The sequence below is a fragment of the Pandoraea anhela genome (assembly GCF_902459655.1).
Classification (GTDB): Bacteria; Pseudomonadota; Gammaproteobacteria; order Burkholderiales; family Burkholderiaceae; genus Pandoraea; species Pandoraea anhela.
Genome location: NZ_CABPSB010000009.1, coordinates 115,093 through 172,763 on the forward strand (window position 1 = coordinate 115,093; position 57,671 = coordinate 172,763).

General features: G+C 62.6%; 47 protein-coding genes and 1 pseudogene (2 of these 48 only partly in view). 33 read left to right on the plus strand and 15 right to left on the minus strand.

Features of this window, described 5'->3' with window-relative positions; all coding sequences use genetic code 11:
* A protein-coding gene (locus tag PAN31108_RS14270) for a hypothetical protein (RefSeq protein WP_150669483.1) crosses the window boundary here: on the plus strand, positions 1 to 273 show its 3' portion. Its footprint begins 1,191 nt before the window's first position; only the last 273 of its 1,464 coding nucleotides appear in the window; its start codon lies off the left edge, out of view; its stop codon occupies positions 271 to 273.
* A gap of 131 nt (positions 274 to 404) precedes the next feature.
* Here PAN31108_RS14270 and PAN31108_RS14275 read toward each other — a convergent pair whose 3' ends face one another.
* On the minus strand, positions 405 to 2,231 hold the full coding sequence (locus tag PAN31108_RS14275) for a DEAD/DEAH box helicase (RefSeq protein WP_150669484.1): 1,827 nt from the start codon (positions 2,229 to 2,231) through the stop codon (positions 405 to 407).
* A 458-nt stretch (positions 2,232 to 2,689) separates the two neighbouring features.
* Here PAN31108_RS14275 and tsaB point away from each other — a divergent pair, with 458 nt between their 5' ends.
* The 4 genes from tsaB to PAN31108_RS14295 are packed head-to-tail and all read left to right on the plus strand — an operon-like array spanning position 2,690 to position 6,111.
* On the plus strand, positions 2,690 to 3,451 hold the full coding sequence (gene tsaB / locus PAN31108_RS14280; RefSeq protein ID WP_150669485.1) for a tRNA (adenosine(37)-N6)-threonylcarbamoyltransferase complex dimerization subunit type 1 TsaB: 762 nt from the start codon (positions 2,690 to 2,692) through the stop codon (positions 3,449 to 3,451).
* Complete coding sequence (gene rimI, locus PAN31108_RS14285) at positions 3,451 to 3,930, plus strand: ribosomal protein S18-alanine N-acetyltransferase (RefSeq protein ID WP_150669486.1); 480 nt, start codon at positions 3,451 to 3,453, stop codon at positions 3,928 to 3,930. The genes tsaB and rimI overlap by 1 nt, the downstream gene beginning before the upstream one ends.
* 37 nt (positions 3,931 to 3,967) lie before the next feature.
* A complete protein-coding gene (locus PAN31108_RS14290; protein ID WP_370819656.1) occupies positions 3,968 to 5,023 on the plus strand; it encodes a uracil-DNA glycosylase in 1,056 nt (351 codons plus the stop codon).
* Positions 5,023 to 6,111 carry a DUF1853 family protein gene (locus PAN31108_RS14295; protein ID WP_150669488.1) on the plus strand — a complete coding sequence of 363 codons (1,089 nt, stop codon included), beginning with the start codon at positions 5,023 to 5,025 and terminating at the stop codon, positions 6,109 to 6,111. The genes PAN31108_RS14290 and PAN31108_RS14295 overlap by 1 nt, the downstream gene beginning before the upstream one ends.
* 165 nt (positions 6,112 to 6,276) lie before the next feature.
* Here the strand turns inward: PAN31108_RS14295 and thiD are convergent, their stop codons facing one another.
* Both thiD and lplT read right to left on the minus strand, forming a co-directional pair.
* Positions 6,277 to 7,128, minus strand: a complete 852-nt coding sequence (thiD, locus tag PAN31108_RS14300) for a bifunctional hydroxymethylpyrimidine kinase/phosphomethylpyrimidine kinase (protein ID WP_150669489.1) — start codon at positions 7,126 to 7,128, stop codon at positions 6,277 to 6,279.
* 1 nt (position 7,129) lies between these two features.
* Positions 7,130 to 8,422 (minus strand): lysophospholipid transporter LplT, encoded by a 1,293-nt coding sequence (gene lplT / locus PAN31108_RS14305; RefSeq protein ID WP_150669490.1) that lies wholly within the window; start codon positions 8,420 to 8,422, stop codon positions 7,130 to 7,132.
* 337 nt (positions 8,423 to 8,759) lie between these two features.
* Here lplT and alr point away from each other — a divergent pair, with 337 nt between their 5' ends.
* Both alr and radA read left to right on the plus strand, forming a co-directional pair.
* Complete coding sequence (gene alr / locus PAN31108_RS14310) at positions 8,760 to 9,830, plus strand: alanine racemase (RefSeq protein ID WP_150669491.1); 1,071 nt, start codon at positions 8,760 to 8,762, stop codon at positions 9,828 to 9,830.
* A gap of 22 nt (positions 9,831 to 9,852) precedes the next feature.
* Complete coding sequence (radA, locus tag PAN31108_RS14315; protein WP_150669492.1) at positions 9,853 to 11,226, plus strand: DNA repair protein RadA; 1,374 nt, start codon at positions 9,853 to 9,855, stop codon at positions 11,224 to 11,226.
* A gap of 281 nt (positions 11,227 to 11,507) precedes the next feature.
* Here radA and PAN31108_RS14320 read toward each other — a convergent pair whose 3' ends face one another.
* From PAN31108_RS14320 to dapC, 7 genes are all read right to left on the minus strand, one after another.
* Positions 11,508 to 13,442, minus strand: a complete 1,935-nt coding sequence (locus PAN31108_RS14320) for an ATP-binding cassette domain-containing protein (RefSeq protein ID WP_150669493.1) — start codon at positions 13,440 to 13,442, stop codon at positions 11,508 to 11,510.
* Between the two features lie 205 nt (positions 13,443 to 13,647).
* Positions 13,648 to 15,075, minus strand: a complete 1,428-nt coding sequence (gene cls, locus PAN31108_RS14325) for a cardiolipin synthase (RefSeq protein ID WP_150669494.1) — start codon at positions 15,073 to 15,075, stop codon at positions 13,648 to 13,650.
* Between the two features lie 156 nt (positions 15,076 to 15,231).
* Complete coding sequence (gene prmB, locus PAN31108_RS14330) at positions 15,232 to 16,128, minus strand: 50S ribosomal protein L3 N(5)-glutamine methyltransferase (protein ID WP_150669495.1); 897 nt, start codon at positions 16,126 to 16,128, stop codon at positions 15,232 to 15,234.
* A gap of 22 nt (positions 16,129 to 16,150) precedes the next feature.
* Positions 16,151 to 17,302 (minus strand): succinyl-diaminopimelate desuccinylase, encoded by a 1,152-nt coding sequence (dapE, locus tag PAN31108_RS14335; RefSeq protein WP_150669496.1) that lies wholly within the window; start codon positions 17,300 to 17,302, stop codon positions 16,151 to 16,153.
* 4 nt (positions 17,303 to 17,306) lie between these two features.
* A complete protein-coding gene (locus PAN31108_RS14340; RefSeq protein ID WP_150669497.1) occupies positions 17,307 to 17,654 on the minus strand; it encodes an ArsC family reductase in 348 nt (115 codons plus the stop codon).
* A gap of 107 nt (positions 17,655 to 17,761) precedes the next feature.
* A complete protein-coding gene (dapD, locus tag PAN31108_RS14345) occupies positions 17,762 to 18,589 on the minus strand; it encodes a 2,3,4,5-tetrahydropyridine-2,6-dicarboxylate N-succinyltransferase (RefSeq protein ID WP_150669498.1) in 828 nt (275 codons plus the stop codon).
* 24 nt (positions 18,590 to 18,613) lie between these two features.
* A complete protein-coding gene (gene dapC / locus PAN31108_RS14350) occupies positions 18,614 to 19,816 on the minus strand; it encodes a succinyldiaminopimelate transaminase (protein ID WP_150669499.1) in 1,203 nt (400 codons plus the stop codon).
* 363 nt (positions 19,817 to 20,179) lie between these two features.
* On the opposite strand from dapC, the gene PAN31108_RS14355 reads away from it, so the two are divergent.
* From PAN31108_RS14355 to def, 5 genes are all read left to right on the plus strand, one after another.
* Positions 20,180 to 21,178, plus strand: coding sequence for a DMT family transporter (locus tag PAN31108_RS14355; RefSeq protein ID WP_150669500.1), 999 nt, complete (start codon positions 20,180 to 20,182; stop codon positions 21,176 to 21,178).
* Positions 21,179 to 21,343: 165 nt separating this feature from the next.
* Positions 21,344 to 24,859 carry a chromosome segregation protein SMC gene (gene smc, locus PAN31108_RS14360; RefSeq protein WP_150669501.1) on the plus strand — a complete coding sequence of 1,172 codons (3,516 nt, stop codon included), beginning with the start codon at positions 21,344 to 21,346 and terminating at the stop codon, positions 24,857 to 24,859.
* A gap of 39 nt (positions 24,860 to 24,898) precedes the next feature.
* Positions 24,899 to 26,416: a cell division protein ZipA C-terminal FtsZ-binding domain-containing protein gene (locus tag PAN31108_RS14365; RefSeq protein WP_246183958.1), complete on the plus strand. Its 1,518-nt coding sequence runs from the start codon at positions 24,899 to 24,901 to the stop codon at positions 26,414 to 26,416.
* Positions 26,417 to 26,590: 174 nt separating this feature from the next.
* Entirely contained in the window at positions 26,591 to 28,780 is a 2,190-nt protein-coding gene (gene ligA, locus PAN31108_RS14370; RefSeq protein ID WP_150669502.1) for an NAD-dependent DNA ligase LigA, read from the plus strand.
* 16 nt (positions 28,781 to 28,796) lie between these two features.
* Positions 28,797 to 29,330 (plus strand): peptide deformylase, encoded by a 534-nt coding sequence (def, locus tag PAN31108_RS14375; protein WP_150669503.1) that lies wholly within the window; start codon positions 28,797 to 28,799, stop codon positions 29,328 to 29,330.
* A gap of 152 nt (positions 29,331 to 29,482) precedes the next feature.
* On the opposite strand, the gene PAN31108_RS14380 is transcribed toward def, so the two are convergent.
* The 3 genes from PAN31108_RS14380 to map all read right to left on the minus strand — a co-directional run bounded on the left by PAN31108_RS14380 (position 29,483) and on the right by map (position 34,431).
* The gene (locus tag PAN31108_RS14380) at positions 29,483 to 30,943 is read right to left on the minus strand and encodes a pseudouridine synthase (protein ID WP_150669504.1); all 1,461 of its coding nucleotides are present in this window, start codon (positions 30,941 to 30,943) and stop codon (positions 29,483 to 29,485) included.
* Complete coding sequence (locus PAN31108_RS14385) at positions 30,940 to 33,504, minus strand: [protein-PII] uridylyltransferase (protein ID WP_150669505.1); 2,565 nt, start codon at positions 33,502 to 33,504, stop codon at positions 30,940 to 30,942. Before PAN31108_RS14385 ends, PAN31108_RS14380 begins: the two co-directional genes overlap by 4 nt.
* A gap of 99 nt (positions 33,505 to 33,603) precedes the next feature.
* Entirely contained in the window at positions 33,604 to 34,431 is an 828-nt protein-coding gene (gene map / locus PAN31108_RS14390; protein WP_150669552.1) for a type I methionyl aminopeptidase, read from the minus strand.
* Positions 34,432 to 34,978: 547 nt separating this feature from the next.
* Between map and rpsB the strand changes: the two genes are divergently transcribed.
* From rpsB to PAN31108_RS14470, 16 genes are all read left to right on the plus strand, one after another.
* Entirely contained in the window at positions 34,979 to 35,728 is a 750-nt protein-coding gene (gene rpsB / locus PAN31108_RS14395; RefSeq protein ID WP_039398738.1) for a 30S ribosomal protein S2, read from the plus strand.
* A gap of 154 nt (positions 35,729 to 35,882) precedes the next feature.
* Positions 35,883 to 36,764, plus strand: coding sequence for a translation elongation factor Ts (tsf, locus tag PAN31108_RS14400; protein ID WP_150669506.1), 882 nt, complete (start codon positions 35,883 to 35,885; stop codon positions 36,762 to 36,764).
* Between the two features lie 98 nt (positions 36,765 to 36,862).
* A complete protein-coding gene (gene pyrH / locus PAN31108_RS14405) occupies positions 36,863 to 37,576 on the plus strand; it encodes a UMP kinase (protein ID WP_044455586.1) in 714 nt (237 codons plus the stop codon).
* An 86-nt stretch (positions 37,577 to 37,662) separates the two neighbouring features.
* A complete protein-coding gene (frr, locus tag PAN31108_RS14410; protein WP_069344977.1) occupies positions 37,663 to 38,223 on the plus strand; it encodes a ribosome recycling factor in 561 nt (186 codons plus the stop codon).
* 64 nt (positions 38,224 to 38,287) lie between these two features.
* Entirely contained in the window at positions 38,288 to 39,070 is a 783-nt protein-coding gene (gene uppS / locus PAN31108_RS14415) for a polyprenyl diphosphate synthase (protein ID WP_150669507.1), read from the plus strand.
* Positions 39,070 to 39,879 (plus strand): phosphatidate cytidylyltransferase, encoded by an 810-nt coding sequence (locus tag PAN31108_RS14420; RefSeq protein ID WP_150669508.1) that lies wholly within the window; start codon positions 39,070 to 39,072, stop codon positions 39,877 to 39,879. The genes uppS and PAN31108_RS14420 overlap by 1 nt, the downstream gene beginning before the upstream one ends.
* Positions 39,880 to 39,881: 2 nt before the next feature.
* Positions 39,882 to 41,081, plus strand: a complete 1,200-nt coding sequence (gene ispC, locus PAN31108_RS14425; RefSeq protein ID WP_150669509.1) for a 1-deoxy-D-xylulose-5-phosphate reductoisomerase — start codon at positions 39,882 to 39,884, stop codon at positions 41,079 to 41,081.
* A 42-nt stretch (positions 41,082 to 41,123) separates the two neighbouring features.
* On the plus strand, positions 41,124 to 42,515 hold the full coding sequence (rseP, locus tag PAN31108_RS14430; protein ID WP_150669510.1) for an RIP metalloprotease RseP: 1,392 nt from the start codon (positions 41,124 to 41,126) through the stop codon (positions 42,513 to 42,515).
* A gap of 73 nt (positions 42,516 to 42,588) precedes the next feature.
* Positions 42,589 to 44,892, plus strand: a complete 2,304-nt coding sequence (gene bamA, locus PAN31108_RS14435; protein ID WP_174994983.1) for an outer membrane protein assembly factor BamA — start codon at positions 42,589 to 42,591, stop codon at positions 44,890 to 44,892.
* 52 nt (positions 44,893 to 44,944) lie between these two features.
* Positions 44,945 to 45,478 carry an OmpH/Skp family outer membrane protein gene (locus tag PAN31108_RS14440; RefSeq protein WP_370819652.1) on the plus strand — a complete coding sequence of 178 codons (534 nt, stop codon included), beginning with the start codon at positions 44,945 to 44,947 and terminating at the stop codon, positions 45,476 to 45,478.
* A 14-nt stretch (positions 45,479 to 45,492) separates the two neighbouring features.
* Positions 45,493 to 46,581, plus strand: a complete 1,089-nt coding sequence (gene lpxD, locus PAN31108_RS14445; RefSeq protein WP_150669512.1) for a UDP-3-O-(3-hydroxymyristoyl)glucosamine N-acyltransferase — start codon at positions 45,493 to 45,495, stop codon at positions 46,579 to 46,581.
* Positions 46,578 to 47,036 (plus strand): 3-hydroxyacyl-ACP dehydratase FabZ, encoded by a 459-nt coding sequence (gene fabZ / locus PAN31108_RS14450; RefSeq protein ID WP_150669513.1) that lies wholly within the window; start codon positions 46,578 to 46,580, stop codon positions 47,034 to 47,036. The genes lpxD and fabZ overlap by 4 nt, the downstream gene beginning before the upstream one ends.
* 17 nt (positions 47,037 to 47,053) lie before the next feature.
* A complete protein-coding gene (gene lpxA / locus PAN31108_RS14455; RefSeq protein ID WP_150669514.1) occupies positions 47,054 to 47,845 on the plus strand; it encodes an acyl-ACP--UDP-N-acetylglucosamine O-acyltransferase in 792 nt (263 codons plus the stop codon).
* A gap of 3 nt (positions 47,846 to 47,848) precedes the next feature.
* Positions 47,849 to 49,024, plus strand: coding sequence for a lipid-A-disaccharide synthase (gene lpxB, locus PAN31108_RS14460; RefSeq protein WP_174994984.1), 1,176 nt, complete (start codon positions 47,849 to 47,851; stop codon positions 49,022 to 49,024).
* A gap of 113 nt (positions 49,025 to 49,137) precedes the next feature.
* Positions 49,138 to 49,773, plus strand: coding sequence for a ribonuclease HII (gene rnhB / locus PAN31108_RS14465; protein WP_246183959.1), 636 nt, complete (start codon positions 49,138 to 49,140; stop codon positions 49,771 to 49,773).
* Complete coding sequence (locus tag PAN31108_RS14470; protein WP_150669516.1) at positions 49,770 to 50,549, plus strand: TrmH family RNA methyltransferase; 780 nt, start codon at positions 49,770 to 49,772, stop codon at positions 50,547 to 50,549. Before rnhB ends, PAN31108_RS14470 begins: the two co-directional genes overlap by 4 nt.
* Before the next feature lie 192 nt (positions 50,550 to 50,741).
* On the opposite strand, the gene ppsR is transcribed toward PAN31108_RS14470, so the two are convergent.
* Positions 50,742 to 51,632: a posphoenolpyruvate synthetase regulatory kinase/phosphorylase PpsR gene (ppsR, locus tag PAN31108_RS14475; RefSeq protein WP_150669517.1), complete on the minus strand. Its 891-nt coding sequence runs from the start codon at positions 51,630 to 51,632 to the stop codon at positions 50,742 to 50,744.
* A gap of 299 nt (positions 51,633 to 51,931) precedes the next feature.
* On the opposite strand from ppsR, the gene ppsA reads away from it, so the two are divergent.
* The 3 genes from ppsA to PAN31108_RS14490 all read left to right on the plus strand — a co-directional run bounded on the left by ppsA (position 51,932) and on the right by PAN31108_RS14490 (position 56,083).
* Positions 51,932 to 54,322, plus strand: a complete 2,391-nt coding sequence (gene ppsA / locus PAN31108_RS14480) for a phosphoenolpyruvate synthase (protein WP_150669518.1) — start codon at positions 51,932 to 51,934, stop codon at positions 54,320 to 54,322.
* A 155-nt stretch (positions 54,323 to 54,477) separates the two neighbouring features.
* Complete coding sequence (locus PAN31108_RS14485; RefSeq protein ID WP_150669519.1) at positions 54,478 to 54,912, plus strand: NfeD family protein; 435 nt, start codon at positions 54,478 to 54,480, stop codon at positions 54,910 to 54,912.
* 196 nt (positions 54,913 to 55,108) lie between these two features.
* Positions 55,109 to 56,083: an SPFH domain-containing protein gene (locus PAN31108_RS14490; RefSeq protein ID WP_150669520.1), complete on the plus strand. Its 975-nt coding sequence runs from the start codon at positions 55,109 to 55,111 to the stop codon at positions 56,081 to 56,083.
* Positions 56,084 to 56,332: 249 nt separating this feature from the next.
* Here the strand turns inward: PAN31108_RS14490 and smpB are convergent.
* Positions 56,333 to 56,782 (minus strand): annotated as a pseudogene (smpB, locus tag PAN31108_RS14495) (SsrA-binding protein SmpB); the annotation flags it as partial.
* 155 nt (positions 56,783 to 56,937) lie between these two features.
* On the opposite strand from smpB, the gene PAN31108_RS14500 reads away from it, so the two are divergent.
* Both PAN31108_RS14500 and PAN31108_RS14505 read left to right on the plus strand, forming a co-directional pair.
* Entirely contained in the window at positions 56,938 to 57,372 is a 435-nt protein-coding gene (locus PAN31108_RS14500; protein WP_150669555.1) for a type II toxin-antitoxin system RatA family toxin, read from the plus strand.
* A protein-coding gene (locus PAN31108_RS14505; RefSeq protein WP_150669522.1) for an RnfH family protein crosses the window boundary here: on the plus strand, positions 57,362 to 57,671 show its 5' portion. The gene runs 29 nt beyond the window's last position; only the first 310 of its 339 coding nucleotides appear in the window; it begins with the start codon at positions 57,362 to 57,364; its stop codon lies off the right edge, out of view. Before PAN31108_RS14500 ends, PAN31108_RS14505 begins: the two co-directional genes overlap by 11 nt.

The window sequence follows — 57,671 nt, forward strand, 5'->3', positions numbered from 1 at the left end:
TTGCATCCCCAGACGATGAGGTCGCTGGTGAATGGCGATCTTTTTCAGGGAATTCTGGTGCTCGATCTGCTTCAGGCCGCTGGCGGCGACGTGCCCGCGCTGAATTGGCGAGCGATACTGAAGCCCGCCTTGCCGGCGCCCACGATGTTCGCGCCGCTTGCGCTACCCGCTGCCGGGCCGTCGACCTCGGGAGAGATGCCATGCGTCGCTGCCGGCATGGCGACTCGGCCGGCCTTCGAATTGCGCCGACGCATTCGTCACATGCGTCACTGAGTCCGTTCACCCCGATGTCGAGCGGCACGCCAAATGCAAACACCCCGGCACGGACGATGACGGTCCATGCCGGGGTGTTCGTTGTCTGCGTGCAAAACCGGCTTTCACCGGTTTTGCCGTCATATGTTGGCTTAGTCGCCGCGACGCTTGTTGAAGCCGCCGCCGTTGCTGCGATTCCCGTAGCCACGATCCTGGCGTTGGCCATCGAAGCTGCGGTTGCCGCGGTCCTGACGGTAGCCGCCCCCTTCGAACGAGCGGGTGCCACGGTCCTGACGGTTGCCGTCGAACGGGCGCGGGGAACGACGCTCGAAGCGGTCCGTCGACGCGCCGTTCGAGAAGCCATTACCCCCATTACCCGCATTACCGCCTTCGCTTTGCGGGTAGCTGCCCTGGAAGCCGCTGCTCTCGCGACGCTCGAACGGTGCGCCGGCCGGCTTGTTGCCGCCGAAGCGCTGGCCGCCCTGATAGCCGCCATTGCCGCCACCGTAACCGCCGCCGCTACCGCCGTGACGCGGGCCATTATTGCTCCAGCGACCGCCGTTGCCCTGACCATGACGCGGACCGCCACGACCCTGCCCCGGACGCTTGCCGCCGGCGCCAGCCTTCGGCGGCGAGCGACGCGGCTCGAAGCCGGCCACGACATTCACCGGCAACGGTTGACGCGTGTAGCGCTCGATACGGCGCACGGCGCCGATTTCGGCATGAGCGGCGAGGCTCACGGCCACGCCACGACGACCGGCACGACCCGTACGGCCGATACGGTGGACGTAGTCTTCTGCGAACTTCGGCAGGTCGTAGTTGAACACGTGCGTGATGCCCGGCACGTCGATGCCGCGTGCGGCGACATCGGTTGCCACCAGCACACGCACGCGACGCTCGCGCAGGGCGCGCAGCGTACGGTTACGCACGCCTTGCGGCATGTCGCCGTGCAGCGCGGCGCTGTCGAAGCCGGCTTGTTCGAGCTGATCGGCGAGCAGGTCGGCGTCGCGCTTGGTCGACGTGAACACGATGGCCTGGTCGAGCGAGTCGTTGCCGAGCAGGTGCGTGAGCAGGCGGTCCTTGTGGGCGCGATCGTCCACATAGTGCAGCGTTTGCTCGATGTTCGCGTTGGTACGTTGCTCGCTGCCGCGCGTGATCTCGATGGTTTCCGGATCACGCAGCAAGCGGCGGGTGATTTCGCCCATGCGGCCGTCGATCGTTGCCGAGAACAGCAGCGTCTGGCGCGATTCCGGCGTGGCGTCGACGATGGCCTGGATATCGTCGATGAAGCCCATGTCGAGCATGCGGTCGGCCTCGTCGAGCACGAGCATCATCAGTTGCGACAGATCGATCTTGCCGCTGGAGATGTGATCGAGCAGACGGCCCGGCGTCGCCACGATGATTTCGGGTTGCTTGGCCAGCATTTCGAGCTGACGCGGGTAGGGCATGCCGCCCAGAATGCTGACCGTGCGCAGACGGCGCAACTGCTTGCCGTACGTATCGGCAGCGGTCGAGACCTGCTGGGCCAGTTCACGCGTGGGCGTGAGCACCAGCAGCAGCGGCTGCGCGGCGACGCGACGCACGCGCTGGCCCTTGCGGGGCTTTTCGCCCGGCGCTGCCGGCTGGTTGCGCGGGTGCGCGGCCGGGGCACGGTTGTTCAGTTCGCCCTTGGCTTGCATTTCTGCGAAGCGGTGGATGGCCGGCAGCATGAACGCGGCCGTCTTGCCCGAGCCCGTGGGGCTCGACACCAGCAGATCCCGACCGGCGAGCGCGGCGGGAATCGCGCGCTGTTGCACGGGCGTCGGATGGGTATAACCGGCGGTGGTCAGTGCCGAAAGAATCGCTTCGTTCAGGCCGAGTTCGGCGAACGTGGGCTTGCCGTCGTCGTCGCTGACGACGTCAATCGCGGGCTTTTCGTTTTCTTCGGACGAAGGAAAATACGTCTGCGCAATGGCAGACAGCTTGGAATGCTGTTCCATGAATCCTCTTGCGGATTGTAAGGTTATGTCGGGGCGTTGGCGCCAATCGGCAAACCCAATTCGTCGCAAGCAGGAAGCAAATCGCGGATGGGGCAGAAAGCGGATCGAAATCCGTATCGTAAGCCAGGGGACGGCGGCGGGTCGTTCCTAGGAACGCCAGTACCGGCAAGCACTACAGCGGCTTATCACAGGATTGGGGCAAAACGCGGTTTTTCGTCGCCAGGCGGGGTGTCACATGGGTCCCTGCGAGGCGAAGCGCGCATTATATACGTATTTTTCAAATAATGCACGTTCGGATTTGCACGGAGTGGTGGAGCCCTGTCGGGCGGCCGTTCCGGTCGTCGATATGACGAGGGTGGCCGGGCGCTTGCGGCCGGCATGCGCTCGTGAGGCGGCGGATGTCCGGCAAGGCGCGATCTCGCTGGATCGCGCGGCGTGCGCCCGATTACAATAGCGCCATGTCTTCGATTACGCTTCTCGCCCTCGATACCTCGACCGAGTTCTGTTCGGTCGCCGTGTATCGTCACGATGCCGCCACTGGCGCGCCGGCCCTCGTCGTCGAGCGTCACCTCGATACCGGTCCTGTCTCCAGTACCCATATTCTTCCCGCTGCCCGGGACGTGCTGCGCGAAGCCGGCGTGACGCTGGCCGAATGCAATGCCATCGCCTTCGGTGCGGGTCCCGGCTCGTTCACCGGTTTGCGCACGGCGTGCGGTGTGGCGCAGGGGCTGGCGTTCGGTGCCGGATTGCCCGTGGTGCCCGTCGGTACATTGCTCGCCTGCGCGCAAGCGGCCCGTGCGGCGCGCGAGGGCACGCAACGTGTGCTCGTTGCACTCGATGCGCGCATGAACGAGGCGTACTGGGCCGATTATCTCTGGGACGACGCGTGCGGCGACTGGCGCGAAGTTCATGCGCCGTCGCTCGACGCCGCCGAATGGGTGCGCGCGCCGGATGCCGATTTCGTCGTTGCCGGCAATGCCGTCACGGCGTTTGGCGAACGGTTGCACGCGAGCCTTCAGGCGCAGGCGGTGCTGGCCGACGCCATGCCGCGCGCGCGGTACGTCGCCGAACTGGCTGCGCGGGCATTCGCTCGGGGGGAGGCGATTCCCGCCGATCAGGCGATGCCCGTCTACATCCGCAACAAGGTGGCGCAGACGACCGCCGAGCGTGAAGCGGTCAAGCTGGCGCAAGCGCAGGTGAGCGACAAGGGGGCGTCCTGATGCGTCAGGCCGGACCGAACCATTATTCGCCGATGACGTTGGCCGATCTCGATGAAGTCATCGCGATCGAAGTGCGGGCCTATCCGTTTCCGTGGACGCGCCAGAATTTTGCCGATTCGCTCGAGGCCGGGCATCACGGCGTCTGCCTGCGTGCCGTCGACGGCACGATGCTGGGGTATTTCCTGCTGATGCCGGTCGTCGACGAGTCGCATTTGCTCAACGTGTGTGTGTCGCCCGAGATGCAGGGGAACGGCCTGGGCGTGCAGTTGCTGCAAGAGGTGGTGCGCGTGTCGCGCGTGCTGGGCATGGGGGGCGTGCTGTTGGAAGTGCGTCCGTCGAACATGCGCGCATTGCGTATTTATGAGCGCTTCGGTTTCGAGCAGATCGGCCGGCGCAAGGGATATTATCCGGCCAGCGGGCGTCGCGAAGACGCTATCGTGATGCGCCTGTCGTGGGAGACCGATCGTGCCGTGGCCTAAAGCGATTCTGGAAGAGTTCGGGCTGTGGCCGGTGTGGATGTCCAACGACGCCGTGGCGAATGCTGCGACTGCCACTGCGGCCTCGTCAATTGCGGATGAAGGGGATGTGGCTACGCTCACTGCGCCGTCCACGCCAGGCGTCGGCATGGCCGAGCAGGGGGACGAACTGCCGCCGTGGGATGTGGCGCCGTCCGGGCTGTCCACGTCGCCCTCGTCACCTAAGCCGCCGTTGAGCGCGGCACGTCCCGCGACGCGTCCGTCGTCTCCCGGCGACTCGCCTGCCGCCGCCCCTGCGCGACGTGAGGCTCCGCCAGCGCCGGTGGCGCGCGAATCGAACCGCCGCACCGCCGACCTGCCGCCCGACGACGTGCCGATGTGGCTCGACAGCGACGGGTACGGCGATGGCGACGCTGCCGCCGATGCCGCACTGTGGTCGATCGTGCGTGAGGGCGGGGATGCGGGCGATGACGCGCCGTCGCAGCCCAAGCTGCCGGGCGTCGAAACGCTGGATTGGGAGGCGTTGGCGGAGCGCGTGTCGAACTGCCGCCTTTGCGGCCTGTGCGAGAAGCGCACGCAGACGGTCTTCGGCGTTGGCGATCGCGAAGCCGACTGGCTGCTCGTGGGCGAAGCGCCGGGGCAGCAGGAAGATTTGCAGGGCGAGCCGTTCGTCGGTCAGGCGGGCAAGTTGCTCGACAACATGCTGCGGGCTTCGACGCTACGGCGCGGCGAGAACGTGTATATCGCGAACGTGCTGAAGTGTCGTCCACCGAACAATCGCGATCCCGAACCCGATGAAGTGGCGAGTTGCGAGCCTTATCTGAAGCGTCAGGTCGCATTGCTCAAGCCGCGCGTGATCGTGGTGATGGGGCGCTTCGCCGCCCAAAGCATTTTGCGCACGCAGGCGAGCATCGCCAGCTTGCGCGGACGTGTGCATGAGTACGAAGGGGTGCCGGTGATCGTCACATACCATCCGGCCTATCTGTTGCGCAGTTTGCCCGACAAGGCCAAGGCCTGGACGGATTGGTGCCTCGCGCGGGCTACCTACGAGGCGGTGTGCGAAACGACTCAGGACGACAAACCTACGGCGAATTGATGCAAACGCTGCGCGAGGCGCCGGTGCGCGACCTCGCGTGGCTGTTGTTGTCTGCCGATTTGCTCAGCGCGGCCCGGTTTCCGGCGGCCCTGGCCCATTTCGATCGGGTCGATGCGGCACTTCACGAGTGGCTGCTTGCGTGCGATGCCGATCCCGGGCCGTTGCACGAAATGCTCGCGCGAGGTGAAAGCCATCGTCTCGGACGTTACGCCGAGCAACTGTTGCATTTTGCGCTGCTGCACAGTCCGGCGTTCGATCTGTTGGCGGCGGGGTTGCAGGTGCGCGACGCCCGGCGAGGCAACATGACGCTGGGCGAGTGCGACTTCCTGCTCGCGCGGCGCGACGATCGTCGTTTGCTGCACTGGGAACTGGCCGTCAAGCTGTATCTGTTCGTGCCGCCGGAGGCGGCGTCCGGGGCGCTCGTGGCGCTCGACGAGCGCGCCGTCGAGTTCCGCTGGCTCGGACCGAATCTTGCCGACAGCCTCGCCGATAAGGTGGCCAGACTGTTGGGCCATCAATTGCGGTTGACCACGCTCGATGCTGCACGCAGTGCGTTACCTGCGCCCGGGCCGTGGTTGCCGCAGGTCTATCTGAAGGGCTGGTTGTTCCATCCGCTCGGGCAGGGCGCCCGTTTGCCGCAGGTGGCGTCGGAGACGCACGGAAAGGGTTGGTGGGCGACGCTCGAAGCATGGTGGGCGCATGCGCAGGCGACGAAACACGAACAGGCGTGGGCGATGCTGCCACGGGCGCGCTGGCTGGCGCCGGCGCGCGTCGATAACGCGGTCGCCTTGTCGTTGGACGCCATGCGGGCGCGAATCGAGGCACACTGGCATGAACGCGGTGTAGCCGAGCCGTTGTTGATCGTTTCGCTGCGACGTCGTGCCGACAGTTTGGCGGGGGCGATAAATGCCCGCGACGCTTATTCTGCGGGCGCAAGCGACTGGTTCGAACACGAGCGCGGCTTCATCGTGCCGGACTTCTGGGCGCCGCGTGCGCGCCATCGCATCGAGGAGTTGAGCGAGCGTGCGCAAGCCGCAGCGCGCAAGGCGATTGCCCAGTCCGCCGATGACGGTGCGCCCTCGATCTGAGGGCGCTGTCGATGCCAACTGCATGTGGGGATGTGGGGGTGTGGGGGATGCCGCCAAGTCATACGAGGGGTGCGTCGTTCCTCCCCGGCTAGCGACGCTTCGGAGGATGGCTCACCGGTCAGCGCGTCGTGCCGCCCTGGTTCGGCCTTGTGTTCAGCCCTGTGTTCAGCCCTTAGGCCAGACCGCGTGGAAGTGGTGAACCGGGCCGATGCCTCTGCCGACGTGCAGTTCGTCGCTCGCGGCGAGCGCGCCGTTGAGGTAGGCCTTGGCGTCGCGCACGGTCTCCGGCCAGCCGCTGCGACGCGGACGCAGCGCGGCGAGCGCCGCAGACAACGTGCAACCTGTGCCGTGCGTGTTGTGGGCGGCAATGCGCGGCGCGGTGAAGCGTTGCACCCCGTCGGCGCTCACGAGCCAGTCCGGGCTCAGATCGCCGGCCAGGTGCCCGCCCTTGACCAGAACATGGCGAGCGCCGAGCGCGCGCAGCGCCTGCGCCTGCCGCTCCATCTCATGCTCATCCGTCGCCGCTTCCACCCCCAGCAATGCAGCCGCTTCCGGCAGATTGGGGGTAATCAGGTCGGCCAGCGGCAGCAGTTCGTCGCGCAGCGCTGCCACGGCGTCGGGCTGCAACAACGCATGACCGCTCTTCGAGATCATGACGGTGTCGAGCACGACGAAACGCGGCTTGTACCGGCGCAATGCGGCGGCAACCGCACGTACGACATCGGCGTTGGCGAGCATGCCGAGCTTCACGGCGTCGACGTCGAGATCCTGGAAAACGGCATCCATCTGCGCCGTGACGAACGTCGCCGGCGGCGTGTGGATGCCTGTTACCCCTTGCGTGTTCTGTGCGGTGAGCGCCGTGATCACGCTCGCGCCGTAGGCGCCGAGCGCGGAAAAGGTCTTGAGATCGGCTTGAATTCCCGCGCCCCCGCCGGAATCGGAACCGGCGATGGTGAGCGCGATGGGAATGGACGACTGACGCGCCGATTGACGCGTGGACGGCGATTGCGAATTCATATCAATGCTTGACTTCGCCAATGAGCGAGACGGAGTCGAACTCGCGCTGATTGGCCTGGTGACGCTTCATGACGAGCCACATCGTGCCCGACACGAACACGCCGAACAGAATGATGACGACACCGACCGGCACGTTGAACCAGATCAGCAGCGCATACAGGCACAGCATGATCAGCACCGACAGGTTTTCATTGAAGTTCTGCACGGCGATCGAGTGCCCGGCGGAGAGCAGCACGTGACCGCGATGCTGAAGCAGGGCGTTCATCGGCACGACAAAGAAACCCGCGAGCGCGCCGACGATGATGAGGAAGATGTACGACACGATCAGATACAGCGGCACCTTCCATTCCGTGCCCCACGGCAGCAGGTCTTTCGAGAAGAACGCCATGGCCATCACGGCGATCCCCATGGCGATGCCGACCGGCAGTACGGACAACGATCGTTTGAGTGGAATGCGCGACGCCGCCACGATGGCGCCGATGGCCACGCCCACAGCCGATACGGCTTGCAGGATCGCGCCTTCGGAGAGCGTCATGCCGAGCGCCTTTTCCGCCCAGCGCAGCACGATAAATTGCAGCGTCGCGCCGGCGCCCCAGAACAGCGTGGTGACGGCGAGCGAGATCTGGCCCAGCTTGTCGCGCCACAGCGTGACGAAGCAATCGGCGAAGTCGGAAACGAGCTTGATCGGATTGCGTTCCTGACGCGCATAACGTGCGCCGGTGTCGGGGATGCGCAGGTTGAACAGTGCGGCAATCACGTAGATCCCCATGATGACGACCATCGAAGCCATCGCGGGCGAATTGATCACGTCGGGCGTGTGGTGCAGTACCCAGGCCGATATGTGCGGGCTGATGAGTGCGCCGCCGAGCACCGTGCCGAGAATGATCGAACTGACGGTGAGCCCTTCGATCCAGCCGTTCGCGGCGACGAGTTTCTCGGCCGGCAGGAGTTCCGTGAGAATGCCGTACTTCGCGGGCGAATACGCGGCCGCGCCGAAGCCCACGACACCATACGCAATCAACGGATGCGAGCCGAACAGCATCATCAGACAGCCCGCGACCTTGATCGAGTTGCTGATGAACATGACCTTGCCTTTGGGCATCGAGTCGGCGAACGCACCGACGTAGGCGGCGAGAATGACGTACGAGAGAACGAAGAAGAGTTTGAGCAGCGGCGTCATCCACTGCGGGGAATGCAGATCCTTCAGGAGGGCGATTGCAGCAATCAGCAATGCATTGTCGGCCAGCGACGAAAAAAACTGCGCGGCCATGATGGTGTAAAAGCCTTTCTTCATCGGTACTTGAGTCGATCCCGTGCGGCGTAAAACTTGCGTGTCTCGGTTGTCGGAATCCGCGGTATCCCCCAGGGATACCGATACGGGAGGAAACCGGGCTTAAACACAAGGGTATCTGCGCTCATCGGCCATGCAAATGTCGCCAATCGACCGTATGTTCGGTCTTGAAGCCCCCGTGTCGGGCGCCCGGTCGCCCTCGGTCTGAGACCGATATTGTTATCGGGATAAAGATTTCGGCAAAACAAGTTGTGCGCACGGCTTTATAACACGAAAATATGCCGATGCGTTATGCCGCCGGCCTGTGCCGGCGAGCTTCTCCTGAGATTCGATTCCTGCCATGCCTCGTCCAATCAAAGTTTCGATTCATACCGCAGCACTTGCCCACAATCTCGATGTCGCCCGTCGCCATGCGCCCAATGCCAAGGTATGGGCCGTAGTGAAGGCCAATGCCTACGGGCACGGCATCGAAAACGCCTATCCCGGATTGCGCGACGCCGACGGTTTCGGTCTGCTCGACCTCGACGAAGCCGTGCGCCTGCGCGAGCTAGGTTGGGCGGGTCCGATCCTCCTGCTCGAAGGGTTTTTCAAACCGGAAGATCTGGCCGTGATCGATAAGTACGGCCTCACGACGACCGTGCATTGCGATGAACAGCTCCGCATGCTGGAGGCCGCGCGTTTGAGCAAGCCGCTCAACATCCAGCTCAAGATGAACTCGGGCATGAATCGCCTCGGCTTTGCGCCAGAGCGTTATCGCGCCGCGTGGGAACGCGCTCGTGCGATTTCCGGCGTGAGCCAGATCGTGCTGATGACCCATTTTTCCGATGCGGACGGCGAGCGCGGCATCGCACATCAGATCGAGACGTTCGAGCGCGGTGCGTGCGACGTGCCCGGCGAACGTAGTCTTTCCAACTCGGCGGCAACGTTGTTCCATCCGAATGCGCATGGGGCATGGGTGCGTCCCGGCATCATGCTTTACGGTTCGTCGCCGAAGGGGCTTGAAGTGACGGCCGCCGAACTCGATTTGCAACCGGCGATGACGCTCGAAACCGAGTTGATCGGCATTCAGGACGTGCCGGCGGGTGGCACGGTCGGTTATGGCAGCGTATTTAAGGCGGATGCGCCGATGCGCGTCGGGACCGTGGCCTGCGGTTACGCGGACGGCTATCCGCGCGTCGCCCCGACGGGCACGCCGATCCTCGTCGACGGCGTGCTGACGCGTACGGTTGGCCGCGTGTCGATGGATATGCTGTCCGTCGATCTCACCCCGGTGCCGCAAGCGCGTGTGGGGACGCCGGTGACGTTGTGGGGGCGTGGTCTTTGCATCGACGACGTTGCGGCGGCGGCCGGCACGCTCGGTTATGAGCTGATGTGTGCCTTGGCGCGCCGCGTGCCGGTTCACGCAGTCTGAGCGCCTCCACAGGAATTGCTGCATGGCTAAAGCCAAGACCGTCTACATCTGTACCGAATGCGGTGGTCAAACACCCAAATGGGCCGGGCAATGCCCCCACTGCAACGGGTGGAATACGCTCGTCGAATCGGTGGCGGAAGCGTCGACCGGGCACCGCTATCAATCGCTCGCCAAGAGCACGCCGGTACGTAAGCTGGCGGAAATCGAAGCGTCCGACGTTCCCCGTTTTTCCAGCGGTGTCAGCGAATTCGATCGCGTGCTGGGTGGGGGGCTGGTGGCGGGCGGCGTGGTGCTGATCGGCGGCGACCCCGGCATCGGGAAATCGACGCTGCTGCTGCAATCGCTTGCTCATCTGGCGCGCGAGCGTCGTGCGCTCTATGTCAGCGGCGAAGAGTCGGGGGCGCAGATTGCGTTGCGCGCACAGCGACTCGGTCTCGGTGCTGCCGGTGAGGGCGGTGGTGAGCTCGATCTGCTGGCTGAAATTCAGTTGGAGAAGATTCTTGGCGCCATCGAGTCGGAGAAGCCGGATGTCGTGGTCATCGACTCGATTCAGACGATCTATTCGGAAGCACTGACGTCCGCGCCCGGATCGGTGGCGCAGGTCCGTGAATGTGCGGCGCAACTCACACGCACAGCGAAGCAAAGCGGTGTGACCGTCATCATGGTGGGGCATGTGACGAAGGAGGGCAGCCTCGCCGGGCCGCGCGTGCTCGAGCACATCGTCGATACCGTGTTGTATTTCGAAGGGGATACGCATTCGTCGTACCGCTTGGTGCGGGCGTTCAAAAATCGCTTCGGTGCGGTGAACGAATTGGGTGTGTTTGCGATGACGGAGAAGGGGCTGCGCGGCGTGGCCAATCCGTCGGCGCTGTTTCTCTCGCAGCACGAGCAAAGCGTGCCCGGATCCTGTGTGCTGGTGACGCAGGAGGGAACGCGCCCGCTGCTCGTCGAAGTACAGGCGTTGGTCGATACGGCACAGGTGCCGAATCCGCGACGTCTCGCCGTGGGGCTGGAGCAGAACCGGCTGGCGATGTTGCTCGCCGTGATGCACCGTCACGCAGGCATCGCCTGCTTCGATCAGGACGTGTTCCTCAATGCCGTGGGCGGGGTAAAGATCACGGAGCCTGCCGCGGATCTGGCGGTGCTGCTCGCGATCCACTCGTCGCTGCGTAACAAGCCTTTGCCGCGTGGCATCGTGGCCTTCGGTGAAGTCGGGCTCGCGGGAGAAATCCGGCCGAGTCCGCGCGGGCAGGATCGTCTCAAGGAAGCGGCGAAACTCGGCTTCTCGATTGCGATCATTCCGAAAGCGAACGCGCCGAAGCAACCGATCGACGGGCTGGAAGTGCACGCCGTGGATCGACTGGAGCAGGCGATTTCGGTGGTGGCGGGTTTGTAGCGATTGGAATGCGCGGTTATTGACCCTTGCCGCGTGTTGCGACAGGCGACCCAAACGACAATGCCGCTTCGATGCGAATCGAAGCGGCATTTTTTTGACAGTGGCAATTTTCGCGATGACGCGTGGCGCCGCGCGGACGTGCCTGTGGCTTGAGACATCAAGGCGCCGAGAGCCCCAGGCCCAGGCCCAGGCCAAGACCCAGACCCAGACCGCAAGTCATGTCACTAAGTCCCGGAGTCTTTAAGCCTCATGACGTCCGGCGAATTTCGCGAAACGTCCCGTCAGGCGATTTGCTCCAGCGCCTCCTGGGCTTCGAGCCACTCGGCTTCGACGTCGGCGAGTTTGGCCGTCACCTCGGCCTGTTGTTTCAGGCTGTCGGTCAGGAGCGTCTTCTTCTGCGCGTCATAGGTGCTGCTGTCGGCAAGGATCGCATCGAGCTTCGCCTTCTGCTCGGACAGTTGGCCCATCGCCTGTTCCAGCTTTTCGATCTTGCGCTGGAGCGGCTTGCGCAGTTGCGACAGGCGTTGACGCTCCTGAGCCTCGGCGCGTTTCTGGTCCTTGCGGTTGACGCCGTCGTCGCCGCCCGCACTGTCGCCGCTGCTCGTCTCCCGTGCTGCCGCACGCTGATCCGCCGCATGTTGCAGCAGCCAGTCGCGATAGTCGTCGAGGTCGCCGTCGAACGCTTTGACCTCTCCACCGGCCACCAGCAGAAACTGATCGGTCGTGGCGCGCAGCAGATGCCGATCGTGCGAGACGAGAATCAGCGTGCCGTCGAACTGCGCGAGCGCCATGGTGAGCGCATGACGCGTTTCGAGGTCCAGGTGGTTGGTCGGTTCGTCGAGCAGCAGCAAATTCGGCTTTTGCCAAATGATGAGCGCCAGCGCCAGACGCGCCTTCTCGCCGCCGGAGAACGGCGCAATCGATGCCGTCGCCATGTCGCCACGGAAATTGAAGCCGCCGAGGAAGTCGCGCAACTCCTGCTCCCGCGTGTCCGGCGCCAAACGCTGCAAGTGTTGCAACGGCGAATCGTCGTGGCGTAGCGTTTCGACCTGATGCTGCGCGAAGTAGCCGATCTGAAGGCCCTTGCCTGTCTTCACCGTACCGGCCAGCGGCGCGAGCGTGCCTGCCAACGTCTTGATCAGTGTCGATTTCCCCTGACCGTTCGCACCGAGCAGGCCGATGCGTTGCTCGTTCTGCACCGACATCGTGACGTGCGGCAGGATGGTCTTGTCGCTGCCGTCGTCGAGCGCGTAGCCGCATCGCACCGCTTCGAGCACGAGCATCGGGTTCGGTGCGCTGTCGGCCGGGCGGAATTCGAATGTGAACGGCGACGCCACATGCGCGGGCGCGATGCGCTCCATCTTCTCCAGCGCCTTCATTCGGCTCTGCGCCTGACGTGCCTTCGATGCCTTGGCCTTGAAGCGCGTAATGAACGATTCCAGATGCGCAATCGTCTTCTTCTGCTTCTCGAACGCGCTTTGTTGCAGCGTCAGTTGCTGGCCGCGCAGAATTTCGAACTGGCTGTAATTGCCGCCGTAACGCTTGATCTGCTGGTTCTCGATATGCAGCGTGACGTTACAGACTTCGTCCAGAAATTCGCGGTCGTGCGAAATCACGATCAGCGTGCCGGGGTATCGCTTGAGCCAGTCTTCAAGCCACACGATGGCGTCGAGGTCCAGGTGGTTGGTCGGTTCGTCGAGCAGCAGCAGATCGGATGGGCACATCAGGGCCTGCGCCAGATTCAGACGCATGCGCCATCCGCCCGAGAAACTGGCGACGGGCAGTTGCGTTTGCGCGAGCGTGAAGCCTAGGCCGAGCAGCAGGGCTTCACCACGTGCCGGGGCGGTATACCCGTCGGCGTCCGCAAAGGCGGCATGCGCTTCGGCTTGGGTGTGCCCGTCATGCGCGGCCTGTGCGGCGGCAATGGTCGCTTCGATGTCGCGCAAGCGCGTGTCGCCGTCCAGCACGTAATCGAGCGCTGTGCGCTCGACGGCCGGCGTTTCCTGCATGACGTGCGCGATGCGCCAACCGCTGGGCACGAAGACGTCTCCGCCATCGGCGTGCAATTGGCCGCGCAGCAACGCGAACAGGGTGGATTTGCCCGCGCCGTTGGCGCCGACGAGGCCCACGCGCTCACCCGGGTTGAGCGTTACGGAGGTGTCCTCGAAGAGCGGCTTGGTGCCGCGCGCGAGACTGAGGTGTTCGAATCGGATCACGAAAAAGGCCGAGGGGGAAAGCGGGTCAGGTCGTCCGGTGCGATACGGCGCACAGATGTCGCCTGCCTCGCGCATGATCAGTCACGACGCGCGCTGATGTGGCGGGCATGGCGGTCTGCGCGGGCTGGCACGAGGCGCACAGCGGACGGCAAAAACGGCATTTTACCGGTCCGCAGGCCCGAAAGCGATGCGAACGCCGTCGCGTTCAGAGAATTGGGGCGAAAAGCCGTGAAACACGCATCACAATCTGACGCCATTTCGGAATCTTCCGAAAGTCGTCCTTGTTCAAAAGCGTGGCGTGCTCGAAGTCGTTGGTCAGCATGTAGGCAACATCGTCGGCAAAGCCCCGATCGACCGTCAGCAGCATGATCTCGAAGTTCAGGCGGAACGACCGGTTGTCGAGGTTGGCGCTGCCCACGGCGGCAGCGCTGTCGTCGATCAGCACCACCTTCTGATGAATGAAGCCGTGGTGATAGCGATAGACGTGGATGCCGCTACGTGCGGCCTCATAGGCATAGGATGTCGTCGCCTCGAACACCACGTAGTGATCGGCCCGGTCGGGAACCAGAATGCGGACATCCACGCCGCGCAACACGGCCAGCCGCAGGGCGGAGAACACTGCTTCGTCGGGCACGAAATAGGGCGTGGTGAGCCACACGCGCTGCTGTGCTGCATTGATGGCCGTGACGAAAAAGAGCGACGAGGTCTCGAGGCGATCGGCCGGCCCGCTCGGCACGACCTGACAATGCATGTCCTCGCCTGACGCGGCGGGTTGACGATTGAGTTCCGGCACCGTGCCCGTGCACCAGTGCCAGTCCTCCGCAAATGCGCGCTGGATACCGACCACCGCCGGCCCGCGCACGGAAATATGCGTGTCGCGCCACGGCGCGAGCGGCGGCTTTTCACCGAGGTATTCGACACCGACGTTGTGGCCGCCGATGAACGCCTCGTTGCCGTCGATTACGACGATCTTGCGGTGATTGCGGAAATTCAGTTGAAAGCGATTGACGATGATGCCGCGCTTTTTGGCGGCGAATTCATGCACTTGCACGCCGCCTTGACGCAGCTTCTCGCAGTAGCTGCGAGGCAGGTCGTGACTGCCGATGCTGTCGTACAGGAAATAGACCTTCACGCCGGTCGCGGCGCGGGCCAGCAAGCGGGCGGAAAGCGCTCGCCCGAGGGCGTCGTCCTTGACGATGAAGAACTGCACGATGACGTAATCGCGCGCGCGGTCGATAGCGGCGAAAATCGCGTCGAACGTCGCACGTCCATTGACCAGCAGTCGCACCCGATTGCCCGCCACGAACGACATTCCGGTCATCGCGGTCAACGAGGCAAATTCCGGGTGCGCCGCCATCGCGACGGGCGGCTCGCCGCGCCACTGCGTCTCTCCCACACGCGATTGCAGCGCTTCGTTGCGTGCACGTCGCGCTTCCACGTAGCCGATGAATTTCGAACGTCCGAGGAACAGGTAGGGGATGAGCGTGAGATAGGGCATCGTCACGAGCGACACCGCCCATGCCACGGCCCCTTGCGAGGTACGCACCGTCAGAACGGCGTGGATCGCGGCGGCGATGCCGAGTGCGTGCAGACAGGCGACGGCAAAGCCGACGTCGAGCCAATTGAGCACCATGACGGACAACCTTCCTCCATGCCGGGAGTCGCGCGGACTCGGGAACCCGAGTGTAACCGGGGTGCGTGAACTTAGGCGAGGGGGCGGCGCATCAGAGGCGTGGTGAGCATGGGCAAATCACCATGCTCACCCATATTGCCGTGGCATCGGGGCCGATTACGGGAGATCGGCGGCCTGTACCAGAAAGACCATGTCGTCACCGGCGCTGGTGGCCAGCCACGTGATGGGCAGATCGGGGAACGCCGCTTCGACGAAATGACGTTCGTTGCCGATTTCCACGACGAGCACGCCGTCGTCGGTCAGATGTTCGCGAGCGCCGGCGATGATGCGCCGGACCACGTCCATGCCATCGTCGCCGCCAGCCAGTGCGAGACGCGGCTCGTGGCGATACTCTGCCGGCAGCACTTGCATCGACCCTTCGTTCACGTACGGCGGATTCGTGATGATGACCTCGTAGCGCTTGCCCTTGGGCAGCGGGGTGTACAGATCGCCGAGGTGGAGGGCGACGCGATCCTCGAGGCCGTAGTCCGCCACATTGATCCTGGCGACATCCAACGCGTCGGACGAAATGTCCACGGCATCGATCTGCGCCGCCGGGAACGTCTCGGCGGCGAGAATGGCCAGACAACCGGAGCCGGTGCAAAGTTCGAGCACATCGGCAACGCTTTCGGCGTGGTCGACCCACGGCTGCAACGCGTCTTCGAGCAGTTCGCCGACGAAGGACCGCGGCACGATGACGCGCTCGTCCACGTAGAACCGATGACCGTGCATCCAGGCTTCGTTCGTGATGTACGAGGCCGGCACCCGCTCGCCGGCACGCCGGTTGATGACCGACAGCACGCGAGCGATCTCCTCGGACAGCAAACGGGCGTCGAGAAACGGATCGAGCGTGTCGATGGGCAAGTGCAGCGTGTGCAGCAGCAGATATGCGGCTTCGTCATACGCAGACGCCGAGCCGTGGCCGAACGCGAGCCCGGCTTCGGTGAAGCGCGAGACGGCGTAGCGCAGCAGGTCGCGCAGCGTCTGAAAAGGGTGAGTCGTCTGAGTCGTCATAGGGGGATTCGCTTCGCGCGCGTTAAGCGACCAGACGTGTCAGCACGCCGCGATAGACGTTTTTGAGCGGCTCGATATCCGCCACCGCAATGTGCTCGTCGATCTTGTGGATGCTCGCGTTACACGGACCGAACTCGATCACCTGCGGGCAGATACGCGCAATGAAGCGGCCGTCCGACGTGCCACCGGTCGTCGACAGTTCGGTCTCGAGCCCCGTTTCCTCGCGAATCGCGCTCGAGAGGGCGTCCGACAGTTCGCCGCGCGGCGTGAGGAACGGCTGGCCGCTGATCGACCAGTCGAGCGTGTAAGTCAGGCCGTGACGGTCGAGCAGTTCGTGTACGCGCTGCTGAAGTCCCTCGGACGTGCTGGCCGTCGAGAAACGGAAGTTGAACATCACCGTCAGCTCGCCCGGAATGATGTTGGTTGCGCCGGTGCCGGCGTGGATATTCGAGATTTGCCAGGTTGTCGGCGGGAAGTACTCGTTGCCGTTGTCCCACACGGTCTGCGTGAGTTCCGCGAGCGCCGGGGCGAACAGGTGCGTGGGGTTCTTGGCGAGATGCGGGTAGGCGATGTGGCCCTGCACGCCTTTGACGACAAGCTTGCCCGACATCGACCCGCGGCGACCGTTCTTGACCATGTCACCCAGCCGCTGGCTGGACGTGGGTTCGCCGACCACGCAATAGTCCAGGCGCTCACCACGTGCCTGCAAGGCTTCGACGACCTTCACCGTGCCGTCGGTGGCGGGCCCTTCTTCGTCGCTGGTCAGCAAAAAGCCGATCGCGCCCGCATGATCCGGGTGCCGGGCGACGAACTCCTCGGAAGCGACGACGAAGGCGGCGAGCGACGTCTTCATGTCGGCGGCGCCTCGACCGTAGAGCATGCCGTCGCGATGTGTCGGCGCGAACGGGTCGGAATGCCATTGTTCGAGCGGGCCGGTCGGCACGACGTCGGTGTGGCCGGCGAAGACGAGGAGCTTGCCGTCGGCGCCGCGCGTGCCGCGCTTGACCGCCCACAGGTTGGTCACGCCATTCGAGGCGATGGTCTCGCACGCGAAGCCGATCGCCGTGAGGCGGCGCGCCAGAATCGTCTGGCAATCGCGGTCTTCGGGCGTCACCGAGTGACGGGCGATCAGTTGCTCGGTAAGCGCCAGCGTGGCGCCTTGGGAGGAAGTCATGAAATCAGAATCGTGAAGCGTAACTGTCGGGCGTGAAGCCCACGGAAACCTTGCCGTCGGCCACGAGCACGGGGCGCTTGATGAGCGACGGATTTTCAATCATCAGCGTGCGGGCGAGCGACTCGTCGGCTGCTGCGGCCTGTTGCTCCGGCGTGAGCTTACGCCACGTCGTGCCCTTGCGGTTGAGCAGCGTGGCGAGCGGTACCTGGGCGAGCCAGGTCCCGAGCAGCGCGTCGTTCACGCCCGCCTTCTTGAAGTCGTGAAAGTCGTACGCGACGCCATGCTCATCGAGCCATTTGCGCGCCTTCTTCACGGTATCGCAGTTGGGAATGCCGTACAGCACTGCTGTCATTACCTGAACTCCTGATGTCGCGATTGCAAAAACACGGTGCGAGGCAACGCGTCGTAAATGCGCTGTGGCTCAGCGCCAGGACAGTCGCCTCGCACCGCTGCGCGGGTTTATTCGCCGCGCAGCAGGTCGTTGATCGCCGTCTTGGCGCGCGTTTGCGCGTCGACCTTCTTCACGATCACGGCGCAATACAGGCTGTACTTGCCGTCCTTCGAGGGCAGGTTGCCCGGCACGACGACGGAGCCGGCCGGCACGCGACCGTAATGCACTTCGCCCGTTTCGCGATCGTAGATCTTGGTCGACTGGCCAAGATACACGCCCATCGAGATCACCGAGTTTTCTTCGACGATCACGCCTTCCACGACTTCCGAACGGGCGCCGATGAAGCAGTTGTCTTCGATGATGACCGGATTGGCTTGCAGCGGTTCGAGCACGCCACCGATACCGACGCCACCCGACAGGTGAACGTTCTTGCCGATCTGGGCGCACGAGCCGACGGTGGCCCACGTGTCGACCATGGTGCCTTCATCGACGTAAGCGCCGATGTTGGTGTACGACGGCATCAGCACGACATTCCTGCCGATGAACGAGCCGCGACGGGCCACCGCCGGCGGCACCACGCGAAAGCCGCCGCGCGCGAAATCTTCGGCGGTGTAGTCGGCAAACTTGCTCGGCACCTTGTCGTAGAACTGGCTGAAGCCGCCAGCGGGCATCACGGCGTTGTCTTCCAGGCGGAACGACAGCAGCACGGCCTTCTTGATCCACTGGTTCACGATCCATTGGCCGTCTTGCTTCTGGGCGACGCGCAGGGCACCCTTGTCGAGTTCGGCGATGACGTGCGAGACAGCTTCGCGGACTTCGGCAGGGGCGGACTTGGCCGAGATCTCGGCGCGGTTTTCCCAAGCTTGGTCGATGGTGGTTTGCAGTTGTTGCGACATGGCGAGAATCGTTTGCAGTGAGGATTAAAGGGATTGGCAGAATTGCACGATGCGCTGAGCGCCTTCGGTGCATTCGTCCACATCGGCCACAAGGGCGATGCGCACATAGTTTTCGGCCGGATTGGCGCCGTGCGCCGCGCGTCCCAGATAGGATCCGGGCAGTACGGCCACATTGTATTGCGCCAGCAACTGGCGCGTGAACTCCGTATCCGACAGACCGGTCTTCGCATCGACCCTGGCCCACAGATAGAACCCGGCGTCCGGCAAACGCACGTCGAGCACTTCGGCGAGCATCGGCGTGACGGTCTGGAATTTTTTCAGATACTTGCTGCGGTTCAGGCGCACGTGCGCCTCGTCGTTCCACGCCGCGATACTCGCCGCCTGCACGGCCGGACTCATCGCGCAGCCGTGGTAGGTGCGGTACAGCAGGAATTTCTTGAGAATGGCGGCGTCGCCTGCGACGAAGCCCGAGCGCATGCCGGGCACGTTCGAGCGCTTCGACAGGCTGGAGAACACGACCAGACGCTCGAAGCCCCGGCCCAATTGGTGCGCTGCGGCGAGACCGCCCAGCGGCGGGTGCTCTTCGTCGAAATAGATTTCGGAATAGCACTCGTCAGATGCAATCACGAAGCCATACTGGTCGGACAGTTCGAAAAGGCGTTTCCAGTCGGCCAGTCCCAGCACCGCGCCGGTCGGATTGCCCGGCGAGCAGAGGTAGACGAGTTGAACGTCGCGCCAGACATCGGCGGGCACGGCGTCGTAATCCGGTGCGAAGTTGCGTGCTGGGTCGCTGTCGGCGTAGTAAGGCGTGGCGCCGGCAAGCAGCGTTGCGCCCTCGTAGATCTGGTAGAACGGGTTCGGGCACAACACGCGTGCGCCCGGCTTGCCGCCGTCGACGACGGCCTGCGCAAAGGAAAACAGCGCCTCGCGCGAGCCCGTGACCGGCAGCACCTCGGTGGCCGGGTTCACGTTGGGCAGCGCGTACCGGCGCTCCAGCCAGTGGGCGATGGCCGCACGCAGCGGCTCGCCGCCTGCGGTGGCCGGGTAGTTCGAGAGACCGCCCAGCCCTTCGATGAGGGCTTCCTTGATGAACTGCGGCGTCGGGTGCTTGGGCTCCCCGATGCCGAAGCTGATGGCCTTGTAGGCGCTCGCGGGCGTGACATCGGCAACGAGCGACTTCAGGCGTTCAAAGGGGTAGGGCTGGAGCTTGTCGAGTAATGGGTTCACTTGGATTCAAACAGACTCAGGGCTAGGGGTCGCGACGCCATTCAAGGCATCGACGAGCAAATTCGGGGCCACCCGGTGACGCACAGGGCGACTGGGCGAGATCTGGGACGCGCCGGCGCGCTGTGCGACACCGTGCCTTTCCGGCGCCAGATTCGGCGGATGGCAAGCCGGACATTGGCCTGCGCTTATCCGTTTCATCACGCGAAGGGGTTCCCGGACGCGCTCAAGAATGGCAAGATCGGCAAAGCGAAAATTATACCGTCACGGCGCCCACAAAGCGCGACCACCGCGTAATTCAGCACATTCCGAGGCGCCAATAGGGCAAGTCTGCGGAGTATCTCAGGTTTTTCAGGAGTCAACAGTATGACCGTAGCCGGCAACGGCGCGCGCGGACCGGCGTCGGCACCGTCCGGCGCTGCCAGCACTTCCCGGGGCGCCACGGCGGCGCCCGCGCTGGCCATTCTCATCGGATCGTCCGTTTGGGGGCTGGCGTGGTTCCCCTATCGCGTGCTTGCCCAGTGGGGTGTGGCGGCCGTACCCGCCCAGATTTGCACCGCCAGCGTCGCCATCGTGCTGCTGACGCTGGTCTATCGGCGCTCGCTCGGCACGCTACGCTGGTCGTGGCTGCTCGTGGGCGTCGCTTTCGCCGGCGGCACGACCAATGTCGCGTTCGTTTGGGGCACGACCCACGGGCATGTCATGCGCGTGTTGCTGCTTTTTTACCTGACCCCGGTATGGACGGCGCTGTTCGCCCATTGGCTGTTGGGTGAGCGCGTCGGCCTGCGCGGGGCAGGGCTGATCGGTCTGGCGCTGGGCGGCGCCGGGTTGATGCTCTGGTCGCCGGCGCTGGGCTGGCCGGTGCCGAACAACGCAGGCGAATGGGCCGGCGCCGTGGCGGGCGCGGCATTTGCAATGAACAACGTGCTGCTGCGGCGCGTGAGCCAGTCGTTGCCGGACGTGCGCGCCGAAATGCGCAGTTGGACGCTTTATCTCGGATGTGTGGTCGGGGGGCTGCTGGTGTTGCCGCTGGATGGCGGCGTGGCGGCCGGTCAGGCGGCTGTCTCGGCGCTCACGTCGAGCGTGGCGACCGCTGCGGTTGCACTGGCGTTGGGTTGCACCATTGCCGTCACCAACGTCGTCGTGCAGTTCGGGCTGGCGCGCGTGCCGGCCAATCAGGCCGCGCTCATCATGCTGTTCGAAATCGTCGTGGCGGCGATCTCGTCCTGGTGGCTGGCCAGCGAGGGCATGGGCGTGCGTGAAATCGCGGGCGGGTTGTGCATCGTGGCGGCCGGCGTGCTGTCCGGAATTTTGCCCGATTCGCGCCGTTGTAAATCCGCGACGGCGGGGGATGCGATGGTATGATGCGTACCGTCGCTGCGTCGCCCTGAGCAACACTGGGCAACACGATAAGCAGCAAGCCATTTGCAGTAATGCGGCCTGCCCACGCCAGCGTGCGCGGGCCCGACAGGACCAGCTAGCGCGTCTGCGTCTTTCCCATCATTCCATGACCGATAAAGCGAACCTGCCGTGCGTCTGACTTCCATCAAACTCGCTGGCTTCAAATCCTTCGTCGACCCGACAAACTTCGCGGTCCCCGGCCAACTGGTCGGGATCGTCGGCCCGAACGGGTGCGGCAAATCCAACATCATCGATGCCGTGCGCTGGGTGCTCGGCGAGTCGCGCGCCTCCGAGTTGCGCGGCGAATCGATGCAGGACGTGATCTTCAACGGATCGACCGCCCGCAAGCAGGCGAGCCGCGCCAGCGTCGAACTGGTGTTCGACAACAGTGCCGGGCGCGCTGCCGGGCAGTGGAGCCAGTACGCCGAAATCGCCGTCAAGCGCGTGCTTACCCGCGACGGCACCTCCAGCTACTACATCAACAATCTGCCGGCCCGACGCCGCGATATTCAGGACATCTTCCTGGGAACCGGTCTCGGGCCGAGGGCCTACGCGATCATCGGGCAAGGGATGATTTCGCGGATTATCGAGGCGAAGCCGGAAGAGCTGCGCGTGTTTCTCGAGGAAGCCGCGGGCGTGTCCAAATATAAGGAGCGTCGCCGCGAGACCGAGAATCGGTTGCAGGACACGCGCGAAAACCTTACGCGCGTCGAGGACATTCTTCGCGAACTCGGCACCAACCTCGAAAAGCTGGAATCGCAGGCCGTCGTGGCCAATCGATTCAAGGACTTGCAGCGCGACGGGGAAGAGAAGCAGCAGTTGCTCTGGCTGCTGCGGAAGAACGAAGCGCAGAACGAGCAGGAGCGTCAGCAGCGCGCCATCGAATCGGCACAGGTCGATCTCGAAGCGCAGATGTCGCGCCTGCGCGGTTCGGAGTCCGATCTCGAGACCTTGCGCGCCGCGCATTACACGGCCACCGACGCCGTACAGGCGGCGCAAAGCGCCATGTACGAGGCGAACTCGGAGGTCAGCCGTCTCGAGGCCGAAATCCGTTACGTCGTCGAGTCGCGCAATCGCGTACAGGCGCAACTGGCTGCGCTCACGTCGCAGCGCGAGCAGTGGCAGGCGCGTTCAGCACAGTCCGAAGAAGCACTGGCGCTCGCCGAAGAAGAACTCATCATCGCGGAGGAACGTGCCGCGACCGCCCAGGATCAGGCTGCCGAGCAGAACGAAGCGTTGCCTGCGCTGGAATCCGGCTGGCGCGACGCGCAGAACCTGCTCAACGAACAACGCAGCGAGATCGCGCAGGTTGAGCAGAGCCTGAAACTGGAAGCCGCGCATCAACGTAATGCCGATCAGGCATTGCAGCAGTTGCAGCAGCGTCAGGAGCGTTTGCAGGGTGAGGCGCGTGGGCTGGACAAGCCCGACGAAGCCGAACTGGAGATGCAGCGCGCCGATCTTGCCGAACATCAGGCGATGCTCGAAGACGCGCAAGCGGAACTCGCGGATGCGCAGGAGCGACTGCCACGTCTGGAAGCCGAGCGCGCGGAAGCCCAGGCCAGGGTGCAGTCCGAGGCGGCGACGATTGCGAAACTCGAAGCGCGCCTGACGGCGCTCAAGCAACTCCAGGAAAGTGTACAGACAGAAGGCAAGGTACAGCCCTGGCTCGACAAGCACGAACTGGCGCAGCTGCCGCGTCTGTGGAAGAAGCTGCATATCGAGCCGGGTTGGGAAAACGCGCTCGAATCCGTGCTGCGCGAGCGTCTGGCCGCGCTGGAAATCAGCAATCTCGATTGGGTGAAGGCGTTTGCGAGCGATGCGCCGCCTGCCAAGCTGGCGTTCTACTCGCCGCCACCGGCCGCGCGTCCTCAGGAAGCGCCTGCGTCGTTGCGTCCGTTGCTGGCGCTGCTGCGCATCGACGATCCGGGCCTGCGTGCCGTTTTGCAGGAATGGCTAGGCCACGTTTTCGTGGCCGACGATCTGGCGCAAGCCATGGTCGCGCGGGCGCAACTGCCCGAGGGCGCGTCGATCGTCGTCAAGGCGGGCCATCAGGTCACGCGTGTCGGCGTGCAGCTCTATGCGGCCGACTCCGAGCAAGCCGGTCTGCTCGCCCGCCAGCAGGAAATCGAGAACCTGGGCAAGCAACTGCGCGCGCAGGCATTGCTGTCGGATGAGGCGAAATCGGCGGCGGTTCGCGCCGAGGCTGCCTATAGTCAAGCGGCACAGTCGCTGACCGAAGTCCGTGGCCGCGCCGAGCGTGCCACGCAACGTGTTCACGCGTTGCAAATGGAGGTGCTCAAGCTGACGCAGGCTTACGAGCGTTACAACGCCCGCAGCACCCAGATCGACGAGGAACTGCGTGAGATCGCGGCGCAGATCGAAGAACAACTCGCGATGCGTGCCGAGTCGGAGGCGAACTTCGAGCAAAGCGATGCGCGTCTGGCGGAATTGCAGGCGACGTTCGAAGACGGTCAGCTCGAATTCGAGTCGCTCGACAGCCAATTGTCCGACGCGCGCAATCGCGCGCGCGAGCTGGAGCGTCTGGCGCAGGAAGCCGCTTACGGCCAGAAGGGCGTGGCGAGCAAGATCGACGAGCATCGTCGCAATATCCAGACGGCCCTTGAACAAGCCGAACGCCTTGTCGTCTCGATCGAACAGGCGCAGACCGAACTCGCGCAAATCACCGAGCAGACTGCGGAAAACGGTTTGCAGGACGCCTTGGAACTGCGCGCGGAGAAGGAAGAAATTCTGGGCGCCGCGCGCATCGAACTCGAGGCGCTGACGCAGAAACTGCGCCAGAGCGACGAGGAGCGTCTGGCGGCCGAGCGTGGGTTGCAGCCGCTGCGCGATCGCATCACGGAATTGCAGTTGAAGGAACAGGCCGCGCGGTTGAATCGCGAGCAGTTCGTCGAGCAGTTGACGGCGGCCGAAGTCGACGAAGCGGCGTTGTCCGCCAAGTTGACGTCGGACATGAAGCCGTCGTATCTGCAGGGCGAAGTCACGCGCATCAACAATGCGATCAACGCACTCGGCCCCGTCAACATGGCCGCGCTCGAAGAGTTGGAGACGGCGCGTGAGCGCAAGGTCTTCCTCGACGCGCAGTCGGCCGACCTGAACGACGCCATCGACACGCTCGAAGGCGCCATCCGCAAGATCGACGAAGAGACGCGGGTGCTGCTGCAGGGCACATTCGACGAGGTGAACAAGCATTTCGGCGAACTGTTCCCGATGCTGTTCGGTGGCGGTCAGGCAAAGCTCATCATGACCGGCGACGAAATTCTCGATGCCGGCGTGCAAGTGATGGCGCAGCCGCCGGGCAAGAAGAACTCCACGATTCATTTGCTGTCTGGTGGGGAGAAGGCGCTCACGGCCATTGCGCTCGTGTTCGGGATGTTCCAGCTCAATCCCGCGCCTTTCTGCTTGCTCGACGAGGTGGACGCGCCGCTCGACGACGCCAACACCGAGCGCTACGCCAAGATGGTGGCGCGCATGTCGGACCGCACCCAATTCGTATTTATTTCGCATAACAAAATCGCGATGGAAATGGCCAATCAGCTCATCGGCGTCACCATGCAGGAACAAGGGGTGTCGCGGATCGTGGCGGTGGACATGGAGTCTGCGATCAATCTGGCCGAGATCGCCTGACCCCGCGCCCACGATGGAGAAGAGAGAGGAACGCCGCGCATGAATGAACTGCAGCTGAGCTTGATTGCCGCAGGAGTAGTGGTACTGCTGGGAGTCGTGGCTTATAACGCCTGGCAGGGCAGCAAGGCACGTGCACGCATACCGCGTCGCATGCCGGTCGACGGTGCCGGCATCGACGCGACCGCCGGGGTGCCGGATGACGACGATGACCGCCCGTTCATCGAACCGACGCTTTCGCCGCCGCGCGTGCCGGCGCAATCCGGCGAGCGCCGTGAGCCGACGTTGGGGCCGGCAACGGTCGGTACGTCGGTGCAGGATGCTTTCGCAATCAATGAAGATGCCTGGGACGCGCCGCCCGCTGCCCGTAAGCGCGCCGCGCAGGAGGCTGCCGCCCGCGCTGCCACCGAGGCCGCCGAGTCAGGTGACGCCGGTGCAGGCGAGTCGGTGGTGGCGGATGTGACCGATGCCGCCCCGGCCTCGCCGCGCGCAGAGGGCGAGCAAGGCCGCGATGCACAGGAGGCGGCTGCGATCAGCGCGCTCGCCCGTGTGGATGCCGAGTTGGCGGCCGACGATACGGTAGACGCGGCGACAGCCGGCGCCGCTGCGGCAGCGGCAGGTGCGCCGGACGCCGCCCACGGTGGCGACGCGGCGGTTCCGGCCGTTCCTGCGACGGTTGCCCCGTCGGCGACGCCGTCCACGCAGGTCGCTGCGGCGCGTCCGGCAGTGCCCAGCGGTCCGCCGCCGATCATCGATGAGCGCATCGACTGCATCGTCGAATTGCCGCTCGCGAACATGGTGGCGGCGGAGCGTTTGATGCCGCTGACGGTGCGCATGCGCCGCGCGGGCAGCAAGCCGGTGAACGTCGAGGGCCGCCTGGACGAGCAATCGCCGTGGGAGCCGATTCGTACCGGCGGGCGCTATCACCAACTGCGTATGGCGGTACAACTGGCCAACCGCGCAGGCGCGCTGAACGAAGTCGAATTCTCCGAGTTTTCGAATCTCGTCCAGACTTTGGCGGACGCGGTCGACGCCCTGCCTGAATTGCCCGACATGATGGAGACGGTCGCCCGAGGTCGCGAACTCGACGCATTCGCCGCGCAATGCGATGCTCAGCTATCGGTCAACGTGTTGTCGGATGGCGCGCCGTGGTCGGCAAACTACGTGCAGGCCGTGGCGACGCAGGACGGGTTGCTGCTCTCGCGCGATGGCATGCGCTTCGTGAAGCTCGATGCCCGCCAGAACCCGGTGTTCATGCTGCAATTCGGCGACACCAACTTCCTGCGCGACGATCTGACTTACAAGGGCGGCGATCTGATTACCATGCTGCTCGATGTGCCGGTCGCCGACGAAGACCTCTTGCCTTTCCGTCTGATGTGCGATTACGCGCGTTCGATCGGGCAGCGCATCGGTGGCCGTGTCGTGGACGATCAGCGTCGCCCGCTGTCCGATGCTGCACTGCAAAATGTCGACAAGCAGTTGCTCAAGCTTTACGAGCGCCTTGAGGCACGCGGGCTGCCGGCCGGTTCGCCGGTGACGCGCCGTCTGTTCAGCCAGTAAATCCCACGCAGTACGCGGTACTGCACCATCGCTTTGCACGCCGCGTTCGATGCACGCCGTTCACCGTCGGGTGAGCGGCGTTTTTGTTCCGATTGATTCCGCCTATCGACGACGCGCAGTGGCGTACGTCGAAGGCATAATGTTCTGACTTCTCGTATCCCGAGTCTTACACGCATGTCCCAAACTTCCGTTCCGGGTCAGGGCGCGAACGCCCATACGGCTACCGATGCCACCGCCGCCGCCCAGCGCGCTGCCGAACTGCGCATCGAGTTGGCTCGCCATAATCGCGCGTACTACGAGGACGACGCCCCCCTGATCCCGGATGCCGAGTACGACCGTCTGTTTGGTGAACTGGTCGCGCTGGAAAACGACTTCCCCGAATTGCAGCGTCCCGACTCGCCCACGCAACGTGTTGGCGGCAAGCCGGTCGAAGGCTTTGCGCCGGTCGTGCATCGTGTGCCGATGCTGTCGTTGAACAACGGCTTCGCAGATGAGGATGTCGAGGCGTTCGATCGTCGTGTGTCCGATGGGCTGCGCGATGTGAACGGCGTGAATGGTGCAAGTGGAGCAGGTAGTGCAGGTGGTGTGGGTGGTGTGGGTGGTGCAGGTGGCGTCAACACGACGCCCAACTCCACGGGCGACCTGTTCGGTACACCGGTGGAGTACGCCGCCGAGCTGAAATTCGATGGATTGGCGATTGCCTTGCGCTATGAGCAGGGTGTGCTGGTGCAGGCCGCAACGCGCGGCGACGGCACGACGGGGGAAGACGTCACCGCGAACATCCGCACGATCAAGAAGATCCCGTTGAAACTCGACACGGACAACCCGCCCGACGTGCTGGAGGTGCGTGGCGAGGTGCTCATGTTCCGCGCCGACTTCGACAAGCTTAACCAGGCGCAGGAAGCCGCGGGCGAGAAGGTGTTCGTCAATCCGCGCAATGCGGCGGCCGGCAGCTTGCGGCAACTCGATTCGAGGATCACGGCAAAACGTCCGTTGTCGTTCTTTGCTTACGGTATCGGTGAACTGATCGGTGCGACGATGCCGGAGACGCACTCGGCACTGCTCGACTGGTACGTCACTTTAGGCATTCCGGTGAATGAGCGCCGCGAGGTGGTGAAGGGCGCCGACGGGTTATTGAAGTTCTACCGCGAGGTCGGCGAGGCACGGGCATCGCTGCCGTACGACATCGACGGCGTGGTCTACAAGGTCAATCGACGCGACGAGCAGGACCGTCTCGGCTTTGTCTCGCGGGCTCCCCGGTTCGCGCTGGCCCACAAGTTTCCGGCGCAGGAAGCGCTGACCACCCTGCTGGATATCGAAGTGCAGGTTGGGCGTACGGGAGCGATCACCCCGGTGGCACGGCTCGCGCCGGTGTTCGTCGGCGGGGCGACGGTGACGAACGCCACGTTGCACAACGAGGACGAAATCCGGCGCAAGGACGTGATGATCGGCGACACCGTGATTGTGCGTCGGGCAGGGGATGTGATTCCCGAGGTGGTCGGTTCGGTGCTGGATCGCCGTCCGGCGGACGCGCGTGCGTTTGTCATGCCCACGGCGTGCCCGGTGTGTGGCTCGGCCATCGAGAAACTGCCGGACGAAGCGATTGCCCGGTGCACGGGGGGGCTGATTTGCGCCGCACAGCGCAAGCAGGCGTTGCTGCATTTCGCGCAGCGTCGTGCGCTCGATATCGAGGGGCTCGGTGACAAGCTGGTGGAGCAACTCGTCGATCAGCAAATCATTCGGACACCGGCCGATCTTTTCAAACTAGGCGTGGCGAAGCTGGCGGCGCTGGACCGGATGGCGGACAAGTCGGCGTCCAATCTGGTGGCGGCGCTGGAGAAGGCGCGGCATACGACGCTGGCGCGATTCATTTTCGCGCTGGGGATTCGTCACGTGGGAGAGGCGACGGCGAAAGATCTGGCGCGCCATTTCGGCAAGCTGGATAACCTGATCGCCGTATGCAAACGCGATTCCGATTTGACGGAACTGCTGGCGGTGCCGGACGTCGGACCCATTGTGGCCGAGTCGATCAACAATTTTTTCTGCGAAGATCATAATGTCGAAGTGATCGAGCAACTGCGTGCGGCGGGCGTGACATGGCCGGAGTCGGAACCGGCCGCTGCGGCGCCGCTGCCACTCGCGGGCAAGACCTTTGTGCTGACGGGCACGTTACCGACGCTCTCGCGCGACGAGGCGAAGGCGATGCTCGAAGCGCTGGGGGCGAAGGTTGCGGGCTCCGTTTCTGCGAAAACCGATTACGTCGTGGCGGGTGCGGAAGCGGGCAGCAAGTTGGCGAAGGCCGAGGCGCTGGGTGTGCCGGTGCTCGACGAAGACGCTATGCGCGCGATGTTGGCCGCGCTTTGATGTGAGGACCCAACCGATGATTCGCGACATTCTGAAGATGGGCGATCCGCGTTTGCTGCGTATCGCCAAACCCGTCGAACATTTCGGCACGCCCGAGCTGGATGCGCTCATCGCCGACATGTTCGAGACCATGAAACATGCGAACGGCGCAGGACTTGCTGCACCGCAGATCGGCGTCGACCTGCAAGTGGTGATCTTTGGTTTCAAGCACAACGAGCGTTATCCTGACGCGCCCGAAGTGCCCGAGACCGTGCTGATCAACCCCACCATTACGCCGCTGACGCAGGATATGGAGGAGGGGTGGGAGGGCTGCTTGTCGGTGCCGGGACTGCGTGGCATGGTCAATCGCTATTCCATGCTGCGCTACGAAGGGCTCGATCAGCATGGTCATGCGATCGACCGGGTGGCGGAAGGCTTCCACGCACGCGTGGTACAGCACGAGTGCGATCACCTGATCGGTAAGCTCTATCCGATGCGCATCACGGACTTCAGCAAGTTCGGATTCACGGAGATCCTGTTCCCGGGGCTCGACCCGAATAGTGACGATTGATTCGTTGGAGGCGATGGAGATGTCGCCTGCGCGGATCGTCGGCGTGTTCAACGGATAGCTGCCGACTGCGCTGATATGAAAAAGCCCGCCTGATGGCGGGCTTTTTCATGGTTGGCGGACATGCGTGGAACGATGGAACGATGAGACGAGGATCAAAACCCTTCGCCGGCACGCAGATAACGCCATTCACCGACCGGGAGGTTGCCGAGGGTGATGCGTCCCATACGCACGCGCTTCAGTCCCGTGACATGCAAGCCGACCAGTTCGCACATCCGGCGGATCTGACGCTTCTTGCCTTCCTTCAGTACGAAGCGCAATTGCTCCGGATTCTGCCAGTCGACCTGAGCCGGTTTGAGCGGCTGGTCGTCAAGTTCGAGGCCGTGACGTAGCAGTGCGAGACGCTCGGCAGGGAAGTGGGCCTCCACGTTCTGCGAATGCTCGTTATACGAGACGCGCACGAGATACTCCTTCTCGATATCCGAGTCCTCGCCGATCAGTTGCTTGGCGATGCGGCCGTCCTGGGTGAGCACGAGTAAGCCGGTCGAGTCGATGTCGAGGCGTCCGGCAGGCGCGAGGCTGCGCAAGTGAGCGGGGGAGAAGCGTACGCCTGCGTCGTCTTCCGACCAATGGTGTTCGCTCGTCACGAGCACCACTGCAGGGTCGTAGCCGTCCTCGGCTTGTCCGGAGACGTAGCCCACAGGCTTATGCAGCAGGATCGTCACGCGGTTGGCCTGTTCCTTCTGGGCGGCCTGAACGACCGTGATTTCCTGTGTCGGGAGGATCTTGGTGCCGAGTTCCTTCACGACTCTGCCGTCGACACGAACCCAGCCCTTGGCGATCCACTCGTCCGCTTCCCGGCGCGAGCAAAGGCCAAGTTCGGACATGCGCTTGGATAAGCGCAGCGAACCGGCGGCGTCGTGGTGAATCTTGATGTCGTCATCCTCGTCGTCGCGTTCGACGCGCGGCGCACGCGTGGGACGAGTCGAACGCGGCGCGTGGTTGTCGCGATCATCACGGGCAAAACGCCCGCGTGGTGCAGGTTCGCTGTTGCGACGCGGACGGTCCTCATCGAAGCTGCGCGGTGCACGGTTGTCGACATCGCGCTTCACCGGTCGCGCGAAATCGCCGCGCGCCCCGCCTTCGCTATTGCGACGCGGACGGTCTTCATCGAAGCGGCGCGGTGCACGGTTGTCGACGTCGCGCTTCACCGGTCGCGCGAAATCGCCGCGCGCCCCGCCTTCGCTGTTGCGACGCGGACGGTCCTCATCGAAGCGGGCAGGGCGCGCGCCAGCCACGCGCTCGCGCTGGCCGCGTGCGGGCGGGCGTTCGCCCGTCGCACGCTTTTCGTACGGAGTATCGCTTGCCGGTCGGCGCGGTGGTGTGCCGCTTCCCGCCGGGCGGCGTGCCCCGGTTTGCGCTGCGGCATCGTTCACCGGGCGCGGGCGCGCCGGCTTGCCGACAGGTTTCTTTTTCGCGCCGCTGGCGTCGAGCATCGACGCGGGCACTGCCTTGGTCGGACGGCGCAATGCGCCGGCCGAGCGCACGGGCGCGCGGGTCTTGTCGAGGGTGCGGGGGTGTTTCGCGCTCAGTTTGGCGCGCGGGGTATCGCTCATGGTTCCAATGCTTCGAGTAATTCGGTCTCAACGGCAATTTGCAGACGGCTGTCCTGCAAACGGCTGCCGTCGAGCAGGAACGTATCTTCGACACGTTCGCCGAGGGTATTGATGCGGGCGGTTCGCACGCTCACGCCGTGACGCGCGAGCACGCGGGCGACCGCGTATAGCAAGCCGGTACGGTCGTTGGCCGACACCGACAGCAGGTAGTACTGGCCGCGCTCGTCCGGCCGGAGATCGACGCGGGGTGTCACCGGGAAGCTGCGCGAGCGGCGCGGCAGACGTCCCTTGCTCGGCTCGGCCAATGGCTCTGCCCGCGTGAGCAGAGACACCAGTTCGCTCTCTACGAGATTGATGATGTCGCGATAGCTGGTGTCCAGCCCGGGGTCGGTCAGCAGGAAGCTGTCCAGTGCGAAACCCTGACTGGTCGTATGCACCTTGGCGTCGAGAATCGACAGCCCTTTGCGCTCGAAGTAGCCGCAAATGCGCGCAAACAAATCCACCTGATCGCGCACGTAGACCAACACTTGCAGGCCTTCGCCGATGGGTGAGGGACGCGCTTTGACGATGGGCGACTCACTGTCGACGTGCCGCCACAGATGACGCGTTTGCCAGGCGATGTCCGCCGGATCGTTGCGCAGGAAGTAAGCGACGTCCAACGTGTTCCAGAGCGCCTCCTGCGCACGCTCGGGGACGGTGTACAGACGCAGCAGTCCGAGGGCTTCTTCCTTGCGCGTTTTCAACTGCGAATGCGGATCCGGGTTGGCGCCGCCCAGCACCTGCAACGTCAGACGATAGAGGTCTTCGAGCAGTTTGCCCTTCCAGGCATTCCACACCTTTGGGCTGGTGCCGCGAATGTCGGCGACCGTCAAAAGATAGAGCGCTGTCAGGCGCCGTTCGTTTTCCACCTTATCGGCGAAGCGTCGGATGACTTCCGGGTCCGTGGTGTCCTGCTTTTGCGCAACCGTACTCATCGTCAGATGCTCGCCGACGAGCCAGACGATCAGTTCCGTGTCTTCCTTGCTGATGCCGTGCCGTGTACAGAAGGTTCGTGCGTCGACCATGCCGAGCGTCGAGTGATCTCCTCCGCGCCCCTTCGCAATATCGTGGAAGAGTGCGGCAATCGTCAGCACCCACGGCCGGTCGAAATTCGCGATCAACTGGCTACAGAACGGATACTCGTGCGTATGCTCGGCGACGGCGAAGCGACGAATGTTGCGCACGACCATCAAGATGTGCTGATCGACCGTGTACACGTGATACAGATCGTGCTGCATCTGGCCCACGACACGACGGAAGTTGATCAGATATCGGCCCAGTACGCTTGTCTGATTCATCAGCCGCAAGGCATGGGTGATGCCCTGTGGCTGCTGGAGAATGGCCAGAAATGTACGACGATTCTCCGGGTCGGCGCGCCATTGCGCGTTCATCGACTCACGCGCGTTATACAACGCGCGCAGCGTTCTGGCGGACAAACCTTTCACGCCGACGACTTGTTCATACAGCAGGAACGTTTCGAGAATGGCGTTCGGATGACGTTCGTACAACGCGTCGTCAACGATCTCGATCATGCCTTGCTTCTCGACGAAGCGTTCGTTGATCACGCGCGTAACGCCACTGGTCTGCGGGAACAGGCGTGCTTCCACGTTCAGTAAGAGCACGGTGTTCAATTGCGTGACAGCTTTCGCGGCCCAGTAATAGCGCCGCATGAGTTGCTCGCTGGCTCGCTTCGTTGTCGTCGCATCGAAGCCGAGACTTTGCGCAAGCGCCGTTTGCAGATCGAACACGAGAACATCCTGACGCCGGCGCGCCAGCAAGTGCAGGCGTGCTCGCAGTCCCTTCAGGAACTGCTCGTTGCGACGCAGTTCCTTGAGTTCGCGATCGGTCAACAGATCGCGTGCGGACAGTTCCGCCCAGCTATTGCCCAGGCCCGCGGCCTTGGTCATCCAAAGAATGACCTGCAGGTCGCGCAGCCCACCCGGACTTTCCTTGCAGTTGGGTTCGAGGCTATACGGAGTGTCCTGATACTTGGCGTGACGCTGGCGAATCTCCAACTGCTTGCTGCGGAAAAACGCGAGCGGATCCAGATCGACCGAAAAGCGCTGCTGAAATTCGTCGAAGAGCGCCTGATTGCCGGTAAGCAACCTTGCTTCGAGCAGGCTCGTTTGCACCGTGATGTCGGCGTGTGCCTCGGAAATGCACTCGTCGACCGTTCGCACCGATGAGCCGATCTCGACGCCGATATCCCAGAGAAAACCGATGAACGGTTCGACGTGCGACGTCAGTGCTTCACTGTCGGCACTGCGGTGCAGCAGCAGGATGTCGACATCCGAATAGGGGTACAACTCGCCACGCCCGTAGCCACCGACGGCCACAAGCGCGAAGTCCTCCGGCATCTGGAATTCGATCCACGCATCGCGCATGGATTGGTCGACGGCATGACACAGCCCGTGCAACAGCACGTCGATCTTGCCGTGCGAGGCGAAGCGCTCGAGGAGCTCCGCTTTACGGTGCTTGAGGGCCTGACGTAGCGGAGAAGGGGCGTGTGCACGTGCGTGCATGGCGGCTTCCAGTTGATGGATTAACGAGTCAGGCCGAAAAGCTTCGGGGCCGGACGACCGACGACATTGCCGACGGCCGGACAAGGGTTACTCGGTTGCTCAGGCGGCGGCTGCGAACGACGTGACGTATGACGATCCCGGCGGTGGCGGCGGGGTCAGTGCGGAGTGCGTCAATACCTCGTGGCCCGTTTCGGTTACGAGAACCGTATGTTCCCACTGCGCGGACAGGCTGCGATCGCGTGTCTTCACCGTCCACTGATCGGGCATCGTCCGAATTTCGCGCTTTCCGGCGTTGATCATCGGCTCAATGGTAAAAATCATGCCGGCCTGCAATTCGAGTCCGGTGCCCTGGCGCCCGTAGTGCAGGATCTGCGGATCTTCGTGAAATACCTGACCGATGCCGTGGCCGCAGTATTCGCGTACCACGCTGTACCCTTGCGCCTCGGCGTGCGTCTGGATGGCCTGTCCGATATCGCCCAGCCGCGCACCCGGACGAACCTGATTGATGCCCAGCCACATGCACTCATAAGTCACCTGCGCCAGACGCTTTGCGAGAATCGTGCCGTCGCCGACGATGAACATGCGACTCGTGTCGCCGAAATAGCCGTCTTTGATGACAGTGATGTCAATGTTGAGAGCGTCGCCGTTCTTGAGTGCCTTGTCGCCGGGAATTCCGTGACAGATCACGTCGTTGACCGAGATGCAGGTGGCTTTCGGATAGGGCGGATAACCCGGCGGTTGATAATTCAGCGGCGCCGGCACCGTGCCTTGTTCCTTGACCATGAACTCGTGGCAGAGGCGGTCGAGTTCCCCGGTCGTGACGCCGGCGCGCACATGCGGCGTGATGAAATCGAGCACTTCGCTGGCCAGTCGGCAAGCGACGCGCATCATTTCAATGTCGTGGGCATTCTTGAGGGTGATGGCCATTGCGGAATCGGACAAGTTGCATGAACAGTGACGCATTATCGCATCAATGGAGGGTTTTGGCCGGGTTTTGGCCTTGCCTGGCCTGGATTTCGGAGCGTTCCGAGTGCGGATTTCCGAGAGTCCGGCTGCGGCATCGGAAAGGGCGCCAAATCGTCTGCGAAGCCGCGCAAACCGGGCGTTTCCGGCTTGGCGTCCCAAGTTCACGTGCCGCTTGAGTGCTGGTGCCCTCAGATGCTATAATCTCGGGCTAAGTCGAGGACGAGTTGTCAGTAACACCAAGGGTTTCCCCTTGGTTTTTAGCGAGTTTCACCGGGATTTTGGGGTGGTTGGCCCCAAGTCGGTGCCGAAAAGTGCACCATCGGTGAAGCAAGCCTGACAGTGATGCGTTTTATCACGTTCCTCACGTTCCATCGGCTTGGATTTTGAAATCGCGGGCCGGCGCACCCAGGGTGCCCGATCTTCGCAGGCGGGTCATGCAAAGCTGTATGGCAGTCTGACGAAACGGGTACGGCAGCCGGTCTAAGACCTAACCCTCACGGAGAATCACATGTCTGTCACGATGCGTCAGATGCTGGAAGCGGGCGTCCACTTTGGTCACCAAACCCGTTTCTGGAACCCCAAGATGGCCCCCTATATCTTCGGCCATCGCAATAAGATTCACATCATCAACCTCGAAAAGACGTTGCCGATGTACCAGGATGCACTGAAGTACGTGCGTCAACTGGCAGCAAACCGCGGCACGATCCTGTTCGTGGGCACGAAGCGTCAGGCGCGCGATATCGTGGCTGAAGCCGCGGCACGCGCCGGCATGCCGTACGTCAACAACCGTTGGCTGGGCGGCATGCTGACGAACTTCAAGACCCTGAAGTCGTCGATCAAGAAGCTCAAGGACATGGAGCAGGCGCTCGAAGCCGGCGAACAAGAGCGCATGAGCAAGAAGGAAGCGCTGCTGTTCGATCGTGAAATGGCCAAGCTGCAAAAGTCGATCGGTGGTGTGAAGGAAATGGGCGGCATGCCCGACGCCATCTTCGTCGTCGACGTCGGCTACCACAAGATCGCCATCACCGAAGCCAACAAGCTGGGCATTCCGGTGATCGCCGTGGTCGATACGAACCACTCGCCGGAAGGTGTGGATTACGTGATCCCGGGTAACGACGACTCGAGCAAGGCCGTCGAACTCTACGTGCAAGGCGTTGCCGATGCGATCCTCGAAGGCCGTGCAAACGCCGTCAAGGAAGTGGTTGAAGCCGTTCGCGGCGAAGGCGACGAGTTCGTCGAAGTGAACGAAGAGGCGTAAGCGGCCACCGCTGCGTAACAAAAGGGGCTGCTTGTGGCGCCCCTTTTTTTTAGTCCGATTTCCCCGCGTCGGGGGTGCGGGTCGCCAGGGGCGGGCGGTGAGGCCGTCCGGGTGAAGCCCTTCCCCGACTGATTCGATATACAGGAGTAACGAGATGCCGGCAATTACTGCAGCAATGGTGGGCGAACTGCGCGCCAAGACCGATGCGCCGATGATGGAGTGCAAGAAGGCGCTGACCGAAGCCGATGGCGACATGGTCCGTGCTGAAGAAATCCTGCGTGTCAAGCTGGGTAGCAAGGCCAGCAAGGCCGCGAGCCGTATCACCGCAGAAGGCGTGATCGCGGCTTACATCGACGGCGGCAAGGGTGCCGTGGTCGAAATCAACTGCGAAACCGACTTCGTCTCGAAGAACGACGACTTCCTGAAGTTCGCCAACGATCTGGCCAAGCTGGTCGCCGACAACAACCCGGCTGATGTGGCTGCCCTGTCGGCGCTGCCGCTCGACGGTAAAACCGTGGACCAGATCCGTGCAGATCTGATCGGCAAGATCGGTGAAAACATGACGATCCGTCGCTTCCAGCGTTACGAAACGTCGGGCAAGCTGGCGGCTTACCTGCACGGTACGCGCATCGGCGTGGTCGTCGAGTACGACGGTGCGGATGCTGAAGTCGGCAAGAACGTCGCCATGCATATCGCCGCCATGAAGCCGGTCGCCGTGTCGGGTGATCAGGTTTCGCCGGAACTGATCGAGAAGGAACGCAAGGTTGCCGCTGAAAAGGCTGCCGAATCGGGCAAGCCGGCCGAAATCGTCGCCAAGATGGTGGAAGGCAGCGTGCAGAAGTTCCTCAAGGAAGTCTCGCTGTTCAACCAGACGTACGTGAAGGACGACAAGGCAACCGTCGAGCAGATGCTCAAGGCCAACAACACCACGGTCAAGGGTTTCACCATGTTCGTGGTCGGCGAAGGCATCGAGAAGAAGCAGGACGACTTCGCTGCTGAAGTGGCTGCGCAAGTGGCCGCCGCCAAGCAGTCGTAATTCGCGCAGTACCGTAGTATCCGGGGGCGGCGGTGCCGTCCCCGTTGTTTCATCCAGAATACCCCAACAGTGCCCGACCAGACTTCTTAAGGACCGCCATGTCTACTCCTTACAAACGCGTACTTCTCAAGCTCTCTGGTGAAGCCCTCATGGGTGACGACTCGTTCGGCATCAACCGCGCAACCATCGAGCGGATGGTTGGCGATATCGCCGAAGTCGTTCGCCTGGGCACGCAATTGGCCGTCGTGATCGGCGGTGGCAATATCTTCCGTGGCGTGGCAGGCGGTGCCGCCGGCATGGACCGTGCAACGGCCGACTACATGGGGATGCTCGCCACGATGATGAACGCTCTGGCGTTGCAGGACGCCATGCGTCACGCTGGCATCGAGGCACGTGTGCAATCCGCGCTGCGCATGGACCAGGTCGTTGAGCCGTACATTCGCCCGCGTGCGATCCGCCAGCTCGAAGAGGGCAAAGTCGTGATCTTCGCCGCCGGCACGGGCAACCCGTTTTTCACGACCGACACGGCTGCTGCGCTGCGCGGCTCGGAAGTCGGCGCCGAAGTGGTGCTCAAGGCGACCAAGGTCGACGGCGTGTACTCGGCCGATCCCAAGAAGGACCCGAACGCAGTAAAGTACTCGACCATCAGCTTCGACGAGGCCATCTCGAAGAATCTGCAGGTCATGGACGCGACGGCTTTTGCGCTGTGCCGCGATCAGAAGATGCCGGTGCGTGTTTTCTCGATCGTGAAGCCGGGCGCGCTCAAGCACGTCATTCTCGGCGAGGACGAGGGAACGCTCGTCCACGTTTGAGTTCAAATTGCGGCGTCGGCGTGCAGTGGCGTGCCGACGCCGTATCGTTTATGTTTGCGTAATAAATTTTAGGTTTGGAGGTTGCCATGAGCGTTGCTGACGTCAAGAAGAATGTCGAGCAAAAGATGAAGAGCTCGATCGAGTCGTTCAAGAACAACCTGGCGAAGATTCGTACTGGCCGCGCGCACGTGGGTCTGCTCGATCACGTTCAGGTCGATTACTACGGTTCGATGGTGCCCATCTCTCAGGTTGCCAACGTGAGTCTGGTCGACGCCCGTACGATCGGCGTGCAGCCTTGGGAAAAGAACATGGTTGCCAAGGTCGAAAAGGCGATTCGTGAGTCGGATCTCGGTCTGAATCCGGCAACGCAGGGCGACCTGATTCGCGTGCCGATGCCCCAACTGACCGAAGAACGTCGTCGCGAGATGACCAAGCTGGTCAAGTCGGAAGGCGAAAACGCAAAGGTTGCGGTGCGTAACCTGCGTCGCGATGCCAACGAACAACTCAAGAAGCTGGTGAAGGACAAGGAAATTTCGGAAGACGACGAGCGCCGTGGTGGTGACGACGTCCAGAAATTCACCGACAAGTTCGTCGCCGAGATCGATGAGCTGGTGAAGCAGAAGGACGCCGAGATCATGACGGTCTGAGTGCTTCGGCACTTACCGCAAGATCTCCGCAGACTTTCGCGCTCGACTCCCGCGCCGTATCTCAATGGGTTTTCTCAGCTCTACGCTTTCTGCTCCAGAGACAGCGAGCATTCCGCGCCACGTTGCCATCGTCATGGATGGCAACGGGCGTTGGGCTACCAGTCGTAAATTGCCTCGTGTGGCGGGGCACAAGCGTGGCGTTGACGCCGTACGCGAAGCGGTGACGGCGTGTGCCGAAATCGGCGTCGAGTATCTGACCCTGTTCGCGTTCAGTTCCGAGAACTGGCGTCGTCCGCAGGATGAAGTGTCGACGCTGATGCAGTTGTTCATTCTTGCGCTCGAGCGCGAAGTGGGGAAGTTGCATAGCAACGGTATCCGCCTTCGCGTCATCGGTGCGCTCGAAGCGTTCGAGCCACGTATCCAGGAACTCGTCCGACGTGCCGAGGAGCGCACCCAGGACAACAAAGGGCTTACGTTGACCATTGCCGCTAATTATGGCGGGCGGTGGGATATTCTTCAGGCCGCTCAGAAGCTTGCCGCCGCGCGTGTTGCGCAGGGCGGGGAGGCCGCGCTTGACGCGTCGTTCACCGAAGACGATCTCGCGCCTTACCTGAGCATGGCCTATGCGCCGGAGCCGGATCTCTTCATCCGAACCGGCGGCGATCAGCGCGTCAGTAATTTTCTGCTTTGGCAACTGGCGTACACTGAACTCTATTTCACCGAAGAATTCTGGCCGGACTTCAACGCCAATACGCTCAAGCGGGCCGTCGCCGAGTTTCAGCAGCGCGAACGCCGTTTCGGCCGGACTAGCGCGCAAGTCCAGAACCCCTCGGGACAATCCGCCTGATGCTCAAGACACGCGTTATTACCGCTGTCGTACTTCTCGCCATTCTTTTGCCCGTGATCTTCGTCGGTACGCCGGCGCAGTTCGCATTGCTCGCGGCCGTCATCGTGGCGGCAGCGGGTTGGGAGTGGGGACGGCTGGTCGGCCTGAACGGCACAGGCGCGATTTTTTACGGGGCGCTGGCGTTGCTCGGCGTCGGCATGACGTGGGTGGGCGGATGGACGCTGTCGCCGATCTGGCTCAAGCCTGCGGCTGTCTTCTGGTTGCTTGCCGGTCCCTATACCTTGATACGTAAGCCTGCGACGCATGGTGCGTGGCGCGGCTTGCTGCTGGCCGCCGGCCCCGTATTGCTGATCGCCGCCTGGCAGGCGCTATGTCTGGCGCGTGAGCGCGGCGTCGCGTTTCTGCTTTCCGTGCTCGTGATCGTGTGGCTGGCCGACACGGGGGCCTATTTTGCGGGGCGCGCGTTCGGTAAGCGCAAGCTCGCGCCCTCCATTAGTCCCGGGAAATCCTGGGAGGGGGCGATCGGCGGTTGGTTGCTGGTACTCGTGGTCGCAGGGGCGGTGCTCGCAAGCGGTCTGCAGGCGCCCACCATCGTTTCTCATCTCGCCAGCACGCGGGGCATCGCACTCGGCGTGTTGACGCTGACGGTGCTGGTGGCCTTTTCGGTCGTGGGCGATCTGTTCGAATCTCAACTCAAGCGGCAAGCCGGCGTGAAGGATTCCAGCGCGCTGCTGCCCGGCCATGGGGGCGTGCTCGACAGAATCGACGCGCTTCTTCCGGTGCTCCCGCTCGCTCTGCTCTTCGTCTGATCATGTCGCAACGTCTCTCCATTCTCGGCTCCACTGGCTCCATCGGCGTTAGCACGCTCGATGTCGTGGGGCGTCACCCCGATCGCTTCTCGGTCTACGCACTATCTGCGCATCGTAACCTCGATCGTCTCTTCGAGCAGTGCGTCGCGCATCGCCCGAAGGTCGCCGTTGTGGCCGATGCCGAAGGCGCGAGTGTTCTGTCGGCTCGACTGGTGCAAGCCGGATTGAAGATCGACGTGGCATACGGCCCGCAAGCGCTGATCGAGATTGCGCAGGCTGCCGAGCCTATGATGGTGGTCGCCGCGATCGTCGGGGCTGCGGGGCTCCAGTCGACGCTTGCTGCCGCCCGTGCAGGTAAACGCATTCTGCTTGCCAACAAAGAGTCGCTGGTGCTTTCCGGGGCGCTTTTCATGGCGACCGCCGAGCGCGCGGGCGCCACGTTGCTGCCGCTCGACAGCGAACACAACGCCATCTTCCAGTGTTTGCCGCAAGTCGCCGGCGAGAACCGGATTTCCACGCGCGGCGTGGAAAAGCTGGTGCTGACGGCTTCGGGTGGCCCGTTCCGGGAGCGCGAACTGGCTTCGCTGGAGAATGTGACGCCGGACGAGGCGTGTGCCCATCCGAACTGGGTGATGGGGCGCAAAATTTCGGTGGACTCGGCCAGTATGATGAACAAGGGCCTCGAGGTCATCGAAGCGCACTGGCTGTTCGGTATGCCGCCCGAGAAAATCGAGGTGTTGATCCACCCGCAAAGCGTGATTCACTCGATGGTCACGTATACGGACGGCTCCACCTTGGCGCAACTCGGTAATCCCGATATGCGTACGCCGATTGCGCACGCGCTCGCATTCCCGGATCGGGTGATGTCGGGCGTGGCGGGCCTGAATCTCGCGGATATTGGCAAACTGACATTCGAAGCGCCGGATCTGCGACGCTTCCCGTGTTTGCGCCTGGCATTCGATACGCTGCATCGCGGTGGTACCGCAGGGGCGCTGCTCAATGCCTCGAACGAGATCGCAGTGGCTGCGTTCCTCGAGGGGCGTATCCGTTTTACCGCCATCGCGCAGGTCGTGGAGCAGGTGCTCGACGCCGTGCCGGTGGGCGAGGCCACGTCGCTCGACGTGGTGCTCGATGCTGACCGTCGTGCGCGTGAACTGGCGACGGCCATCGTCGCCAGGTTGCCCGCGCCAGCGCGTTCCTGACGCCGCTGCTCATGTCGTAACGTCTTCGGGGCCCTTCCGCTCATGAATTTGCTGACCACGTTGCTTGCGTTCGCCGTCGCGATTGGCGTCCTGGTGGTGTTCCATGAGCTGGGCCACTACACCGTCGCGCGGTTGTGCGACGTGAAGGTGCTTCGGTTCTCCGTTGGGTTCGGTGCGCCGCTGCTCAAGTGGACCATGGGGCGGGACCGTACCGAATGGACCATCTGCGCGCTGCCGCTCGGCGGTTATGTTCGTATGCTCGACGAGCGCGACGAGACGCAGACCGTGGCCCCGGAGGATCGTTCGCGGGCGTTCAATCAGAAGTCGGTCTACAAACGCTTCGCTATCGTCGCGGCCGGCCCGGTCGCCAATTTCCTCCTTGCCATTGCGCTGTACGCCGGCCTGAATCTGGTTGGCGTGACGGAGCCCGTCGCCCGAATTGCGCCGCCTGCGGCGGGCACGCTTGCCGCGCGGGCGGGCTTGTCGGGCGGTGAGCTGATCACCGGTGTGCGTGAAAACGGGAGAAATCCTGAAGCGGGGATCGGCGAGGAGGCCGCCGTCCGTTCCTGGGAAGACCTTCGCTGGCGTCTCGTCGATCCGATGATCGAGGGGCAGCGGGTGACGCTGGTCGCCCGTACGCGTGATGGCCGCGCTGAATACACGCTCGACGCGGCGGGTCAGCACTTTGATGCCGATGGCGAGCAGGACTTCATGCAGCGTTTGGGGCTGGTGCCTTCGGCGCGTGTCACGGTGGGGCAGGTCATGGCGGGCGGGGCGGCAGGCCTCGCCGGGCTGCGCGTCGGCGATGAGATTACGGCGGTCGATTCAAGTCCCGTCGTGTCTGCCAAGGGGCTGGTGGACGCGGTGCGCGCGCATCCGGGGCAGCCGATGACGCTGACCGTGCGCCGCGACGGTAATTTGCGCAGCGTCACACTGACGCCGAGCGCCGAGGTCGATCCGGCTGCGGCCGGGGGCGCGCGCGTCGGCAGGATCGGGGCGGCATTGGCGAGTCAGGTCGATTCGGTGACGGTGCGCTACGGGCTGTTCGAAGCGATTGGCCGGGGGGCGCAGCGTACGTGGGATGTAACGGCGTTCAGTGTGCGGATGTTCGGGAAAATGATCACCGGGCAGGCATCGCTCAAAAATCTGAGCGGACCGGTCACGATTGCAGACTACGCGGGGCGTTCGGCCCGACTCGGGCTCGATTATTTCGTTGCCTTTCTGGCGCTTGTCAGCATTAGCCTGGGCGTATTGAATCTGTTGCCGATTCCAGTTTTGGACGGTGGCTATCTGTTATATTATGCGGTCGAAGCGATTACCGGTCGGGCAGTTTCCGAGCGGTGGCAGGGCGCGCTGCAACGAGTGGGCATCGTTTGCATCCTTGCGCTCTCTGCCGTAGCACTTTTCAACGACCTGTCGAAGTTGCTGCACTAGGACAGCGTCACGTGCCTGCCGGTCGCAGGCAAATCCGAGTTTTTACGATTCAATTGTTTCTTGGGGAAGCAAGTTGTCGAATAAATACCACCTTGTTCCGAAGACCCTGGTGATTGCGGTTCTGGCGGCACACAGTTTTCTGGCACGCGCCGTCGAGCCCTTCGTGGTCAAGGATATCCGAGTGGAGGGCTTGCAGCGCATCGAACCCGGTACCGTATTTTCGTACCTGCCCGTGAAGCCGGGCGACAAGTTCAACGATGATAAGGGCACCGAAGCAATTCGTGCCCTTTACGCTACGGGCCTCTTCTCCGACGTGAGTGTTGAAGCGCAAGGCAGCGTGCTGGTGGTGCACGTCAACGAGCGTCCCGCGATTGCTTCCATCGACTTCCTCGGTATCAAGGAATTCGACAAAGACGGTTTGAAGAAGGCATTGCGCTCGGTCGGCCTGACCGAAGGTCGCACCTTCGACCGTAACCTGCTCGACAAGTCGGAGCAGGAACTCAAGCGCCAATACCTCACGCGCGGCTACTACGCTGCGGAGGTCAAGACGACGGTCACGCCGCTCGAACGTAATCGCGTCGGCATTCAATTTGCCGTGACGGAAGGTCCGAAGGCCACGATCCAGCAGATCAATTTCGTCGGCAACAAGGCATTCTCCTCGTCGGACCTGATGTCCGAGATGGAGCTGGGCACGCCGAACTGGCTGTCCTGGTATTCGAAGAACGATCTGTATTCCAAGGACAAGCTCACGGGCGACCTGGAAAAACTGCGCTCGTTCTACCTGAATCGCGGTTATCTCGAATTCAACATCGACTCCACCGACGTCTCGATTACGCCGGACAAGGATCAGATGTATCTGACGATCAACCTGCACGAAGGCGAGCCGTACAAGGTGTCGGACGTCAAGCTCTCCGGTGAAATGCTGGGCAAGCAGGACGACATCCAGAAGCTCGTACAACTGAAGGCGGGCGACACGTTCTCGGCCGCGAAACTGCAGGCGAGCACGAAGGCCATTTCCGACCTGCTGGGCAACTACGGCTTCGCTTTCGCGAACGTCAACGCTCAGCCGACCATCGACCGCAACAACCATACCGTTGCGCTCACGCTGACGATCGATCCGGGCCGTCGTGTGTACGTTCGCAAGATCAACATCGTTGGCAACTCGCGTACGCGTGACGAAGTCATTCGCCGTGAATTGCGTCAGCTCGAAAGCTCATGGTACGACGCCGACCGCCTCAAGCTGTCGCAGGATCGTATCAACCGTCTGGGCTACTTCACCGATGTGAACGTGACGACCGAGCCGGTCGCGGGTTCGAACGATCAGGTCGACCTTCAGGTGAAGGTCGAAGAAAAGCCGACGGGTACGATCAACGTGGGTGCCGGCTTCTCGTCAACCGACAAGGTGGTGTTGCAGGCGGGTATCAGCCAGGACAACGTGTTCGGTTCGGGGACGTCGCTTTCGGTGAACGTGAACACCGGTAAGACGTATCGTACGTTGGCGGTGACGCAGGTCGATCCGTACTTCACGGTCGATGGCGTGAGCCGCATTACCGACATTTACTACCGCACTTATCAGCCGCTGCTGCTCACGAGCGATTCGGATTTCCGTATCAACACGCTCGGCGGCAACCTGAAGTTCGGGGTGCCGTTCTCGGAAGTCGACACGGTCTTCTTCGGTCTGGGCTTCGAACAGACGCGTTTGCATCTGACGAGCGATGGCACGACGCCGCAGCGCTACGTCGACTATGCGAACCAGTTCGGTTACGTCAGCAACAACTACCCGCTGACGGTGGGTTGGTCGCGCGACTCGCGTGACAGTGCGCTGATCCCGAACCGTGGTCACTACCAACAGGCCAACCTCGAAGTCGGCACGCCGATCGGGACGACCAAGTACTTCCGCGCGTACTATCAGCACCAGTACTACTACCCGGTCAGCCGCGGCTTCACGCTCGCGCTGAACGGGGAAGTCGGTTACGGCCACGGTCTGGGCGGTCAGCCGTTCCCGATCTTCAAGAACTACTTCGCCGGCGGTATCGGTTCGGTGCGTGGTTACGAGCCGAGCTCGCTGGGTCCGAAGGACACCAATGGCGAACCGCTGGGTGGTGCGTCGAAGCTGATCGGTAACGTTGAATTGACGTTCCCGCTGCCGGGCACGGGTTATGACCGTACACTTCGTATCTTCACGTTCCTCGACGGTGGTAACGTGTTCGATAACGGGCAGGCGATTACCTTCAATAACCTGCGCTATTCTTACGGTTTCGGTCTGTCGTGGATTTCACCGATTGGCCCGCTCAAGCTGTCGATGGGCTTCCCGCTCGTCAAGAAGACGGGCGACCAGTATCAGAAATTCCAGTTCCAGGTCGGTACGTCGTTCTAACGACGGCATTTCGACCGGTTCCGAACGTTTCATCGTTGTAAGGGGTAATACATTGAACGGTATCCGTAAGCATTGCCTTCGCGGCGTCGCCGCGGCGTTGCTGGCAGGGGCAGCCTTCGCGGCTTCGGCTCAGGATGCGCGCATCGCCGCAGTTAATTCGGATCGCATTCTTCGCGATTCCACGCCGGCCAAGGCTGCGCAAGCCAAACTCGAAGCCGAATTCTCGTCGCGGGACAAGGCATTGCAAGATATGGCTCAACGTCTCAAGGCGATGTCGGACAAGCTCGACAAGGACAATCCGACTCTGAGCGATGCCGAACGCGCGAAGCGTCAACGCGATCTGGCCGCTGCCGACACCGAGTTTCAACGCAAGCAACGCGAGTTTCGGGAAGACCTGAATCAGCGTCGTAACGAAGAGCTTGCGGCGGTGCTCGACCGCGCCAACCGCGTCATCAAGCAAATCGCAGAAACGGACAAGTACGACCTGATCGTGCAGGAAGCGGTCTACGTGAGCCCGCGTATCGATATTACGGATAAGGTGCTCAAGACCCTGAACGCAGGTTCGGGCGGCGCCAGCGGCAAGTGACGGGTCCGCATTCCATGTCGGGATCGTCGTCCGCTCCGTCCGCGCCGTTCGTCACGCTGGCGCAGATCGTCGCACGCTTCGGCGGCGAACTCGTGGGTGACGGCAACGTCACCGTGGAAGGCCTGGCACCGCTCGATCGCGCGGGTGCCCGTCAAATGGCGTTCCTGTCCAATCCGCTTTATCTCGCGGAGGTGCCTAATTCGGGTGCTGCCGCAGTGATTCTCTCCAAAGCCGATTTCGACAAGCTGCCGTCGCACGACGGACGCGCGTGGATCATTGCGTCGAATCCCTACGCTTACTTTGCGCGCGTCGCGCAGATGTTCGCGCAGGCAGCAGCGCCGGTGCCCCCGGCCGGGATTCACCCGAGTGCGTCCGTTGACCCGACAGCCGTGGTGCCTGCCTCATGCGTGGTCGGGCCGAATGTCGTGATCGAAGCGGGCGCGCGTCTGGGCGAGCGTGTGCGGCTCATGGCGAACGTGTTCGTCGGTCGTGGGACGACGCTGGGTGACGACGTGCTCGTTTATCCGAACGTCACGCTTTATCACATGAGTGTGATCGGTGCGCGTTGCGTGATTCAGGCCGGCGCCGTGATCGGCTCGGACGGGTTCGGCTTCGCCCCGGATTTCTCCGCCACGGGCGGTGAATGGGTCAAGATCCCTCAGGTCGGTCGTGTGGTGATCGAAGACGACGTCGAGATCGGCGCATCGACAACGATCGATCGTGGCGCCATGGCCGACACGGTCATCGAGCGCGGCTGCAAGATCGATAATCTGGTGCAGATCGCACACAATGTGCGCGTCGGGGCGTTCACGGTGATTGCCGCATGCACGGGCATTGCTGGCAGCAGCACCATCGGTAAATTCTGCATGTTGGGCGGTAACGTCGGCGTTGCCGGTCATGTGGTGATCGGGGACAAGGTCATCGTGACCGCCAAGTCGGGGGTGTCGAAGTCGATCCCCGGGCCCGGCACCTACACCAGCGCGTTTCCGGCGATTCCGAACGCGGAATGGAATAAAAACGCGGCCATCATGCGCAATCTGGATAAGATGCGCGAGCGCGTGCGTCAACTTGAAGCGAAGGTCAAGGACCTGCAAGACAAATGAGCGAGACCAATATCAATATCGACATCCACAAGATCATGAAGCTGCTGCCGCATCGGTATCCGATGCTGATGGTGGATCGCGTGATCGGACTGGAGCCGCACAAGAACATCAAGGTCATCAAGAACGTTACGATCAATGAGCCGTATTTCACCGGCCATTACCCGCAGCGTCCGGTGATGCCGGGCGTGCTGATCGTCGAAGCGCTGGCGCAGGCCGCGGCGCTGCTGACATTCTCGGACGAGCCGGTGCACGACGAGAACACGCTTTATTATTTCGTGGGGATCGAGAACGTTCGCTTCAAGCGTCCGGTCGAACCGGGTGATCAGCTCGTGCTGGATGTCGACTTCGTGAAGCACAAGCGCGCGATCTACTGGTTCAAGGGGCGCGCCATGGTAGGTTGCGAAGTTGCTGCCGAAGCCGAGTTCATGTGCATGGTCAAGAAGAACGGCGAATAACCGGAACCGAGACGCTCATGACGAACATTCATTCCACCGCAGTCGTCGATCCGAAAGCGCAATTGGCTGATGACGTCGTCGTCGGCCCTTACGCCATTGTCGGCCCGAACGTGACGATCGGCGCAGGCACGCAGATTCTCCCGCATACGGTTGTCGACGGTCACACGACGCTGGGCGAGGGCAACAAGATTGGCCCGTTCGCGTCCATTGGCGGTAATCCGCAGGATATGAAATACGCAGGCGAGCCGACCAAGCTCGTCATCGGCGATCGCAACACGATTCGCGAGTTCACGACCATTCACACCGGGACGGTGCAGGACGGAGGGCTGACGAGCGTCGGTAACGACAACTGGATCATGGCCTACGTGCACATCGCACACGACTGTCATGTGGGCAACCACACGGTGTTTTCGAGCAACGCGCAGATGGCCGGTCACGTGCATGTCGACGACTGGGCAATCATCGGCGGCATGACTGGCGTGCACCAGTTCGTGCGCATCGGCGCGCATGCGATGGTGGGCGGGGCGTCGGTGCTCGTGCAGGACGTGCCCTCGTTCGTCATTGCCTCGGGCGATCGTGCCGTGCCTTACGGGATCAACGTCGAAGGCCTGCGTCGCCGCGGCTTCTCGGCCGATGCCATCACGGCACTGCGTCACGCGTACAAGCTGCTCTACAAGAGCGGATTGACGCTCGACGAGGCTAAGGCACAGATCGAAGCCTTTGGCAATGCGGGGGCGCCGGACGTCTTCGAGGCTGTCCGTACGCTGCTCGACTTCCTCAACGCAAGCACGCGCGGTATCGTGCGCTGACCTATGTCGCCGACCTTTCCCGGCGCCGGCCAGCGAACCCTGGCGATGGTGGCCGGGGAGCTGTCTGGCGATCTCATTGCCGGCAATGTGCTTGCCGGTCTCAAACAGAGCCTTCCGGCCGACATCACGTACGCGGGTGTCGGTGGTCCGCATATGGCGGAAGAGGGCTTCGACGCCTATTGGCCGATCGACAAGCTCTCCGTCATGGGCTACGTCGAAGTCATCAGGCATCTTCGCGAGATTCTTTCGATTCGCAAGCAGCTTCGTGAGCGCTGGCTCGTGGAAAAGCCGATGGCGTTCGTCGGTTTCGACGCTCCCGACTTCAATTTCGATCTCGAAATCAGACTGCGTGAGGCGGGCATTCCGACGATTCACTTCGTGAGCCCGTCGATCTGGGCGTGGCGAGGTGGGCGTATCAAGAAGATCAAGCGCGCCGTCGACCATATGCTGTGCCTGTTCCCGTTCGAGCCGGAGATTTATCACCGGGCGGGCATCGACGCGACCTTCGTTGGCCATCCGATGGCCGACAAGATCCCGATGGTGCCCGATGTCGCGGGTGCCAGAGCGAAGCTCGGACTGGAAGGCGACGCGCCCGTCGTGGCGATTCTCCCGGGCAGTCGCACGTCCGAAGTGCAACGTCTCACCCCGGTGTTTTTTGCGGCGATGCGTTTGCTCGCAAAGCGCGATCCGGCGATTCGCTTCGTGCTGCCGGCCGCCACACCGCGCCTGCGTACGATGATGCAACCGATCCTCGATGCGCATCGCGACCTCCATCTGACGGTGATCGACGGACGTGCACCGCTGGCGCTGGAGGCCGCAGACAGCGTGCTTCTCGCCAGCGGGACGGCCACGCTGGAGGCCGCGTTGTACAAGAAGCCGATGGTGATCTCGTACAAGGTGCCCTGGCTAACGGCGCAAATCATGAAGCGGCAGGGATATCTGCCGTATGTCGGTTTGCCCAACATTCTGTGCGGCGAGTTCGTCGTGCCGGAATTGCTGCAACATTTCGCGACGCCCGAAGCGCTTGCCGATGCCGTTTGGCAGCAATTGACGGACGCCGCGTTACGGGTATCGCTGCAAACGCGCTTCACGAAGATTCACGAGCAACTGCGTCAGAACACCGCGGCGCGTTCGGCCGAGGTGATCGAGCGCGTACTGCGTGAGAAAGGGCGTATATGAGTGAAGACGTGAAGGTGCGTCGAACCGTACGCAAGACCGTTTTGCGTGATGGTGCTGCGTCAACCGCGACCAAGCCGCGGGGACGTGCCGGGGCCAGGGCACCGGCTCCGCAAATGGTGTTCGATTTGTTTGCGGACGTTGCGGCGGACCTGACCTGTGGGGTGGATGAAGTCGGTCGCGGCCCGCTCGCGGGCCCGGTCGTGACGGCCGCCGTCATTCTCGATCCGTCGCGACCGATCAAGGGGCTGGCCGATTCGAAGAAGCTCACCGCGCTGCGACGCGAAGCGCTGTACGAAGAGATCGTCGAGCGTTCGCTGGCGTTTTGCATTGCTGAGGCGAGCGTCGCGGAGATCGATTCGCTGAACATTCTGCATGCGACGATGCTGGCGATGCAGCGCGCGGTGAATGGTCTGTCACGCGTGCCGACGCTGGCGCTCATCGACGGCAATCGTTGCCCGGTGTTGCCGATGCGTGCCGAGGCTGTCATCAAGGGTGATGATAAGGTGCCCGCGATTTCGGCGGCGTCGATCCTGGCCAAGGTGACACGTGACCGTCAGTTGGCCGCATTGCACGAGGAGTTCCCTCAGTATGGCTTCAACGAGCACGTCGGCTACGGCACGCCGAAGCATCTCGAAGCCTTGCGCGCGCATGGCCCGAGCCCGCATCATCGTCAGTCGTTTGCGCCCGTGCGTGAAGCGTTTGAAGTCTTCGGCACGCTTACGTTGCCGCGCGTGGTGCGTTCCTCATGAAGCTCATCAGTTCCAAAGATAATCCGTTCTACAAGCGTCTGAAGCAACTGGCGCAGTCGAACCAACAGCGCCGCAAGCTGGGGCAGACGCTGCTCGAAGGCGTACATTTGGCCGACGCCTATCTCGGCGCGCTGGGACAACCGTTAGTCTGTGTGGCGGCGGAGTCGGCGCTGGAGAACGACGAAGTCGCACAACTCTGGGCAAAGGTGGATCCGGAGCGCCGTGTCTGCCTGCCGGAGGCCCTGTTCGCGCCGCTGTCGACGTTGGTCAACGGGGTGTCGCTGCTATTCGTCGTGGAGATGCCGTCAGGGCATTTGCCTGCGGCGCAGACGACCGACTGCGTCATCCTCGATGCGGTGCAGGACGCCGGTAACGTCGGCTCGATTCTGCGCAGCGCAGCAGCGGCGGGTGTGCGGGACATCTACTGCATGTCCGGCACCGCGCTCGCGTGGTCGAGCAAGGTGCTGCGCGCAGGCATGGGCGCGCACTTCTCGTTGAACATCGTGGAGCATTGCACGCCGGACTCGCTGGCGCCGCGCCTGTCGGTGCCCTTGCTCGCGACAAGCCTGCAAGCAAGTACGTCGCTCTACGATCAGAATCTTCGCACGCCGGTGGCATGGGTGTTCGGCAACGAAGGTGCGGGTGTGTCGCCACACTGGCTCGATCGCGTGCAGACGCCGATCCGTATTCCGCAACCGGGCGGAATGGAGTCGCTGAACGTGGCGGCGTGTGCGGCCATCTGTCTGTTCGAGGCGGTGCGTCAGCGGCTGACTTGACGTCGGTCGCCGATTGACCCATCAATCGCAACCTATCAAGCAAAAGGGACGCTCATGGCGTCCCTTTTGCTTGGCGACCGTCCGTTCCCGCTCCGTTCCCGCTCCGTTCCCGCTCCGTTCCCGCTCCGTTCCCGCTCCGTTCCCGCTCCGTTCCCGCTCCGTTACGGCGGTCCGATCGATACCCTCAGCAACTCAGTAAACGTCTCGCTCCAGCTTGATTTCCTGAAGGATCGTCGTTGCGATTTCCTCGATCGATTTGTGCGTCGACGACAACCACTTGATACCTTCACGGCGCATCATGGCTTCGGCTTCGTTGACCTCGTAACGGCAATTCTCCAGCGACGCATACTTGCTCCCCGGACGACGCTCGTTACGGATCTCGGAGAGACGTTGCGGATCGATGGAGAGTCCGAAAATCTTGTCCTTGTACTGATCGAGGGTGGAGGGCAGTTTTTCGCGCTCGAAGTCGTCGGGAATCAGCGGATAGTTGGCCGCCTTCACCCCGTACTGCATGGCGAGATAGAGTGTGGTCGGCGTCTTGCCGCTGCGCGAGACGCCAACGAGGATGACGTCGGCGCTTTGCAGATTCTTGTTGGACTGACCGTCATCGTGCGCGAGCGAGAAGTTCACGGCCTCGATCCGGTTCTTGTACGCTTCGCTGTCGGCATTCTGGTGCACACGGCCGATGGCGTGCATCGACTTCAGGCCCAACTCCTGTTCCAGCGGCTCGATGAATGTCTGGAACATGTCGAGAATCACGCCCTGGCAATTGCGCAGGATCTCATTGGCGCGGGCGTCGACCAGCGTGCTGAAAATGATCGGACGCACCCCTTCGCTCCGATACATTTCATTGATCCGTTGCGCTGTCTCATAGGCTTTATCGACGGAATCCACGAACGGTACGCGGATCTGACGGAAACGCATCTCGAATTGCGCGAGGATCGAATGGGCGAAGGTTTCCGCCGTGATCCCCGTGCCGTCGGACACGATGAAAACGGGCCGCGCGGCGATGGGTTTGGCCGGTGCGGCAGGCTTGCCAGCGGCGGGGATCGGGGAATTTCCGGGAGTGGTGGCGTTGCTCATGCGCAGAATCGCAAAATGGTGCATTGCACGGTAGAATAGCGGCAACTTGTTGGATAAGCAATTGCGCGACCGTCGCGCGATGTTCCGTGTGAGCCTCGTCCGGCGGGGTGTTCCGGGAATTGACGATGGTTTGCAGCGGGTCGTCGGGCGCTAGCCCCTGGTTCTCGACGACGCTTAAGACGACGCATAAGCGCGACATGTGCGCGAACAATGCGCGATTCCTTATCCAACAGGTCGACCGGCCAATGTCAGTCCCAGCCGGTCCGCCGAGAATTCTTTTTCTTACCTTAGGGGCTTTTATGACTAACGCAGCACACGACGGCGCCTACGTGGTGCCGTTTGAGCATCTGCGCATGACCGACGTCGAGTCGGTCGGCGGCAAGAATGCATCACTTGGCGAAATGATCAGCCAACTGGCCAACGCAGGGGTTCGCGTGCCGGGCGGCTTCGCCACGACGTCTTTCGCCTTCCGCGAGTTCCTCCAGCACAACAACCTGACCGAGCGCGTTGCCAAGCGTCTCGAGGGTCTCGACGTGGACAACGTCAAGGCGCTCGCGGAAGCCGGTGCGGAAATCCGTCAATGGATCGTCGATGCGCCGTTGCAGCCTCAACTCGAGAAGGAAATTCGCGACCAGTTCGCACGCATCGCCGGCGACCAGCCGGAGGCTTCGTTCGCCGTGCGTTCGTCGGCCACGGCCGAAGATTTGCCGGATGCTTCGTTCGCCGGTCAGCAGGAAAGCTATCTGAACGTCGTCGGCATCGAAGACGTGCTCGATCGCATGAAGCACGTGTTCGCGTCGCTGTACAACGACCGTGCAATTTCGTACCGCGTCCACAAGGGCTTCACCCACGCTGAAGTGGCGTTGTCGGCCGGTGTGCAGCGCATGGTGCGCTCGGACTGCGGCGCCTCGGGCGTGATGTTCACCATCGACACCGAGTCGGGTTTCCAGGACGTCGTCTTCATCACTGCCAGCTATGGCCTGGGCGAGACGGTCGTGCAAGGCGCCGTGAACCCGGACGAATTCTACGTCTTCAAGCCGACGCTCAAGGCCGGCAAGTATCCGATCATCCGCCGCACCCTCGGCTCGAAGCTCGTGAAGATGGAATTCACACAACCGGGCGAACCGGGTCGCGTGAAGACCATCGACGTGCCGATGGAACTGCGTAACCGTTACTCGATCACCGACGACGATTGCGCCGAACTGGCCAAGTTCGCGCTGATCATCGAGAAGCACTACGGTCGTCCGATGGACATCGAGTGGGGCAAGGACGGCAAGGATGGCAAGATCTACATCCTTCAGGCGCGTCCGGAAACGGTGAAGAGCCAGTCGGCAGGCAAAGCTGAGCAGCGCTTCAAGCTCAAGGGCGACGCGCCGGTGCTGGCGACGGGCCGCGCGATCGGTCAGAAGATCGGCGCCGGTCCGGTGCGCGTGATCATGGATCCGAGCGAAATGGAACGTGTCCAGCCGGGCGACGTGCTGGTGGCCGACATGACCGACCCGAACTGGGAGCCGGTGATGAAGCGTGCGTCTGCCATCGTGACGAACAGGGGTGGTCGTACCTGCCACGCGGCCATTATCGCGCGTGAGCTGGGCGTGCCGGCCGTGGTCGGCTGCGGTGACGCCACTGACGTACTGAAGGACGGCGCGCTGGTGACCGTCTCGTGCGCGGAAGGCGACGAAGGCAAGATCTACGATGGTCTGCTCGAGACCGAAGTTACCGAGATTCAGCGCGGCGAAATGCCGAAGATCCCGGTCAAGATCATGATGAACGTGGGCAACCCGCAACTGGCCTTCGATTTCGCGCAACTGCCGAACGAAGGTGTGGGTCTGGCGCGTCTCGAATTCATCATCAACAACAACATCGGTGTGCACCCGCGCGCGATTCTCGAGTACCCGAACATCGACGCCGACCTGAAGAAAGCGGTCGAGTCGGTGGCTCGCGGTCATGCCTCGCCGCGTGCGTTCTACGTCGACAAGCTGGCCGAGGGCATCGCTACGATCGCTGCGGCGTTCTATCCGAAGAGCGTGATCGTGCGTCTGTCGGACTTCAAGTCCAACGAGTACAAGAAGCTGATTGGCGGTTCGCGTTACGAGCCGGATGAAGAAAACCCGATGCTGGGCTTCCGCGGTGCGTCGCGTTACATCTCGGAAGACTTCGCTGAAGCTTTCGAGATGGAGTGCCGTGCGCTCAAGCGCGTTCGCGATGAGATGGGCCTGACGAACGTGGAGATCATGGTGCCGTTCGTGCGGACGCTGGGCCAGGCGGAGCGCGTGGTCAACATGCTCGGCGACTATGGTCTGAAGCGTGGCGAGAACGGTCTGAAGCTCATCATGATGTGCGAAGTGCCGTCGAACGCCATTCTGGCCGACGAATTCCTCGAGTACTTCGACGGTTTCTCGATCGGCTCGAACGATCTGACGCAGCTCACGCTGGGTCTGGACCGCGACTCGGGCATGGAATTGCTGGCGAAGGACTTCGACGAACGTGACCCGGCTGTTCAGTTCATGCTGAGCCGTGCGATCAAGGCTTGCCTGTCCAAGGGCAAGTACGTCGGTATCTGCGGTCAGGGCCCGTCGGACCATCCGGATCTCGCCGAGTGGCTGGCGAAGGAAGGTATTGCGTCGATGTCCCTCAACCCGGACACGGTAATCGAGACGTGGCAGCAACTCGCCAAGCTGACGAAGTAAGCGCTGCGATAATCGTCTGATTTAGGATGCGTCCGAGCGGCACCTCGGACGCGACTGGAAAGCGGGCCGTCCCTTGGGATGAGCGCGCTGACCAGTTGGTTTCATGCTATAAACCCCGGTATCACACCGGGGTTTTTTTGTATCTGGGAGTTGCGATGGAGCAGGCTTGGCTTTGGTTCGGCGTTGCCGGATTGATCGTGGTGCTGGAGCTGGCGAGCGGGACGTTCTATCTCCTGATGGTGGCGCTCGGCGTGGCCGCTGGTGGCATCGCCGCGCTGTTGCGCGCGGATTGGCCGTTGCAGTGGGTCTCGGCGGCGGTGGTGGCCAGTGTGGCCGTGTGGGCATTGCGCCGTAGCCGGTTCGGCAAGCGTCGTATCAAGGTCGATGCGTCGGCGGACCCCAATACCAATCTCGACATCGGTCAGCGACTTCGGGTGGAGGCATGGCGTCCCGATGGTCAGGCGCGCGCGATGTATCGCGGTGCCGAATGGGACGTGGAGCTTTTGCCGGGAGAATCGCCCGATCCCGGTTGGTTCGTCATCCGAGAGGTGCGCGGCAGCCGGTTGTACGTTGTGCATGCGGTCGCGTAAGGGAGATGGCGCGAAATCGCGTGAGGATCACCGGCGAGTTCAGTGTGGCGGGCGCGTCGTTCACGCACCCCGATGAGCGCTGAAGCTCGTCATGCGGGCGAACACTTTCGTGTCGCCGCTGTCAGATAGTCAGTCCCGCAATAGCGGGTGACAGGGAACCAGTCTGCTGGTGGGGCAGACGCTTTCGGGGGGAAACATGATATCCAACGTCGCATTTATTCTCTTCATCATTGCGGTGATCATTGCGGCGCGCTCGATCAAGATCGTGCCGCAGCAGCACGCGTGGGTGGTGGAGCGTCTCGGCAAGTATCACGCCACGCTCACGCCCGGCATGTCCATCGTCGTACCGTTCGTGGATCGTGTGGCCTACAAGCACGTGCTCAAGGAAATTCCGCTCGACGTGCCGAGCCAGATCTGTATCACCAAGGACAATACGCAATTACAGGTTGACGGTATTCTGTATTTTCAGGTGACGGATCCGATGAAGGCGTCTTACGGGTCGAGCAACTTCATCGTCGCCATTACGCAACTGGCTCAGACAACGCTGCGTAGCGTGGTCGGCAAGCTGGAACTCGACAAGACGTTCGAGGAGCGCGAGTTCATCAATCACAGCGTGGTGAACGCGCTCGATGAGGCGGCCGCGAACTGGGGCGTAAAAGTGCTGCGTTACGAGATCAAGGATCTGACGCCGCCGAAGGAAATTCTGCATGCCATGCAGGCGCAAATCACTGCCGAGCGCGAGAAGCGGGCATTGATCGCGGCGTCTGAGGGTAAGAAGCAGGAGCAGATCAACCTGGCCTCCGGTGCGCGCGAAGCCGCGATTCAGAAATCGGAAGGTGAGCGTCAGGCAGCGATCAACCAGGCACAAGGTGAGGCTGCGGCAATTCTGGCGGTGGCGGAGGCGAATGCCGAAGCCATTCACAAGATTGCGACGGCGATTCAGACGCAGGGCGGTATGGAGGCGGTGAACCTGAAGGTCGCGGAGCAGTATGTCGATGCGTTCAGCAAGATGGCGAAGACGAACAACACGCTGATCGTGCCGGGCAATTTGTCGGATATGAGCGGGATGATCGCGTCGGCGCTCAAGATCGTGCGTGGCACGGAGGGCGGCACCGGCGCGCCCCCGGAAGGGAGCCCCGGTGGCTTCGGTAACTCGGGCGTGCGCCGTTAAGTCCTGGGGCGCGGGGCGCCCATAAGCGGTGCCGCCTGTTTGCGCTAACCCCTACCGTGGAAACGAAAATGCCGCTTCGATATGCCAATCGAAGCGGCATTTTTTTGGATTTCGTATTCGGGGCCGCAATGTCGGATCGGCGTCGGAGCGACTTGGCCGAACGGCGTCTGCCCTTGCGGGCGGGCGCTTTCCCGCATCCGCCATCACGCCGCGCGGGTATGACGGCGGCGTCCGACATGGCTTAATGGTTTATGTGGGGTTGCGCATCAATCGTGCTTTCTCGCGATTCCAGTCGCGTTCCTTCTCGGTCTCGCGCTTGTCGTGCAGCTTCTTGCCCTTGCCGAGGCCGATCTCGCACTTCACGAGCCCCTTGCTGTAATGCAGGTTGAGCGGGACAAGCGTGTAACCGCGTTGCTCGACCTTGCCAATGAGTTTCTTGATTTCGTCTGCCTTGAGCAGCAGCTTGCGCGTGCGCACCGGGTCAGGGGTGATATGCGTGGATGCCGATTGCAACGGACTGATGTGCGCGCCGATCAGAAAGATTTCGCCATGTTTGATGACGACATATCCTTCCTTGATCTGCGCCCGCCCGGCGCGAATCGCCTTGACTTCCCATCCTTCAAGTACGATCCCGGCTTCGTATCGCTCCTCGATGTGGTAGTCGAAGAAGGCCTTTCTGTTGTCGATGATGCTCATGGATCCTTGGCGGGTAACTTGGTCGGACCCGGTGGGTCGGGCTCGGGTAAAATAGCGATTTTAACAAAGAGTCTCGGCAAGAGGCGGCCAGCGACGCATACCGGATCGGTGAGACATCGATACCGCGCGTGCCGCATGCAAACCTCGCCCGACAGACGATGGCCGAAGTCAGTAAAACCGTTCTCGTGCATTTCTCCGACGAGCAAATGTACGATCTGGTGACCAATGTCGCCGATTACCCCAAATTCCTGCCTTGGTGCGGTGGTGTCGATATTCGGCATCAGGACGAGCACAGCATGGAGGCGTCGCTGATCATCGACTTCAAAGGCCTGAAGCATTCGTTCGCGACGCGCAACACGCAGGAGCGCCCGCACGCCATTCAGATGCACTTCGTCGAGGGACCTTTCAAGCGTTTTCACGGGACGTGGAAATTCACCGCGCTGCGTGAGAATGCCTGCAAGATCGAGTTCAGTCTGCACTACGAATTTGCGAATTTCCTGCTGGAGAAGGTCATCGGCCCCGTCTTCAGTCACATCGCCAATACGTTCGTCGACGCGTTCGTGAAGCGTGCGGAGGCGGTCTATGTCAAATGAGATGATTGTCGAGGTTTGTTACGCGCTGCCGAACGCGCAGACGATGATCCCCGTGACGTTGCCCATCGGTGCCACGATGCGCGATGCGATCGAGCGAAGCGGTGTGCTGCAACGCTTTCCGGAACTGGATATCGCACGCATGAAGGCAGGGGTGTTCGGCAAGGTGCGTGCGCTCGACGCCGCTGTCGACGCGGGGGATCGCATCGAAATCTACCGGGCGCTCAAGGCCGATCCGAAACTGGCGCGTCAACGCCGCGTCGAGAAGGTCCGCAACGAAGGGAGCCGCGAAGGGCAGAAGT

What these genes read in the sequence shown, in the direction of transcription:
- PAN31108_RS14275 (WP_150669484.1), bottom strand. Translation starts at nt 2,231, where the DNA reads ATGGAACAGCATTCCAAGCTGTCTGCCATTGCGCAGACGTATTTTCCT.
- tsaB (WP_150669485.1), top strand. Translation starts at nt 2,690, where the DNA reads ATGTCTTCGATTACGCTTCTCGCCCTCGATACCTCGACCGAGTTCTGT.
- rimI (WP_150669486.1), top strand. Translation starts at nt 3,451, where the DNA reads ATGCGTCAGGCCGGACCGAACCATTATTCGCCGATGACGTTGGCCGAT.
- PAN31108_RS14290 (WP_370819656.1), top strand. Translation starts at nt 3,968, where the DNA reads ATGTCCAACGACGCCGTGGCGAATGCTGCGACTGCCACTGCGGCCTCG.
- PAN31108_RS14295 (WP_150669488.1), top strand. Translation starts at nt 5,023, where the DNA reads ATGCAAACGCTGCGCGAGGCGCCGGTGCGCGACCTCGCGTGGCTGTTG.
- thiD (WP_150669489.1), bottom strand. Translation starts at nt 7,128, where the DNA reads ATGAATTCGCAATCGCCGTCCACGCGTCAATCGGCGCGTCAGTCGTCC.
- lplT (WP_150669490.1), bottom strand. Translation starts at nt 8,422, where the DNA reads ATGAAGAAAGGCTTTTACACCATCATGGCCGCGCAGTTTTTTTCGTCG.
- alr (WP_150669491.1), top strand. Translation starts at nt 8,760, where the DNA reads ATGCCTCGTCCAATCAAAGTTTCGATTCATACCGCAGCACTTGCCCAC.
- radA (WP_150669492.1), top strand. Translation starts at nt 9,853, where the DNA reads ATGGCTAAAGCCAAGACCGTCTACATCTGTACCGAATGCGGTGGTCAA.
- cls (WP_150669494.1), bottom strand. Translation starts at nt 15,075, where the DNA reads ATGGTGCTCAATTGGCTCGACGTCGGCTTTGCCGTCGCCTGTCTGCAC.
- prmB (WP_150669495.1), bottom strand. Translation starts at nt 16,128, where the DNA reads ATGACGACTCAGACGACTCACCCTTTTCAGACGCTGCGCGACCTGCTG.
- dapE (WP_150669496.1), bottom strand. Translation starts at nt 17,302, where the DNA reads ATGACTTCCTCCCAAGGCGCCACGCTGGCGCTTACCGAGCAACTGATC.
- PAN31108_RS14340 (WP_150669497.1), bottom strand. Translation starts at nt 17,654, where the DNA reads ATGACAGCAGTGCTGTACGGCATTCCCAACTGCGATACCGTGAAGAAG.
- dapD (WP_150669498.1), bottom strand. Translation starts at nt 18,589, where the DNA reads ATGTCGCAACAACTGCAAACCACCATCGACCAAGCTTGGGAAAACCGC.
- PAN31108_RS14355 (WP_150669500.1), top strand. Translation starts at nt 20,180, where the DNA reads ATGACCGTAGCCGGCAACGGCGCGCGCGGACCGGCGTCGGCACCGTCC.
- PAN31108_RS14365 (WP_246183958.1), top strand. Translation starts at nt 24,899, where the DNA reads ATGAATGAACTGCAGCTGAGCTTGATTGCCGCAGGAGTAGTGGTACTG.
- ligA (WP_150669502.1), top strand. Translation starts at nt 26,591, where the DNA reads ATGTCCCAAACTTCCGTTCCGGGTCAGGGCGCGAACGCCCATACGGCT.
- def (WP_150669503.1), top strand. Translation starts at nt 28,797, where the DNA reads ATGATTCGCGACATTCTGAAGATGGGCGATCCGCGTTTGCTGCGTATC.
- PAN31108_RS14380 (WP_150669504.1), bottom strand. Translation starts at nt 30,943, where the DNA reads ATGAGCGATACCCCGCGCGCCAAACTGAGCGCGAAACACCCCCGCACC.
- PAN31108_RS14385 (WP_150669505.1), bottom strand. Translation starts at nt 33,504, where the DNA reads ATGCACGCACGTGCACACGCCCCTTCTCCGCTACGTCAGGCCCTCAAG.
- map (WP_150669552.1), bottom strand. Translation starts at nt 34,431, where the DNA reads ATGGCCATCACCCTCAAGAATGCCCACGACATTGAAATGATGCGCGTC.
- rpsB (WP_039398738.1), top strand. Translation starts at nt 34,979, where the DNA reads ATGTCTGTCACGATGCGTCAGATGCTGGAAGCGGGCGTCCACTTTGGT.
- tsf (WP_150669506.1), top strand. Translation starts at nt 35,883, where the DNA reads ATGCCGGCAATTACTGCAGCAATGGTGGGCGAACTGCGCGCCAAGACC.
- pyrH (WP_044455586.1), top strand. Translation starts at nt 36,863, where the DNA reads ATGTCTACTCCTTACAAACGCGTACTTCTCAAGCTCTCTGGTGAAGCC.
- frr (WP_069344977.1), top strand. Translation starts at nt 37,663, where the DNA reads ATGAGCGTTGCTGACGTCAAGAAGAATGTCGAGCAAAAGATGAAGAGC.
- uppS (WP_150669507.1), top strand. Translation starts at nt 38,288, where the DNA reads ATGGGTTTTCTCAGCTCTACGCTTTCTGCTCCAGAGACAGCGAGCATT.
- PAN31108_RS14420 (WP_150669508.1), top strand. Translation starts at nt 39,070, where the DNA reads ATGCTCAAGACACGCGTTATTACCGCTGTCGTACTTCTCGCCATTCTT.
- ispC (WP_150669509.1), top strand. Translation starts at nt 39,882, where the DNA reads ATGTCGCAACGTCTCTCCATTCTCGGCTCCACTGGCTCCATCGGCGTT.
- rseP (WP_150669510.1), top strand. Translation starts at nt 41,124, where the DNA reads ATGAATTTGCTGACCACGTTGCTTGCGTTCGCCGTCGCGATTGGCGTC.
- lpxD (WP_150669512.1), top strand. Translation starts at nt 45,493, where the DNA reads ATGTCGGGATCGTCGTCCGCTCCGTCCGCGCCGTTCGTCACGCTGGCG.
- fabZ (WP_150669513.1), top strand. Translation starts at nt 46,578, where the DNA reads ATGAGCGAGACCAATATCAATATCGACATCCACAAGATCATGAAGCTG.
- lpxA (WP_150669514.1), top strand. Translation starts at nt 47,054, where the DNA reads ATGACGAACATTCATTCCACCGCAGTCGTCGATCCGAAAGCGCAATTG.
- lpxB (WP_174994984.1), top strand. Translation starts at nt 47,849, where the DNA reads ATGTCGCCGACCTTTCCCGGCGCCGGCCAGCGAACCCTGGCGATGGTG.
- rnhB (WP_246183959.1), top strand. Translation starts at nt 49,138, where the DNA reads ATGGTGTTCGATTTGTTTGCGGACGTTGCGGCGGACCTGACCTGTGGG.
- PAN31108_RS14470 (WP_150669516.1), top strand. Translation starts at nt 49,770, where the DNA reads ATGAAGCTCATCAGTTCCAAAGATAATCCGTTCTACAAGCGTCTGAAG.
- ppsR (WP_150669517.1), bottom strand. Translation starts at nt 51,632, where the DNA reads ATGAGCAACGCCACCACTCCCGGAAATTCCCCGATCCCCGCCGCTGGC.
- ppsA (WP_150669518.1), top strand. Translation starts at nt 51,932, where the DNA reads ATGACTAACGCAGCACACGACGGCGCCTACGTGGTGCCGTTTGAGCAT.
- PAN31108_RS14485 (WP_150669519.1), top strand. Translation starts at nt 54,478, where the DNA reads ATGGAGCAGGCTTGGCTTTGGTTCGGCGTTGCCGGATTGATCGTGGTG.
- PAN31108_RS14490 (WP_150669520.1), top strand. Translation starts at nt 55,109, where the DNA reads ATGATATCCAACGTCGCATTTATTCTCTTCATCATTGCGGTGATCATT.
- PAN31108_RS14500 (WP_150669555.1), top strand. Translation starts at nt 56,938, where the DNA reads ATGGCCGAAGTCAGTAAAACCGTTCTCGTGCATTTCTCCGACGAGCAA.